Consider the following 57,671-nt stretch of genomic DNA (forward strand, 5'->3'; position numbering starts at 1 on the left):
CGCGCTCGTCGCGTTGGCCGCCAACGCCCTCGGCCTGCCCGCCACGTCAACCCTGGGGTTCCAGTTCATCAAGGACGGCGTCTTCCTGGTGATCGCCTCCGGTGAGCCGGTCGGTGTCCTCAAGCTCTACGACGGCTGGGAACGGGGAAGCCACTCCGCGGTCGGCCGGTTCGCGCGGGAGATGCAGGGCTTCGCCTCGGTGCTGGAGCTCTTCGAACAGCGGGGCCGGGCGATCCCGGTCGTGCCGCCGGTCGAGGCCGGGGTCGTCGGCGCCCCGGGTGCGCCGGGCACCTCGGGCCTGACCATCACGCGGTTCGTCCCGGGCGCGCGGTCGCTCTACGACGTGCTCGTCTCGCCGGACTCGGCCGAGGACCTGATCCGCGGCAGCAGGCGGGCGGGCGAACACGCCGGGACCCTCGGCGCGCTCTCGGTGGAGGAGGACCAGCGCCCCGAGCCGTTCCAGATCCCCGAGGACCGGCTCGCCTCCGCCCGGCTGCGGTCGGTGGCGCGGAACGGGGAGCTCGCCGCCGCCATCGGACTCGACGCCGATCTCGCGGACATCGAGCACGCGGTCCTGGCGGCTGAACAGGAGCTGGGCAGCACCGACAGCGGTCTGGTCTCGCGGACGCACAACGACTTCCACTTCGGGAACCTGCTGCTCACCTCGGACGGCGAGGTCGTCGTCATCGACCTGGAGAAGATGGCGAACTCGCTGCTGGCGGGCGGCGCCGCGACCAGGACCGCGCAGGACCTGCCCGCGATGAACGAGCCGGGCGAGCAGCCCGTGCTGGCGCACCGGGGCGATCCCCTCGTGGACTTCGACCTCTTCGTGACGGAGGCCCACGCCCACCTCAAGGACGACCTGCCGAAGCTGCTCCGCGTGGTCAACGCCTTCGCGGAGGGCTTCGAGCAGCAGCTGCCCGGTGTCCTGACCGAGCGCAGGCTGAACTACCTGCTGCTCCAGCTGTACGTCATCGACCTGGGTGTGGAAGCGGGCCGGAGGGCGACGGATCAAGCCGAAGCCGCGCTGACCAACATCCGCGTGCTGCTCGGGATCGGCTCGGACGACACCGCGGACCTGTTCGCGGCGCTCGACGACGGCGCGCCCACCGTCGAACCGCTGCCAGCGGAACGAGAGCTGCGGGAACAGCTGTCGGGCGCGGTCGTGTCCGGCACGGCGACCGCCACCGGCCCCGACCGGTTCGAGGTCAGCGAGGGCGGCGAGCCGATCGGCGAGTACATGCCGCTGCGGCCGCACGGCGACTTCGACGGCGGGCTGGACGGCAGGCCGCGCCGCGTGGTCGGCGCCTCGCACGTCGCCGAGGAGCTCGACCTCGCCGACCTCGTCACGACGGCCACCGTCTGGGGCGACGGCCCGCACGGTCCCGGCGGTGCCGTGCACCGGACGGTCCCGGACGCCGAACCGGGCCACCTGAACACCCGGGAGTACCCGGAGCTGGACCAGGAGTGGGCCGCGGTGCTCGACTACGCGATCGGGCACACCGGCCGCGGGTACGGGACGTACGCGACCGGCCCGGACGGCCAGCTGGTGCTGACCGTGAACCACACGTCCTTCCCGCCGAGGAACCCGCGCGGGGTCACCGCGAGCTGGAACGCCATCCGGTCCGACTTCGTGGCCGAGCACGTCGGTGTCCGGCTCGACGAGGACACGATGATCAAGCTGGACAACGTGCGCACCGACGTCCTCGCGGAGCGGTTGCGCGCCGACGGCTTCGACGAGCACGAGGTCGCCGGGGTCATCGCGCGGATCGAGGAGATGCGCGACCAGGGCATGATCACCGGCCGCGCCTGGGACGGGGAGATCCAGTTCGCCGACGGCGGCCCGGTCGACCTCGCCCGCTTCGCCGGGACGGCCGTTCCGGACGAGTTCGCCGGGATGGGCCTGGAGGACCTGGCGGGCCTCGGCGCCCTCGCCGAGGTCGCCGAGGGGCTCAACGACGGCGAGGCCGGGCTCGCCCGGCGGCTGGCCACGCCCGAGGGCGGCCAGGTGCGGCGGGCCCACGGCGAGTTCCAGGTCGGCCCGGCCGAGGACCCGGCCGGCACGTTCGTCCCGGACCAGGAGAACCCGCGGTTCCCCGGCGAGCCCGAGGCGGTGCCGAACCGCCTCGTCGCGCACTGGCGGACGCTGGACGTGGTGAAGTGGCAGCACCTCGGCACGCCGACCACTCCGTGGAACAGCCCGCTGGGCCGTGGTGCGGTGCAGCAGCACGTTCCCGGCGCCACCGAGGCCGGGCCCGTCAGCACCTACGACTCGCTCGACCGGCAGCGCGCCGCCGCGGTGCACTACCTGCTGGCCAAGACCGGCGGCTCCGCCACGCACGGGACCAGGGCGGACGGCGGCCTGGTGCTCTTCGGTGACCCGGACTCGCTGCCGACGCGGGCGCAGGCGGACCTGGCGACCACCGTCATCACCTCCGACTTCGTGCTGGACCAGGTCAACCTGCCCTTCGACCCGCGGGTGCTGGCCGAACTGCACGAGGTCGAGCCGGAAGCGCTCGCCGCGGCGCTGCGCTCGGCTGGCCTCGACGAGTTCGAGGTCCAGGCCGCGCTCGGCCGCCTGTGGGAGATGCAGCAGCAGGGGAAGATCACCGGCGAGGCGTGGGACCGCGTCATCCGGGGCGAGACCCTGCCCGGCGAGTACACCTGGGTCCCCGACGACTTCGGCACGCGCGCGTCGACTCCGCGGCCCGGGCTGCCCATCACGGCGGAGACGGTCCAGCGGGCGGCCCAGCTGGCGGGCCTCACCGGAGACCTGGCCCTGATCCAGAACCTCGTCCTGGAGCACGGCGAGCAAGCGCTCCGGATGATGCGGCGGGAAGGCGCGCTGGGCGCCACCCCCGTCTTCGCCCAGGGCGACCCGCGCAACGGCCGGGAGATCTGGCTGACCCCCGACGCCTTCGCGGACATGGAGACCCTGGTCGGGGTCCTGGCCCACGAGCTCGCCCACGCCAAGCAGCTGCGCGCCGGGGTCCGGCCCGGCAACACCTCCGTCGACCTGCTCGAAGACCACGCCGAGAACGCCGCCGCCGTCGCGGTCGCCCGGCTGCACCCCGACCGGCCGCAGCCCGCGGTCACGCGCACGCCCGTCATCGGCCAGGAACCACCGGTCGAAGCCAGGCGGCCCGTCACCCTGCCCGACGCCGACTTCGTGGACGTCCTGTTCCACGGCGAACACGATCACGGCGCGCACGGCATCACCGAAGACGGGTCCAGCGCGGCGGAGCGCGAACTGCGGACGGAGCTGGCCGGGGTCACCACGGCCCCGTTCCAGCTCCCGGGCTCATCCGCCCACGTCGTACCGCTGAACCCGGACGACAAGGCCATGGTCAAGCCCGATCCCGACAACGACTGGCCGGAGAGCCACGCCGTTCGCGAGGTCGCCGCCTACCGGCTCGCCGAGGAGCTCGGCTGGGCCGACCTCATCCCGGTCACCACCGACTGGACGGACGGGGACGACCGCCGCGGCGTGGCCCAGCGGTGGCTCGCGGACTCGCGCCCCGCCTACCCGGACCTCGCTCAGTACGACGAGATCGACCTCCAGCGCGCCGCGGTCCTGGACTACGTGATGGGCAACCGCGACCGCCATCCCGGCAACTACATGACGGTGAACGGGAAGCTGGCGCTGATCGACAACGCGCTGAGCTTCCGGAGCCCGCGCGCGCGGTCCGACGCGATCATCTCCGAGTTCGTCACGCGCGTGAAGAACAGCGGCAGGCAGCTGGACCCGCGGGTGCTCAGCGCGGTCGACGCGATCGACACCGTCCAGCTCGCCCAGCGGCTGCGGGCACTGGGCATCGCCGAGACGGAGATCTCCGCCGCCCTGGCGCGGCTCCAGGAGATCAAGGACAACGGCACGATCACTGGCAGGACGTGGCAGGGCGCGATCGTGAGCGGCCGGAATCTCCGCACGGCGCACCACGCCGCGGATTCGGGCGACGACGTCTACGGCGGTCTCCCCCAGACCATGGCGACCGTCCGGGAGGCCGCCGAACGGGGCGGGCTCACCGAACAGCTCAACGCCTTGGACGACGTCATCATCCGCAACGACGTGGACGCGCACGATCCGGCCAAGCGGTCGCGCGGGAGTTCCGGGGACCAGGACAGCCGGGTCATCATGTTGGCCCCCAACGCCTTCGCCGACATGGACTCCCTCATCCGGGCGCTCTCCAAGCAGCTCCGGATCACGTCCTCGTTCGACGTCTCACAGCTGACGGGCATCCCCGGGGTGACCGTCGCGGCCACGCCGGGCGGTCTCACGGTCGTCTCCCAGGAGTTCCTGACGACCGCGGCCCTGACGGTGGTGCACGATCCGCACGGGGACTTCGACAGCGTCGAGTTCGTCGAGGACGTCGCCACCGGCCAGATGATGCTGAAGATCACCATCGCCAACCGGGCCGACTCGGCCGACACGGCGTGGAGGGTGGCCGAGCAGCTCGGCTGGGGCCTGGTGGAGGCCTACGACTGGCGGCCAGACCGGGGGAGCCAGTACCCGCTGAACAACCCCGTCGTCGGTCTGATCACCAAGCTCAACGTGCTGGCCGTCCGCATGGCGACCACGCAGGACGCGGACCTCCGCGAACGGATGCTGGCCGAGGCGCGCGACACCGTCGAGGCACTGGTGCAGCGGGCGGGCGATGACCTGCTGGAGCGGCCCGCCGTCACCCGGCTGCTCGGCTCCGACGCGATGAACTTCGCGGTGGGCGTGCTCGGGGTCGAACCTGGGACGCGGGCCACGGACCGGGAAACCAGCGAGCCGGACAGGGCCCCCACCGCCGCCGCGACGACCGAGACGCGACCCGAGACGCGGCAGGAACCAGAGGCGCGCCAGGAACCCCAGGCGCCTCAAGCACCGCAGGCACCGCAGGCACCGGCGTTCCCGCCCAACACCGGGCGGGGAGTCCCGGCGCAGTCGATCGACTTCATGGCCTTCGAGGCGCACCAGTTCTTCAGCACCGGCGGCAAGAGCCTCTTCGCCGAGCGGGACACGCCGAACTGGCGCTGGCTGACCGACGGCCTCCGCCACTACGCCGCGAACGGTGACCGGATGGCCGCCTGGATCCTGAGCGAGCTGGCCTACTCGACGGTCGCCGTCGTCACCTACGGCGAGCAGGGCGTGCTGGCCGCGACGGCCTTCAACGAGACGGCTGAGGGCCTGGCGATCCGGGCGTCCGGCGCCCTCGCCCACGCCGTGCCCCGGGCCGAGACCGCCGCGCAGTTCATGCTCGCCCAGGCCGCCGAGCAACGCGGGTTCGCCATCCTCGGCCAGCGGGGCCCGAACGGCGGGTACCACACGGCGATCGGGCGGCAGCTGGACCTGCACGCGCTGCGCCGCGACCCGCGCTACCGGCAGATGGAACAGCTGTACGGGCCGGGAGAAGCGCTCGACCGGCGTCGCGCGGAGTTCCCGAACGACCCCGTCCACGACTCGGTGTGGACCGTCGAGGACGTCCAGCAGGTCGCCAGGCAGGTTCGGCAGCGGATGGGCGAGCTCGCGCGTCCCCCGGCCCCCGGGCTCAGCGCCGCCGAGGTGTCGGCCGCTGCCGAGGCCGCCGCCCGGCGGGTCGCGGAGACGATGGACCTGGCCCTGGCGACGCCGATGCACCCGCTGCCCCAGGTCGGCGAGGACCCGAGGAACGGCCCGGCGATCGCGGAGTTCGCCGCACGGGCACCCCGCCTGCTCGACGGGCTGAGCACCCAGGACGTGACCAACGCGCTGCTGCTGGACACCCACCAGCAGCGACCCGCGGTCACCGCGCTGGTCGCGGGGGCACTGGGCCGCACCGATCCGCAGAACCTGGCCTTCCAGCCGATCAAGCAGGGCGTCCACTTCGTCGTCGACACCACGACGGGGGAACGGATCGCGGTCGTCAAGCTCTACACGGAGTGGGGCGGCGACGTGGGGACCGGCCGGTTCATCCGGGAGATGAAGGCCTTCGCCGCCCTCGGCCGGGCCGGTGACCCGATGGCCGTGGTGACCCCGGTCGAAGCCGGACTCGTCGGCGCGCCGGAGGACGACACGAAGGCCGGGCTGATCATCTCCCCGGTCGTCCCGGGTGTGCGCCCGCTGTGGCAGCTGGGCGCCGCGGTGCGCGAGACCGAGAAAACGGGCGACCCGGGCGCGCGCGAGGACGCCATGGACGCCTGGGTCGACGCGAGCCGCCTGGCCGGGGAACAGGCCGCGCGGCTGCACCGTGCGACCCTCGACGAGCAGCAGACTCCCGAGCCCTTCGAGCCCGCCGACGACCACCTGGCCTCCAGCATGCTGCGCGCGCTGCGCGGCAACGCCCGCTTCGCGGAGTCCATCGGGCTGGGCCGGTACTTCGCCGGGCTGGAGCGGGCGGTGCTGGCCGCCGAGGGGGACCTGGGCGGCCTGGACAGCGGCAAGGTGGCGCTGACCCACAACGACTACCACGCCGACAACATCCTCATCGGCCCCGACGGCCGACCGCACATCATCGACCTGGAGCTGCTCGCGGAGTCGATGGACACCGAGGGCCGTCCCACCCGGACGCCGCAGACCGTCGGCGACCACCACGTGAACCCGGTCATGGCCCAGCAGGGCGATCCCCTCGTCGACTTCGACCTCTTCGTCACGGACCTGTACAAGAAGCTGCCGGAGGACCCGGACACGGTGCTGGAGGCGATCGAGGGCTACGTCGAGGGCTACAACTCGGTCCTGCCCGGCATCGTGACCGAGGACCGCGCGAGGTACGTCCTGACGTTGCTGCTGCTCGGCAGGCTCGCCAGGGTCAGCGACCTGCCCGAGAGCGTCGCGTCCATGCCCCACCAGCTCGCGGCGGCCGAGAAGGCGCTCGAGAGCCTCCGGGACCTGCTGGGCGTCACCGACGATGTCGCCGCGGCCGCGGAGCCGGTGCCGGTCGCCACCGACGACGCGCTCTCCCCCGCCGAGCGCGTCGCCAGGACGATGGAGCTCGCCCTGGGCGCGGACCTGCAGCGGTTGTCGGTCAACCAGGAGCCGGTGGCCAACCACGACGCGATCCGGGAGTTCGCGGGCAACGCGCCGCGCGTCCTGCCCGGCATGGACATCGCCGACGTGTCGGGGAGCCTCGAGCAGACCACGCACCAGCACCGCCGGGCCGTCGCCGAGTTCATCGCCGCCTCCCTCGGCCGCGACGACCCCGGGAACCTGGTCTTCGAGCCGCTGCAGGACGGTGTCTACCTCGTCGCGGTCGCGACGCCCGGGACGGGCACCGAGGCGATCGGCATCGTGAAGCTGTACAGCGCCTGGGGCTCCGGCATCACCGCCAACGGCAAGTACCTGCGCGAGATGCAGGCGTTCGCCGCGGTCGCCGAGGCGTCCCGGCGGTCCGGCGTGCCCGTTCCGGTGGTGATGCCCGTCGACAGCGGGTTCGTCGGGGCTCCCGGCGACCACATGGCGACCGGCGTGACGGTCTTCCCCTTCGTCCCGGGCGCCCGGGAGGTCCTCGACCTCGTCAACGACGTGCTGGACGCCGGTGACCAGCAGGAACGGCAGGAGGTCTGGTCGGCGCTGCTGGGGGTGGCCCGGCAGGCGGGCGGGCACGTCGCCTCGCTGCACCGCATGTCCGAGGACACCGGGGCGGCACCGGAGCCGTTCCGGATCCCCGCGGACCAGATGCCCTCGACCGTGCTGGAGCGACTGCGCGGCCACTCCGACTTCCTCCGCCGGTTCGGCCTCGACGCCGCGGCCTTCGAGGCCCTCGACGGCCTGGTCGTCGCCACCGAGCTGGACCCGGTGCGGGCCGACAGCGGCAGGGTGGTGCTGACCCACAACGACCTGCACCTCAGGAACCTGCTCGTCGACTCCGACGGCAACGTGCACATCATCGACGTCGAGCTGATGTCGGACTCCCTGCGCCCGGGCGGCGTCCCGGCCAGGACCCCGATCGCGCTGCCCGACGGCACTGTCCCCGAGGAAGAACTCGTCGTCCTGGCCGACTACGGTGACCCGCTCGCCGACGTCGACAAGTTCATCTCGCGCCTGTACTTCGAACTGCGCGACGACTGGAACAGCCTCACCCAGGCCGTCGACGCCTTCGTCCAGGGCTACGAGGCCGTCTGGCCCGGGGTGGTGACCGAGGACCGGGTCACCCACATCCTCCTGCTGCTCTCGCTCACCGACCTGGAGAACATGGCGGTCAGCGAGCAGCGCGACGAGTTCTGGGTCGAGCGGGACCAGGAAGCGGCCCAGGTGGTGGCCAACATCCGGGCCCTGCTCGGCCACGACGACAGCGGGATCACCGAACAGGTGGCGGTCGAGGAGTTCTCCGGTGCCGCGGCGGACCCGCGGCACGCCACCCCCTCGGCGCGCGTCGAGGCGACGATGGCGCTCGCCATGGACACCCCGATGCACCCGATGGTCGACCTCGTCGAGACCGACCGGAACCGCGAGGCGATCGCGCGGTTCACCGCGGCGGCACCGCACCTGCTGCCCGGGCTCAGCGTCCCCGAGGTGGTGACGGCGCTGAAGGACGAGACCTCGCCGCACCGCGCCGCGGCGATCGGCCTCGTCGCGGAGGCGCTGGGCCGGACCGATCCGGAGAACCTGGAGCTCTGGCGCCTGCGCGAGGGGATCGCCGGAGTGCGGGACCTCCGCACCGGGGAACCGGTCGCGGTGATCAAACTGTCCGTGAGCTGGGGCAACGCGAGAACCCCGCAGGTCGGCCGGTTCATCAGGGAGATGCAGGCGTACGCCCTGGTGGAGCAGCTGCCCGACGACCCCTTCCCGCTCGTGCGGCCGATCGAGGCCGGTGTGGTCGGCATCCCCGGCGAGAACACGATGTCCGGGCTCATCGTCGCGCCGTTCCCCGCGGGCGCGGAACCGCTGCTGAAGCTGGCGGACCAGCTGGGCAACACCAACGACCCCGCCCTGCGCCAGGAGATCGCCGACCGGATCGTCGCAGCCGTGACGCGGGCGGGCGAGGGCGCCGCCCGGCTGCACCAGGCCAGCCGCGACGAGGGGCAGGCGGTCACCGAGCCCTTCGAGCAGGCCGAGGAACACCGGGCGTCCGGCCTGCTGCGGCGGCTGGGCACGGAAAGCCGCTTCGCCGACGGCATCGGGCTCAGCGAGGACCTCACGGCTCTCGAACAGGCGCTGCTCGCCCTGGAGCTGACCGTGGGCGGCCTGGACAGCGGCGTCGTCGCGTTGACCCACGGCGACTACCACATGAGCAACCTCCTCGCCGACGCCGACGGCGGGCTGCACGTCATCGACCCGGAGCTGATGCCGCAGTACCTGCGCGAGGGCGGACTGCCCGGCCGGGGCGAGGTCTACACCGAGAACCGGCTCGAACGCCCGGTCCTGGCCTTCCAGGGCGACCCGCTCGCCGACGTCGACCGGTTCGTGGCGAGCGTGTTCACCGCCTTCTACGGCGACTGGGCGACGGTGTTGCGCCTGACCACCGCGTTCGCCGAGGCCTACGACTCGGTCTTCCCCGGCGTGGTGTCCGAACAGCGCGTGCGCTACGTCCTGGCGACGCTCGCGCTGGGGCGGTTGGTCCAGTACAGCGAGATGCAGGTGAACAGGCCCGCCGCCGAGGCGAAGCTCTACTCGGTGTCGAACCACCTGCTGGACTTCCTCCGCCAGGTGCTGGGCCCGCAGGACACCGGGGCCCGGGTGCGGCGGACCATGGACCTGGCGCTGCGCACCTCGCTGGTGCGGCTGGACGGGGTGAACGAGTCACCGGACAACCAGGCGGCGATCCTGGAGTTCGCGGAGAACGCGCCGCGGCTGCTCGGCGAACTCGACGCCGCCGCGGTGGAACGGGCGCTGGAACCGGGCTCCGACGACCCGGCGCGGCGCGACGTCGCCGAGCTGGCCGGACGGGCCCTCGGCCGCGCCGACGTCGAGAACCTGGACTTCACGAAGATCAAGTCCGGCATCTACCGCGTCGACGACCGCGGCACCGGCGAACCGCTGGCGATCCTGAAGCTCTACACCGGTGGCTGGGGCCGCGGTCAGCACATCGCCACGGGCCGGTTCATCCGCGAGATGCAGGCCTTCGCCGCCGTGGCCGCGATCGCCGCACGGGGCGAGGAGTCCGCCTCGGTGGTCACCCCGCTCGAAGCGGGCATGGTCGGCGAGCCCGGTGGCGACACGACGTCGGGCCTGGTCATCACCCCGTTCGTGGCGGGCGGGAAGTCGCTGGGGCAGCTGCGCTCGACCGCGCTGGACAGCAACGACCCGGACCTGCGCCGGGAAGCCGCCGACGAGCTCGTCGCGGGCAGCCACCTCGCCGGGGAACAGGCCGCGCTGCTGCACCGCGGCTCCGTGGACAGCAGTTCCCTGGACAATGCGGCTCCGCGCTCCACTCCCGCCACACCGGACACGGCCACCAGGGCGCTGCGCGCGATGGAGAACGACCTCCAGTTCGCCGAGGGCATCGGGCTCGGCAGGCATCTCGACGCGCTGGAAGCGGCGATCCGCGCCGAGGAAGAGGCGGTGGGGGCCGAGGGCACGGACAGCGGCCTGGTCACGTTGACGCACAACGACTTCCACTTCGGCAATGTGCTCGTCGACGCCAACGGTGCCGCGCACGTCATCGACCTGGAGATGATGGCCGACTCGATGCTGCCGGGCGGACGGCCCGGCCGGAACCCGCGGAGCGCGGGCACGGCCGAGTACGGCGATCCGCTCGTGGACCTGTACGGGTTCGTCTCGAACGCGGCCGCGGACCTGCGGCGGGACCCGGCCACCCTGGCGCGGGTGCTCGACGCGTTCGCCGAGGGCTACGAGGCGGTGCTGCCGGGCGTGGTGACCGCGCGGCGCTTGCGCTACTACACGATGCTCGCGCTGGTCGGTGAGCTGGCGCGGGCACGCAAGGAAATCGCCGAGGGACGGAACGTGCCGCAGCACCTCGCCGAGGCGCAGGAGACGCTGGAGCACCTCCTCGACTTCCTCGGTGTGGACGGCGAGGACGGTGCGGCGCCCGACGGTGCGGAGCGGGTCCACGAGACCCTGGACATCGCCCTGTCCATCCCGCTGGAGCCGCTGACCGTCGAGGGTGAGCCGAACGCGAACGACGAGGCGATCCAGGAGTTCGTCGCCGAGGCGCCACGCCTGTTGCCCGGCATGAACGGCCAGGACGTGCTCGCCGCACTTGAGGAGCCCACGCACCCGGGTCGTGCTGCGGTCGCCGACCTGGCCGCCAGGGCGCTCGGCCGGACCGGTGAGAACCTGGGCTTCCGGCGCGTCGGTCACACCGGCGCCTTCATGGTCGTCGACGCCACGACCGGCGACGCGGTCGGCATCGTGAAGCTGTACACCGACTGGGAGGGCAACCCCACCACGGTGAGCGGTTACCTGCGGGAGATGAAGTCCCTCGCCGCGGTCGCCGTGCACGCGCGGCGGGCCGACCGGCCACACCCGTACGACCTGCCGCTGGACTCCGGGATCGTCGGTGCCCCAGGAGATCCGATGACGACGGGGCTGACCATCTCGGCCGTGCCGCCCGGGGCACGGGACCTCCGGACGCTGTTCGAGGAACTGGCCGATCTGGAGGACGTGAGCGAGCGGCAGGCCGCCACGACCGCCCTCGCGGACACGGCGCGGCGAGTCGGCGAGCGCGTCGCCCAGGGGCACGTGGTGTCCGTCGATCCCCGGCAGAACCCGGACCCGGTCCGGCCCGCCGCCGTGACGCTGGCCTCGGCCCGGCTCGCCGCGCTCAGCGGCAACACCGAGTTCGCCGACCAGATCGCGCTCTCCGAGCACGTCACCGCCCTGACGGAGGCGGTGCTCGCAACCGAGGCGGAGCTCGACCGCCTGGACAGCGGGCTGATCGCGTTGACCCACAACGACTTCCACCTGGACAACATCGTCGTCGGCCGGGACGGCTCGGTGCGCGTGGTCAACCTGGAGGTCATGTCCGACTCCGTGGGCAGGCGCGCCATGCCGGTCAGGAGGACCGCCCCGTCGGCAGACGGTGCCGAGGTGGTCACCGCGGCCGTCGTGCTCACCGAGTTCGGTGACCCGCTGCTGGACATCGACACCTTCGTGGCCAACGCGTACCAGGAGCTGGCCGACGACTGGCCGACGCTGCTGGAGGTCGTCGGCCGGTTCACCGCGGGCTACGAGTCGGTGCTCCCCGGTGTGGTGACCGAGCGGCGCGTCGCCTACGTGCTGCTCCAGCTGGGCCTCGCCGAACTGGCGATGATCGCCGAGCGGGAGCGGCAGGGCGTGGCCTGGCGCTCCGAGCTGCGGGCGGCCTCCGCCCGGGTGCACGACCTGCGCGCCCTGCTCGGCCTCGACGACCGGGAGAGCGCGACCCGGGTCCGGCAGGCCGTGGAGCTGGCGCGCACGACCCCGTTGCGGCCGATGGCCGACCGGGGGGAGCACCGGGACAACCTCGGCCTGATCCAGCAGTTCGCCGAGCACGCGCCGCGCGTCCTGCCCGGCCTGGACGTCATCTCCGTGACGGCGGCGCTGGCGGAGCCGGAGCACGAACACGCCTCGACCCTCACGCGCTTCGTCGCCGACGCGCTCGGGCGCACCGACGCGGAGAACCTGAGTTTCACCCAGCTCGGCGACAAGAACGTCTTCTTCGTGTGGGACGCGCCCGAAGGCGACGCGGACGCCGAGCCGGTCGCCGTGGTGAAGATCAGCGATGTCTGGGACCACCGCCCCGAAGCCGCCCTGGGCAGGTACCTCCGAGAAGTGCGGGCGTTCGGACTCGTCAACGACCTCGCCGAGAAGACCGGCCGTCCGTTCCCGCTCCCGGTGCCCGTCGAGACCGGGATCATCGGCGCGCCCGGTGACCCCGTGCAGCGGGGACTGAGCATCACCCGCTACGTCCCGGGCGCGATGCCCCTGGAGGACATCGCCGTCGTGCTGGAACAGAACGACGAGGACGCCCGCCAGCCGCTCGTCGACGCCTACCTGCACGGCTACCAGCAGGCGGGGGTGACCGCCGGGTTCCTGCACCTGCTCACCCACGACGACACCCGGTCACCGGAGCCGTTCCAGCTCCCGGCGGACAGGCTGGCCTCGGCGCGGCTGCTCGCGCTCGCGGAGAACACCGACTTCGCGGACTGGATCGGCCTGACCGACGTCGACGCCATCGAGCACGCCCTGCTCGGCGTCGAGGCGGACCTGGGCGATCTGGACAGCGGCCGGGTCGTGCAGACCCACAACGACCTGCACGTCGGGAACCTGGTGCTGAGCCGGGACGGCCAGGTCTGGCTGATCGACCCGGAGCTGATGGTGGAGTCCACCGGTCCGGACGGCGCGCCCGTCCGGACGCGGATGCCGTCCCAGCTGGAGGAGCACGCGGGCGTCGCGTTCGCCATCCTGACCGACTACGGCGATCCGCTCGCCGACTTCGACCACTTCGTGGCGAGCGTCTACACGGTCATGGGTGGGGACTGGGACGCCATGCTCACCGCCATCGACAGGTTCACCGAGGGCTACGACAGCGTCTTCCCCGGTGTGATCACGGCGGGCCGCACCTCGTACCTGCTGATGCAGCTGACCATCAAGGACATGCTGGACGCGGCGGCCGAGGCGGGGCGCCGCCACCTGGACGACGACGAGTACGTGGCCGCCGCCCGGAAGCTGGACGGCCTGCGCGGGCTGCTGGGGCTGCCCGATCCGCTCGCCGTGGAGGGCTCGCCGTGAGCCGTCGGTACCGGGCGGTGTCCGGCATTGTGTACAACATCAGCGAGTTGCTGGGCCACGTAGGACGGCCTCGGCTTGGAGGATGGCGATGAGTGACCAGATGTCCGTCGTGTGGACGGTCGCGCTGCCGGAGGCCCCGGGCGGGGAGATCGCGATCGCGCCCGGCGGGTGCGTCGTGTCCGGGGGTGGGCGCCTGACGGCGTTCGACGGCGAGGGACGTGAGCTCTGGTCCGTCAAACCCGGCGACCGGCCCAGGCGCGCTCCCCTGGCGACCCCCAACGGCCTGCTCGTCGGGGCCGAGGGTGACGAGATGGTGGTGCGCAAGGCCGACACCGGCAAGAAGGTGAAGGGGTGGCCCGCGCGCGGGGTGATCTCCGTCAGCTTCGCGCCGGACGGGGACCTCCTCTACGTCGACTCCGCGCCCGCGCTGACGAAGGCGAGCGTGGACGGCGAGCGGCGCTGGAGCACCCCGCTCACGGCCCGCAGCTTCTACCCGCCGGTCACGACGGGCGACCTGGTGGTCGTTCCGGCGAAGGACGGGGTCCGCGCGCTCGACGGCGACGGCAAGACCCGCTGGCTGGCCCCGGGTCCGGGGCGGGGCGTCCGGGAACCGGTGACGGTCCTGCGCGACGGGCGGCTGCTCGCCCAGTTCACCGAGGAGATCGGGACCGGCCTCTACGCCATCGACCCGCGTGACGGGGCGACCGAGCGCGTGGTCTCGCAGTGGACCCCGCACCAGCCGATCACGGCGCTGGACGCGGACCCCGGCCGGTTCGTGGCCCAGGGCCCCACCGAGTCGCCGCTGCCGTTCACCCGCAGCCACACCGTGATGTCCGTGGACCTGCCCGGTGAGGTGCGGTGGAAGCAGGAGGTCCCGGCCAAGCCGGACATGGTGCTCGCCGCGCCCGACGGTCACCTGTTCGTCATCGGCCGCCCGGAGCCGGAGCTGTCCCACCGCCGCGCCCAGCGGGAGCCGGACTTCGTGCTGTGCCTGGACCCCGAGGGGCGGCAGCGCTGGCTGTGGACCCTGCCGGAGACGATGGCCTACACCCCGGCCGTGGACGCCGACGGCACCCTCTACGTGGGAACGCGGGGCACCCTCCTCGCCGTACGCGCCTAGCACCGCGAGGAGAGCACCTGATGACCGACAGGACGCCGACCCTGGTCACGTTGTACGCCTACGCCTCCGGCGAGCCGAAGCGCGCCACCGAGTTCCGCTGGAGCGAGGACACCGGCGTCACGGTGACCGTGGTCGACCCGGAGTGGGGCGTGGTCGGCAAGCAGTTCTACGACGAGGGCGTGCTCTGGCGGGAGCAGGGGCGCCGGGTCCGGCCCAGCGAGGGGCCCGCCTTCATGCACGCCCTGCTCAGCCGCACGAACATGAGCTACTACGGCCTGGTCGACGAGAGCGACGGCCCCGCCGTCTAGCCGTTGCCGCTGATGGCGTGCAGCATGTCCTCCAGGGTGAGGGTGCGCAGGTCGTCGCGGGTCGGGCGGCGGCCGAGGCCGCGCAGGCGGGTGGACTGGGACTTGCGCATCCGCTCCAGCAGCTTGCGCGCCTCGCGGGCGTTGCCGAAGTTGGCGTCCCGGTCGATCTGGCCGAACCACTCCAGCAGACCGATCTCCACATCGTCGCCGAGCTGGTAGTCGGCGCTCTTGGCGACGAACTGGCTGATCTTGACCAGCTGCTCGGGGCTGTAGTTCTCGAAGGTCAGCGTCTTGGCGAAGCGGGAGGCCAGACCCGGGTTGGTGTCGAGGAAGTCCTCCATCTCCTTGGTGTAGCCGGCGACGATCACGGCGACCTCGTCGCGGTGGTCCTCCATCAGCTTCACCAGGGTGTCGATGGCCTCCTGGCCGAAGTCGGCGCCGCTGCCGCTGGAGCGGGCCAGGGTGTAGGCCTCGTCGATGAACATCACGCCGCCGCGGGCCTCGTCGAAGGCCGATGCGGCCTTCTCCGCGGTGTGGCCGATGTACTGGCCGACCAGGTCCCGGCGCGAGACCTCCTTGAAGTTGCCGTTGGGCAGGATGCCCAGCGCCTTGAGCAGGCCGCCGTAGATGCGCGCGACCGTGGTCTTGCCGGTACCGGGGGCGCCCGCGAAGACCAGGTGGTTGCTGACCGCGTCCACCGACAGGCCCTCGCTGCGCCGCCACTCGTTGACCTGGATCTCGTCGATCAGCGCCCGGACCTCGTCCTTGACGCTGTCCAGGCCGACCATCCCGTCGAGGTCGCCGAGCAGCTTCTCGACCTGCGCCAGGTCCTGCTGGTTGCTGCGGGCGACGGTGGCGCCGACCGGGGCCTTGCCCGCCTGCGACGCCCCCTCGCGGACCTCGGTGCGCGCGCCCTCGGCGAGCTGGATGCCGGGCGCGGCGGCGTTCTCCACCCGGCAGTTCTCGATCACGCCGCCGCAGCCGCGGCCGACGGAGATGCCGACGCCCTGGGTGTCGTGCACCCAGCACTCGACGATCTGCGGCGAGGTCTGGTCGGCGACCGCGATGCCCGCGTCGCCGGTCTGGGAGATGTCGCAGCGCTCCACGCTGGAGGTGCCCGCCTGGTACATGTAGATCCCGCGGAAGCCGCACCCGGCGATGGTCAGGTTGCGCAGCGCCACCTGGGCGCCCAGCCGCAGGATCACCGCGTCGTCGGCGATGTCGCGGATCTCGCAGGTGTCCACGACGCCGTCGGCGTCCTCGACGACGATGCCGTACTGGCCACCGAGGATCTTGGACGTGCGCAGCTCCATCGAGGCGCCGTCGCCGACCATGATCACGGCGGCGAAACCCGAGGACGCTTCCACGTCGGTCAGCTTCAGCTTGCCGCCGCTGACCCGGACCGCCGGGTGGTCGACGCATTTCACGGCGAGGCCGTGCAGTTCCAGCGAGCCCCCGGTGACGGAGATCGTCGGCTGGTCGCCGGAGGGCGGCAGCAGCGTCACCGTGCCCGGTTCCCGCGCCTTGAGCACGATGTTCCTGCGCTCCAGGGCGAGCTCCTCGGCGTACTCGCCGGGCGCGATGGAGATCACGGCGTCACCGTCGGCGGTGTCGATGGCGTCGCGGATGGTCGGGAGCGCGCCCCGCTGCCCGGGTGCGACGAGAAGTGTGCGAGTCATGGGTCCTTGGCAGTGTCGATCCAGGTGGGGGCCGGTCGGGGTGGGGCACTAGCCTTCCGGACAAATTACCGCAGAGGGGTGGTCACGCGTGGAATCCGGATGGAGCCCGGCCAACGAGGTCGAACGGGAGATGGCCGAGGCGCTGGAGGCCGGGGACGGTCCGCGCTTCGCCACCACGGTGATGGCCGCCCCGCTGTTCCTGCCGGTGCTGCCGGAGCGCGGCAGCGAGCGCTGGCGGGAGCTGAGCGCGCAGCTGCCGCTGGACCAGCCGCACGTGCTGGTCTTCACCTCCCCCGACGCGATGGGCAGGCTGCTGGGCACCTACACCAGGGGCCACATCCAGACCGACTACGCGTCGCTGCTCAAGCGCTGGCCGAGCCCGCAGTTCCAGCTCGCGCTCAACCCGGGCCTGCCGATCGGGTCGGTGATGGCGATCGGCTCGATGGAGGCGCTGCGCACCGGCAAGGAGTCCCTGGTCTCCGCCGAGGCCGTGGTGGAGCTCGTCGAGGAGCGGATCAACAAGCGGATGCGCGAGCTCTGCCTGGTCGGCCTCGGTCTGGCCGCGGGCACCGCGCCGCGTCCGGGGCCGCCGGCGAACGAGCTGGAGGCGCACCTCGCCCAGGCGGTGGCCGCCGCCGACGGTGAGGCGTTCACCGCCGCGCTGTGGGAGTCGGAGGTGGTCGTGCCGACCACCGAGCCGGTCCCCGACCCGCTCGCCATCCACGGCGAGGACGGCACCATCCGCATCCCGTGGGCGGCGTTCGACGAGGCCATCCCGGTGTTCACCTCCGAGGAGCAGCTCCGGCGCTCCTCGGGCTCCTGGGAGCACTTCGCGGTCGTGCCGTTCCTGGCCATGCTGGCGGCGTGGCCGGACGCGGAGCACGTGCTGTGCGTGAACCCGGGCGCGGACACGGAGCTGATGCTGGACGGGGAGACGCTGCTGTCCATCCTCATCGAGCTGGACCAGCTGCCGCCGGACCCGGACGGCGACTACGACGCGCTCCCCCCGGCACACCCCCACGACCCGCCCGCAGACGACGGCTTCACTGCGCCGCCGCCGATCGACCTGCACTGAGCCTCCCGCCGGGTTGGGCCTCCCGCCCGGTTGGGCGGTCTTCAAGTACCACGAACCCCGCTCGCCAGCGTCTCCAACGACGGCGAACCCCGGCCGAGGTGGAGCTAGCGGGTGCTAGATCGGATCTGGCGCCTCCTGGGTGAGAAACCCACGAGGAGGCGAACATGACGATCCTGGTTGCCGGAGCCACCGGAACCGTTGGCGCGGAGGTGGTGCGGCAGCTCGCCGCGGCGGGGCACCCAGTGCGCGCGTTGTCCAGGAATCCCGATCGGTACTCGGTTCCACTTGGAACTGAGTTCGCTCGCGGTGACCTCAGCAGGCCGGAGACACTGGTGCCCGCCCTGGACGGGGTGACGGCGCTGCACCTGATCACCTTCGGCGGGGACGAGCCGCTGACCACCGGACCGGAGATCGTGGCGCTGGCGGCGCGGGCCGGGGTGCGGCGGATCAGCGTGCTCAGCGGCTGGGAGGAGAGCTCGGTCGAGCGGGCGCTGCGGGCCGCCGACATCGGCTGGACCTGGTTGCAGCCGGTGGAGTTCATGGGGAACGCGTTGGCGTGGAAGGAAAGCGTCCGCGCGGGGACCATCGAGGTGTTCGGCGACTGGCCGTCGGCGATGGTGCACGAGGCGGACATCGCGGCGGTCGCGGTGGCCGCGTTGACCGAGGACGGGCACGCGGGCCAGGCCTACATGCTGACCGGGCCGGAGGCGCTCAGGCCCGGCGACCGCGCGCGCATCCTCGGCGCGGCGATCGGCAAGGACCTCACCGTGCGCCAGCTGAGCGAGCAGGAGGAACGGGACAGGTTGCGCGCCTACGGCTACAGCGAGGAGGACGTGGAGTTCGGCATCGCGCTCGGCAAGAACCCGCCCGAGGTGGGCATGGTCCCCCAGGACACCGTGGAGCGGGTGACCGGGCGCCCCGCCCGCACCTTCGCGCAGTGGGCCGCGGAGCACGCCGACGAGTTCACAACCGCCACGTGATTCCGGTACTGGGTTCGTAACGGCACGTCGTCCCAGTTGTGACGGTCTCGCGCAGGTACTCCGCCAGCGCGGGATGCCGGTCGTCGAGCCGCCGCAGCGCGTCACGAACGCGGTTGCCCACCGCCTTCCTGGCGCGCTCGGCGGTGTCACCGAGCCTGCGGGTCCGGCCGCCGAGCCCCGCCGCGGCGCGCAGTTCTTCCAGCAGCGCCTGCCTTTCCTCGTCCAGCCGGGCCGCTTTCCCGTCGTCCGGTTGCTCCTCGATCGCGGTTTCCAGTTCGTCAAGTCTTCGTCGGTACCGCGCCTTGGCCTCCGAATCCAGCACGCCATCGGAGCCGAACGCCGCCGGGGCCTCGGGGTTCAGCAACCACGACGCCGCGATGTCCTTGCCCGGATTGGACAGCAGGGCGTGCAGGTCGCGAAGTCCCAAGCTGGCGGGCACCTGCACGCTCCGCCCGGCGAAGGTCAGCGTCCACACCTCGTCCACGAGCCGGAAGACGTTGCCGGACCGCAACCGGGCGCCCAGCGCCTCCGCCTGGGCGTGCGCCGCCGCGAGACGGTCTTGGTCTCCGAGCATGCCCAGCCACAGGTCAACCGGCCCGGCGACCACGACCGTGGCGGCCACCGCCCACTGCCCGGAGTAGGGCAGGAGGGCCGCTCTGACCCGCTCGCGCTGCAAGGGATCACCGGAAGCGACAGCGGCTTCCACCTGGAGCCACAACCCCAACGCCGCGATCCACCGGGGGAACTCCTCATCGGGCAGCACGACTGCTTCGCCGCGTTGCGCCGCAACGATTCCCCGGAGCAACGGGAAGAACTGCGTTCCGCGGTCCCGCATCCGGTCAAGCAACGCGTCGACCTCGTCGGCCCGACCGGCGCGCAGCTCGATCGCCCATCGTTGCAACAGCCACACGTCCTCCCGGTCGAGGTGCGGTTGCTCGCCGATTTCCCTTGCCCGGTCGGCACATTCGCGTGCTTCGTCGTAGTCACCGCTCAGCGTCGCGAGCATGGCCCGGTTCAGCAGCGCGTCGTGCCGGAACAGCGCCAGCCCGGTGCTCTCCGCCTCCTCCACGTACCGGTGGTGCTCCGCGCGGTAACGGGGATCGCCGTTCTCCAGCAGCGCTCCGACGCGCCACGACATGGCGTGCAGCTCCAGCTCGCGATCACCGGCGCGCCGGGCGAGCGGGATCAGCTCCTCGGTGATCGCGATCCGCTCGGCGGCGGTGCCGATCCCCCAGGTCGAGGCGATGCACGCGTGCAGGCTGAACCGCAGTTCCTCGTCGTCGCCGTGCTGGCGCGCCAGATCGGCGGCTTGGCGGCTGACCGCGCGCGCGATCTCGTCGTCCGTCCCTTGTGGATCGCCGAGGCCGAGCTCCGCGTGCGCGCGGCGGAGTTCGTCGGGGCCGTGGTTGAAGTGCAGGTCCAGCGCGATCCGGGCGAGCAGTCGGGGATCGTCCAGCTCGCGCGCGATCGACCTGGCGACCTCGAAGCTCCGCGCGGCCCCCGGGTCACCGGCCCAGTGCTGGGAGACGCCCAGGCCCAATGCGATCAGGGCTCGTTTTCTGGGTTCTGCCAAGGGAGTCCGGTCGAGCGCACGTTGGTAGTGCCGGACCGCTTCGTCCCTGGCCAAGCGGCTGACCGCGTCCTCAGCGGCTATGACGAAGTGCTCGATCGCCTGGTCACCGGCGATGTGCGCGTGGTGGGCGCGCTCGGCGGGCAGCAGGTAGTCGGCCAACGCGGGATTCTCTTTGAGAGCAAGAATGACCGCCGCGCTGGTCTTCTCCGGTTCGGTGCGCAGTTCCTCGCGGATCAGGTCGTGCGCGAAGGCGAACCAACCATCCCCCACCGCTTCGACCAGGTTCCCGGCCTGGCCGAGCACCTGGTCGACCGAATGCCCGGACAACGCCGCGAGGAGGTTCCGGTGGAAACGCGGCCCCAGTGCCGCGGCGGTCCTCAGCAGAGCCACCACGTCGTTCGAGTGCCGGGACAACCTCGCTCGCACGCTGGGGGCGAGCGGGCTACCGCCCTGCCAGAGATGAACCGCCTGCTCGACGAAGAACGGATTTCCCCCGGTGCAGCGGTGGATCTCGTCGGTCAGCCCGGATTCCGGCTTCCCGCCGGTGATCTGTTCGATCATCGCGCCGACTCCGTCGCGGTCGAGCCCGCTCAGCGCGACGGTGGTGGCCTGCTGCGTGAGGTTTCGGCGAGACGTGCCGAGGACGAGCAACCGCTCATGCCGCGCGTGCTGCACGACGAAGTCCAGCAATCGCAACGAAGCTGTGTCCGCCCAGTGCAGGTCTTCCAGCAGTACGACGAGCGGGCGTTCACGAGCGGCGGCCACCAGCAGTCGGGTCACCGCGTCGTAGAACTCGAAACCCGCGCTGTCGAAGCGCTGTCCCGGCCGCAGTTCCCGGACGACCTGGAGCCACGGCCAGTACCCCGGGGCCTCTTCGCCCTCCCAGCACGCGCCGATGACCACCGCGGCACCGGCGGCGCGCGCCGAACCGACCACAGTGGACACCAGCGCGGTCTTGCCGATCCCGGCCTCGCCGACGACGAAGCACGCGCCGCCGCGTCCGGAGTCCGCCTTGCGCAGTTCGTTCAGCAGCACCGCCCGCGGCCGGTCCCGCCCGATGAGTTCCCGCACTCCCCCAGTATCACCTCGACCACGCGTTGATCGCGGCCGCGATCGCCTCGGGCTGGTCCTCCGGTGCCAGGTGACCGGCGGGACCGCAGTGCACGGTCTCCAGCGCGGCGATGTTGTCCACGCACCACTTCGTCAGCACCTCGCGCACCATCAGGGTCGGCGAGGTGTCGAAGGTCAACAGCAGCTTCGGCACGTCCGTGCTGGTCATGAGCCACTTGTCGTACTCCTCGACGCGGGCGACCACATCGGCGGGACGACCTTCCAGCGGCATGGCGCGCGGCCACTCCAGCAGCGGGCGACGGCTCTCCGGGGTGAGGAACGGCGCGCGGTAGACATCCGCGTCCTCCTCGGACAGGCCGGTGAGCACGGTGTTGGCGAGCGCCTGCTCCAGGAAGCCGCGGGCCAGGTCCGCGTCGAACTCCGCATCTTTGAGCGCTTGGAAACGATCCCAGGCGGCCGCGGGGAACTCCGCGCGGCTCATGGGCTTGAGGATCGTCTCCATGAAGGCGATGCCGCGCACGCGGGTGGGATTGCGCGCGGCCCAGTCGAAGGCGAGCGCGCCGCCCCAGTCGATGCCGACGAGCACCACCTCGTCCAGGTCAAGGGCGTCGAACCACGCGTCCAGGTAGCGCGCGTGGTCGTCGAAGCGGTACGGGATGTCCGGCTTGCCGGAGCGGCCCATGCCGATCAGGTCCGGTGCCAGGCGTCTGCCCCCGACCAGGGGTAACACCTTTCGCCACAGGTGCGAGGACGCCGGGTTGCCGTGCAGGAGGACGTGCGGCGTGCCGCTGCCTTCGTCCTCGAAGTACATGGTCGAGCCGAGCACGTCGACGACGGGCATGACGACCTCCAGTTCGTTGGCGGCACTAACGTTAGTTACACCAACGATTGGCGTCAACCGCTAGGATCACCGCCATGGAGCAGACCCCCGCGCGGCTCTTGGCACTGCCGAGCTGGCTGCTGACGCAGACCGCCGCGCACACCCACCGCCTCGTGCTCGACGGGCTGGCGGAGGCGGGCGCGCGCGGGCACCACTACCGGGTGCTGGCGACGCTGGAGGAGTTCGGCCCGGCCAGCCAGGCGACCGTGGGCAGGCACGCCGGCATCCACCTCAGCGATGTGGTGGCGGCGCTCAACGAACTGGCCGAGCAGGGGCTGGTGGAGCGCTCGCCGGACCCGGAGGACCGGCGGCGCAACGTCGTCACCATCACCGCGACCGGAAGGCGGCAGCTGAAGAAGCTGGACAAGCGGCTCGCCAAGGCCCAGGAAGAGCTGCTCGCCCCGCTCTCCCCGGACGAACGCGAGCAGCTCACCCTGATGCTGGCGCGGTTGCTAGAGCACCACAAGCGGTGACATCTCGTCCCACGAGGGCACTCGCGGGGCGAAGCGCAGCCGCATCCCGGCCTCCTCCGGCGAGCGGTCGGCCTTGCGGGCGTTGCAGCTGCGCGAGGTCCCGCCGCAGGCCGCGACGGTGTTCAGCCACGAGGTACGGGCACCGCCGCGGCTGACCGGCGTGACGTGGTCGACGGTGGTGGCCGTGCGACCGCAGTAGGCGCAGATGTGGTTGTCGCGCTTGAGAACTCCGCGACGGGACCACCGCGGCGGTTGCGAGTAGCGCCACTTCATCACGACGTAGCGCAGCAGCCGCACCGAGCGCGGGCGCGGGAACAGGCCGTAGCCGTTCCCGGTGTCCGACTCGTGGACCTCGGCGACCCGGCGCAGGAGCATGCGGATCGCATGCGGGACCGAGACGGTGTGCAGCGGCTCGTAGCTGGCGTTGAGGACGAGTACACGCATGGCGGAACACACTCCTTCCGAGATGATGTGGTTGCCGGACAACGCGTTCATCTTCGGGAGGCGTGACGTCGGCGGCAACCGCATTTCGCAGGCACGCGGAAGCGGGCACACTGGTGCCATGTTCGTGAAGATCTGCGGTCTGAAGACCGCGGCCGACGTCGAGTGCGCGGTCGCCGAGGGCGCCGACGCCGTGGGCTTCGTGCTGGCCAAGAGCCCCCGGCAGATCAGCGTCGACGAGGTCGCGCGGCTCGTCCCGCTGGCTTCCGTGCTGACGGTGGGAGTCTTCCTCGGCCAGACCGTCGCCGAGATCCGTTCGGTCGTGGCCGCGACCGGGATCGGCGCCGTGCAGCTGCACGGATCTGCTTACACGGCAAAGGATTTCGCGGACCTGGCCGACCTCGGCGTCCCCCTGGTCCGGGCCACGGCGACCGATTCACCGATCACGGTCGGTTCCTACGGCGAGGACATGCTGATCCTCGATTCGCCCCGCGCCGGATCAGGCGAGCAGTGGGCGTGGTCCGCGCTGCGCGGTCAGACCGGCCGCTGGATGCTCGCGGGCGGCCTGGCCCCCCACAACGTCGCCGAGGCGATCGCGGCGGTGCACCCGTGGGGCGTGGACGTCTCCAGCGGCGTCGAAGTCACCCGTGGCACCAAGGACCACGCCCTCATCCGCGACTTCATGAAAGCCGCCCGCGCCCACTAACCCCCACTTCTCCCGTTTCGTACTCTTAGCGGGATTTGGGAGCGCTCTTTTTCCCGTTAAGAGTACGAAACGGGATTGGTCTGGACCAGCCGACGTTATGTGGGGCGGGATGTGGGCTGGCGCATGGGGTTATTTTAGCGCGTTCAGGAGAGCTGAGCGCGGGCTACGGCGCCGATGTCGGTTCCGGCGAAGGCGATCAAGGTGCCGTCCGGGGCCCAGACGCCGGAGCGCGCGGCGGTGTCGGAGAACCCGCCACCGGTGGGACCGGCGAAGCTGGAGACGGCGACGTAGACCTCGTGCGTGGTGGCGGTGCGCTGAGCGCGCTCGGCGATGATGTCGGGCCTGTCCTCGACGACGCCCGCGACATAGGCGTCGATGCCCAGCGCGGCGGTGTCGGAGGCGTGCTGCGGCACTCCGGTGTCCCGGCAGATGGCGAGGCCGAGCCGCCAACCGTCCACAGTGAACACAACGGGCTCACCGGGCACGAAGAGCCGGGTCTCCTCCCCGTGCAGGTTGACCTTCTTGTACGCGACGGTGACCCCGGACGCGTCGACCGCGAGCATCGCGATGTGCTTGCCCGGCACGGGTGCCCCGACCAGGGCCACCGAACCGGTCTCGGCGCAGGCTTCGACGAGAGGCTCCAGGCGCGGGTCGTCGACCGGCACGACCTCGGCGTCGAGTTCGTAGCCGGTCAGGGAAAGCTCGGGGAAGACGACCACGCGCGCGTCCGCCGCGCGCACGGTCTCCGCGTGGGTCTTGGCGTTCGCCGCCACTTCGTGTGACGCACACAGGGGTTGGGCTACCGCGATCACAAGGGGTTCACGCATGGGGGCCAGCGTAATTCAGCTGCGTCGGTAGTGCCGTCCTGTTATGGTCCGGCCCTCATCCGACGACCCGGGAGGACTCCATGCGCCGAGTGACGACAGGCCCCGTCTTCTGTCGATCGCTCGCACGTAAGGACCTCATTCCGCATGCGGATGCTCAACCTCGGCATCGTCGCGCACGTCGACGCAGGTAAAACCAGCCTCACCGAACGACTCCTCTTCGAATCCGGCGCCATCCGCCACCTCGGCTCCGTCGACGACGGCAGCACCACGACGGACGGCATGGAGCTGGAACGGCGCAGGGGCATCACGATCCGCTCGGCCGTCGCCGCGTTCACCACGGCGGACTGCCGGGTGCACCTCATCGACACGCCGGGGCACACCGACTTCGTCGCCGAGGTCGAGCGCGCGTTGGGCGTGCTCGACGGCGCGATCCTCGTGATCTCGGCCGTGGAAGGCGTGCAGGCGCACACGCGTGTGCTCATGCGCACGCTGCGCGCCATGCGCGTGCCAACGCTGTTGTTCGTCAACAAGATCGATCGCGTTGGCGCCCGGCACACCGAGTTGCTGGCAGACATTCGCCGTCTCCTCAGTGAAACCGCCATCCCGCTGAACCGCCCCGTCAACCTGGGCAGTCGGACGGCGGACGTCGTCGACATCGCCCTGGACGCGGAGTTGCTCGCCGAACACAGCGACACCGTTCTTCAGTCCTATGTAGACGGACATGTGGATGGCCACCTCCTGCAAGAGGAACTGCGGGCACAGTCCCACGCCGGGATCCTGAACCCGCTCTTCTTCGGGTCGGCCATCACGGGTGCGGGCATTTCCGCTCTGCGCAAGGGAATCGCGGAGCTGCTGCCCTCGGCCGACCCCGTTCCGTACGGCCCGTTGGACGGAGTCGTGTTCGCCGTGGAGCACGGTCGGCAGCGGTTCGCCGTGGCCCGCTTGTTCTCCGGTTCGCTGGCGGCGCGCGATGAGGTGGTGTTCGGCTCCGGAGCCGGTGTCGCGACGACGGTTCTCGATGCCTCGGGCGACCGGGCCCGGGTGCTCGCGGGTGGAATTGCGCGCATCGGTGGGCTTCCGCTTCGAATCGGTGATCGACTCGGTGCGGCCACGACCTCGCGCGGCCCGGCGCGGTTCAGTCCGCCAACGCTGGAAACCATTGTGACAGCAGACAATCCAACCGCGCTGTTCACCGCGCTCAGCCGCCTCGCCGACGAGGACCCGCTGATCAACGTGCGGCGCGGGCAGAACCACGGCAGCCTCGTCGTCTCCCTCTACGGCGACGTGCAACGCGAGGTGATCGCCGCCCGCCTGGCGGAGGAATTCGGTGTTGAGGCGTCGTTTTCGGCGCCACGCGTGGTCTGCGTCGAGCGCGTGGCGGGCATCGGCCACGCCGTCCAGAGCATCGGTGACACCAGCCCCGTCATGCACTGGGCGACGATCGGCCTGCGCGTGGAGCCGGGCTCGTCGGGCGTGGTGTTCCGCTTGGAAGTCGAGCGCGGATCGCTGCCCGCCGCGTTCATGACCGCGATCGAGGAGACAGTTCATGAGGAACTACGCGAAGGCATCCACGGGTGGCAGGTGGTGGATTGCGTTGTCACGCTCACGCACAGCGGTTTCTCCAGTCCGATCAGCGTGGCCGCCGACTTCCGCGGGCTCACGCCGCTCGTCCTCGCGGACGCGTTGGCCGAGGCGGGAACCACGGTGTGCGAGCCATTGGACGACATTGAGCTGGAGGTACCGGAGGAGGCATTGAGCACAGTGCTCAACGCGCTCATCCGGCACGACGGCCTGCCCGAAACTCCTTTGGTGCGCAACGGTTCCGCCCTGGTCGACGCCGTCATCCCCTCGGCCCGGCTGCGCGAGTTCCACCGCGCGCTGCCGGGGCTCTCCGGCGGCTCCGGGGTGCTGACCTCACGCTTCGGCGGCTACCGCCCTGTCAACGGCGAGCCGCCGACCCGCTAGCCGAACGTGGCGCGGAGTGCGGGTTCGAGGGGGCCTTCGCCTCGCCAGCACACCGCGCCGTCCGGGCGGAGCAGGATCGCGTCGAAGTCCTGGGAAGCCTTGCCGTGCACCAGGTCCACGCGGTCGACCCACTCCTCGGGCAGCCGCACGGAGCCGGTCAGGTCGACGAGCACACCGCGCCCGGAGCGCAGCAGCTCCGCCGGCCGCGTCGGGCCATCGGCGGTCACCAGGTCGAAGTCCTGGACGCGGGTCTCGTCGTCCAGGCCGGACATCATGCCCGCGATAGTGCGGTTGGTGTCCGGCAAGCTCAGCAGGTCGGTGAAGATCTCGCGCAGCGCGCGCACGTCCTCGGAAGGCTTGGGGGTGGCCAGAACCCGTTGCGCCGACGTGTGGTGCAGCACGCGGGCGGCCTTCGGGTGCCGCTCGGCGTGGTAGCTGTCGAGCAACCCCTCCGGCGCCCACCCCGCGACGGTCGCGGCCAGCTTCCACCCGAGGTTGATCGCATCCTGCACGCCGAGGTTCAGCCCCTGGCCGCCCAGTGGCGAGTGGACGTGCGCGGCATCGCCCGCGAACAGCACGCGGCCGTGGCGGTACTGCTCCAGCTGCCGGGTGGAGTCGCCGAAACGGGACCGCGTAAGGACTTCGGCCAGCGTGGTGGTCTCGCCGTAGAGCGCGACCAGTGCCTGCCGGACCGCGTCGTCGGTCTCCGGGGTCTCCGGCTCGTCGAGTTTGCCGAAGGTGAACCGGTACTTGTCGCCGCCGATCGGGACGAGCATCCCCCAGTGGTTCTCCACCTCCCTGGTCAGCGCGCTCATGTGCCCGGCCGCCTTCGGCACGAGGTCGGAGACCGAGGAGAGCCGGACGTCGACGAGCACGGCCTTGAACGTGCCGGAGCGCCCGGGGAACGGCAGGTCGAGCAGTTTGCGCACGGTGCTGTGCGCACCGTCGCAGGCGACGAGGTACTTGGCGCGGAACTCAGTACCAGCTGACACCGTGACCCCGTTGGCGTCCTGAGCGACCGCGGTGACCTCGTGGCCGCGCAGCACACGCGCGCCGCGCGCGGTGGCGGCTTCCTCCAGGACCTCCTCGATCCTCCACTGCGGAATGCCGATCGGATAAGGGTTCCTCGTGTTCCAGGGAGTGCAGTCCAGTTCCACCGGAAGGCCCGCGAAATGGCCGCCGATGACGGGGCGCGCGTGCACGCGCTCCATGATCGGGTCGAGCAGGCCCCGCGCGTCCAGCAGCTCGGCGGTGCGCGGCTGGATGGCGCCGCCCTTGGTCTGTTCGACGCGCTCGGTCAGCCGTTCCACGACGACGACCTCGGCGCCGCCCAGTGCCAGCTCGTGCGCCAGCATCAGCCCCGCCGGACCCGCTCCCACCACGATGACGTCCACAAAACTCCCCTCAGTGCAAAAGTAGACTTAGTGCAATATAGCACCGCGTTCAACTCAGCTCCGAGTACCGCGGCTGACAAGTGCCCCTGTAAGTGGTTGAGCTGAGGGTTCCAGTGACGGTGCCGCCCGAGCCCGGGGGTTTGTCGTCGTTGAAGACCGCTGAGGCGGGGGTTGGGGGTACTTGAAGACCGGCGAACCCGAGGGCTTGCCGAACACGGCCTAGCCTTGTTCCGTGGACGAGCCGACCGGACTGCGGGAACGGAAGAAGCAGCGCACGCGCGAGGCGATCTCGAACGCGGCCATCGCGCTGTTCTTCGAGCACGGCTTCGACCAGGTGTCGATCTCCCGGATCGCCCAGGTCGCCGAGGTCTCCCGGCGCACCCTGTTCGCCTACTTCCCCGCCAAGGAAGACCTGGTCCTGCACCGGATCGCCGACCACGAGACGGAGAGCGCGCGGATCGTGCGGGATCACCCGGGCGCCCCGCTGGCCGCGCTGCGGGCGCACTTCATGGACGGTCTGGACCGCCGCGACCCGATCACCGGGCTGTGCGACGTGCCCGCGGCGGTCGCGCTGTACCGGCTGATCATGGGCACACCGTCGCTCGCGGCGGGCATGCTCCGCTACCGAGGGAGCTCGGAGGTCGCGCTCGCCGAGGCGCTGCGCGAGCGGGCGCCGGAGCTGACGGCCCGGCTCGCGGCCGCGCAGATCATGGCCGTGCAGTGGCGGCTCGCCGAGGACAACCAGCAGCTGATCGCGGACGGCACGAGCGCGGACGACGCCTACCCCGCGGCCGTGGACGCCGCGAGGCAGGGCTTCGAACTGCTGAGCAAGGGGCTCGAATCGATACTTGGTACCGATTAATACTCAGTACCGACTGATACGGAATACCCCGATGTCGTCGGCGGCGGTGCCCTGCGCGGGCGAGGTCTGGTTCAGCGAAGCCTCGACGCCGACCCACCCGTGGAAGTTCCCGTCGCTGTCGATGATCTGCATCAGCGGCTTCACGTGGGAGTTCCCGGTGTAGCAGTGCTCGCCACGCGCGTCGGCGAGCGCGGTCCGCCAGTGCCAGATGGTGTCCCTGCGGTCGTTCGCCGTGGCGTTGGCCGTCGACAGGTAGTACTGAGTGGTGGGCGTTTTGCCGCCGAGACAACGAGAACTCGCGCAGGTCTTCCAGTCCCGCTGCCAGAACGGGCTGCCGGAGCCCTGGTCGAGGTAGGGCTTCCCGGCGTTGGTCTTCCACAGGTGGAACTGGTGCTCGAAGGCGTCGTGGTCGGCGGCGGCGATCTTCGCCATGGACGCGCGCTGGTCCCACCTCGCGTCACTGCCGTAGCCGTAGCCGTGGGTGGCCTTGAAGGAGCTGGCGCGGAACGAGAGCTTGGTCAGCTTGCCCGCGATCGGCTGGCTGACCGTCCACTCCTCCCAGCCGACAGAGTCCCAAGTGATACGCAGTACCGAGCCGGTCACGGTGTACCTGCCGCTGAGCTTCTGCGGTGGCGAACCGGCCTGGAACCCGTTGGCGGTCTGCACCTGGCACGCTCGCGCCACGCAGTTCTTGCCGGTCACGCCGGTGTAGCTGCGCTTGACGCGGTCCTTCTGGCTCCAGTGGAAATGCGACTCGCTGACCGTGCCGGAGGCGGTGAGCGAGTAGTTGGCCAGCCGTACCCAGTTCGCCGAGGAACCCGTGCTCAGCCCGCCGATCGCGACGACGAACCGCGACATCACGGGAGCGGCCCGCGCGGGGAGCGCCGAGGTCGCGGTGACCAGGAACGCAAGAACGACGACAGCGAGTGTGCGCATGCCTCGCAAGCTATCCAGCCGCGGCAAAGATTCGCTTAAGCACGTGCTGGAGCGCGAAGCGCACGGCACCTTCGACGACGGCCCGGTCTCCCAAGGCCGAAGCCAGCAGGCGGGGCGGACGGTCGCAGAGCGCGGCGACCTCGCGTTCGAGCGGGCCGAGCAGCACGTCACCCGCCTCCGCGACCGCGCCGCCGACGACCACCAGCTCGGGATCGAGCAGCGTCGCCAGCACCGCGACAGCGCGGGCGATGCGCGCACAGACCTGCTGAACCACTTGTCCCGCAGCGGAATCCCCGGAGCGCGCGGCGGCGAACACCGCCTGCGCGGACTCCAGGCCGCTGAGCTTCCGGGTCAGCGCGCCGATCCCCTCGGCGGTCCCCACGTGCTCGACCAGGCTGAGGAAACCCATCTCACCGGCGGCTCCGCCCGCGCCCCGGACGAGCCTGCCGTTGATGAACACACCGGCACCAAGTCGTTCTCCCGCAAGCAAAAGCACGACATCATCCACGTCACCGGCGACACCGCGTGAGCGCTCACCGAGCACGGCCAGGTTGGCGTCGTTCTCCACCAGCACGGGCCACGCGAAACGTTCTTCGAGGGCGGTGCGCAGATCGACCGCTTTCCGGCCCGGCAACCACCAATCCGCGACCTTGACCGTGCCGTCGTGCCGGACCGAGCCGGGCACCGCGAGGCCGACCGCGAGCACGGCTTCCTCGGCGATCTCGGCTCTACGCAAGGAATCCGTGACCACATCGCGCGCGGTGTCGAGCCGATCGGCGCTGTCGTCGAGCTGACGCGTCTCCTGTTCGACCGCCGTGCCCGAGAGGTCGCTGACCACGACGGTGACCTTGTTCGCGCCGAGGTCCATGCCGACGACGTAGCCGCCTCGCTCGTTGAAGGTGTAGCGGCGCGCGCGGCGGCCTCGTCGCGGGACTTGCCCCTGCGGCATGTCCTCCGCGCGCACCCAGCCGAGCCGGATCAGCTCGTCGCAGACCGTGTGCACGGTGGGCCGGGACAGCCCGGTCTCCTCCATCAACTCGGTGACCGTCATCGGTTCGGCGGCCCTTGGTTCCGCGCCGCGCAGGGCCTCCAGGACCACCGTGGCGTTCATCCTGCGCAGCAGCGGAGAGGTCGCGGTTTCCGGTCGCTCCGTCACAGCCCTCCCCTTGACCTGGCCATCGTGGGCCCCGATACTACGCAACGCCTTTTAATAAAAGGCACTTAGGAATAGGGAGGCGCCGTGGACCAGCGAAGATCCACCCGCGCCAGGGCCCTGGCTGCCGCACTCACCGCGGCCGTCCTCGCGGGTTGCTCGTGGCACGGCGACCAGCGGACCACCCTGGTGTTCTTCCAGTTCAAGACCGAAGCCATGCAGTACTTCAAGGACCTGGCCGCGCGGTTCGAGGCCGAGAACCCCGACATCCGCGTGGTCGTCGACAACGTGCCCGACGCGGAGACCGCGCTGCGCACGCGCCTGGTCAAGGGCGACGTGCCGGACGTGCTCACGTTGAACGGCAACGGCCCCTTCGGCGAGTTCGCCTCGGCGGGTGTCTTCGCGGACTTCTCCCGCGATCCCCTGCTCCGGGACGTCAAGCCCGCCTACGTCGAGGTCCTGCGCGCGCTCGGCGCGGGCTCCCCGGGCGCGGTGAACGGAATTCCCTTCAGCGCCAACGCGAGCGGCGTCCTCTACAACCAGGACCTGTTCGCCCAGCACGGGGTCCGGGTGCCACGGACCTGGAGTGAGCTCATGTCGGTGGTGAAGGCGTTCGAGGCCAAGGGGATTCCCCCCTTCTACGCCACGCGCGCGGACGCCTGGACGACGCTGTCGCCATTGGCCCCCTTGACCGCGCAGACCACCGCGCAGAGTTTCTTCACTGAGCGTTTCGCCGGTCGGACGACGTTCGAGCAGGGCTGGCGCGAGGCAGTGGACAAGCTCGGCACCCTGTTCGACCACACCCAGCCGAACCCCGGCGGCACCGGCTACGAGGACGGCACGACGGCGTTCGCCCAGGGCAAGTCCGCGATGCTGCTCCTCGGCAGCTACGCGGCGCCGCAGATCCGGTCGTCCAAGCCCAAGTTCACCATCGGCAACTTCGCGCTGCCCGCCACGGACGACGCCGCACGGACCGAGTTCGTGTCCGGTGTGGACCTTCTGGTCACCGCTCACGCGGACGGCGATCACCCCGCCGAGACGCGGCGCTTCATCGAGTTCCTGATGCGTCCGCAGGTGGTGCAGGACTACGCGGAGGCACAGGTCGCGATTCCGGCGCTGAAGGGCTTGAAGAATCAGGATTCGGTGCTGGCGCTCGCGGATGAGGGTCGCACCTCGGGCTTCATGGACCACCAGTTCATCCCGGCGATCCCGTTGGGGCCCCTGACACAGCAGTATCTGATCGATCGCGATCGCACGCGGTACCTGCGAGGGTTGGACTCCACCTGGGACCGGGTGGCGAAGCGGCGGACCTGGGGCCTCGGGGCGGTGCGGCGATGAGCTTCTTCTGGATGGTCTTACCGGCCCTGGTGCTCTTCCTGGTCTTCCACACCATTCCGGTGCTGCAAGGCATCTTCTACAGCTTCACCGACTCGGCGGGCTACGGCGCGTGGGACTTCGTGGGGTTGTCCAACTACACGGCGCTGTTCAGCGACGAGCGGGTACTCAGCGCCTACCTGTTCACCTTCCAGTTCGCTTTGGTGGCAACGATCCTGGTCAACGGGATCGCGTTGGCCCTCGCGGTCGGGCTGAACGGGCGGATCAGGTTCCGCAACGCGTTGCGCGGCATCTACTTCGTGCCGAACATCCTGGCGATCCTGGTCATCGGCTACGTGTTCAACTACCTGTTCAGCAACTCGCTGCCGGAGATCGCGTCGGCACTGGGGATCGAGGCGCTGTCCACGTCGATCCTGGCCGACCCGGAACTGGCGTGGGTCGGCGTGCTCGCGCTCGCGGTGTGGCAGGCGGTCGCCTTCAACGTGATCATCTACCTGGCCGGGTTGCAGACGGTACCCGCGGAGCTGTACGAGGCGGCCGCGCTGGACGGCGCGGGACCCTGGCGGCGCTTCCGCGGCGTGACGCTGCCGATGATCGCGGGCTTCGTCGTGGTGAACACCGTGCTGTCGCTGAAGAACTTCCTCCAGGTGTTCGACCACGTCGTCGCGATGACCAACGGCGGGCCCGGCACGGCGACGGAGTCGATCTCCGTGCTGATCTACAAGGGTGGCTTCCAGGGCGGCGAGTACGGCTACCAGATCGCCAACGCCGTCGTCTTCATGGCGGTGATCGCGTTGTTCGCGGTCGTGCAGTTCCGGGTCATGCGGAATCGAGGTGTTTCCCATGCGTAGCAAGACGAACTGGTGGCTGACGGCGCTGTTGGCCGTGCTCTCGCTGACCGTGCTGATCCCGCTGTACTTCGTCGTGGTGACGGCGTTGAAGACGCCGGACCAGTTGGGCGGCAGCGGTTTCGCGTTGCCCACCGAAGTCCGGTGGGAGAACTTCGCGGACGCGTGGCGGATGACGAACTTCCCGCGCGCGGCGCTCAACAGCGCGCTGGTCACGGTCGGCGCGGTGGTGCTGACTTTGCTGACGAACTCCATGGTGGCCTATGCGATCGCCAGGAATCGGCACCGCAGGTTCTTCCGCATCCTGTTCATCTACTTCGTCTCCGCGTTGTTCGTGCCGTTCCCGATCCTGATGCTGCCCGTGGCGAAGCAGACGGCGTTCCTCGGCCTCGACAACCAGGCCGGGCTCATCCTGCTGTACGTCGTGTACGGCTTGTCCTTCAACATCTTCATCTTCACCGCGTACATCCGCTCGATCCCGCGCGAGCTGGAGGAAGCTGCGGTGATTGACGGCGCGAGCACCTGGACGGTGTTCTGGCGCATCATCTTCCCGCTGCTGATGCCGATGAACGCCACGGTGGGCATCCTGACGTGCTTGTGGGCGTGGAACGACTTCCTGCTGCCACTGGTGATCGTCTCCGCTCCCGAGGCCGCGACGCTTCCCTTGGTGCAGCACGCTTTCCAAGGAACCTTCCAGACGAACTACACGGTGGCGTTCGCGTCGTACCTGATGGCGATGGCGCCGCTGCTGATCGTGTACGTGTTCGCCCAGCGCTGGGTGATCTCCGGAGTGACTCAGGGAGCCGTCAAGTGACGTGGTGGCAGAATTCCGTTGTCTACCAGGTGTACCCGCGTTCGTTCGCCGATTCCAACGGTGATGGCGTCGGGGACATCGGCGGCATTCGCGCGCACCTGGACCACATCGCCTCGCTGGGCGCGGACGTGATCTGGTTGTCGCCGGTCTATCCGTCACCGCAGGACGACAACGGCTACGACATCAGCGACTACCAGGACATCGACCCGGTGTTCGGCACGCTCGCCGAGTTCGACCTCCTCCTGGCGGAGGTGCACGAGCGCGGGATGAAGCTGGTAATGGACCTGGTCGTCAACCACACCTCCGACGAGCACCCGTGGTTCGTGGAGTCGCGCTCCAGCAAGGACTCCCCGAAACGCGAATGGTACCTGTGGCGGCCCGAGCCGACGAACTGGCAGAGCGTGTTCTCCGGCTCCGCGTGGGAGCTGGACGAGGCCACCGGCGAGTACTACCTGCACCTGTTCTCCCGCAAGCAACCGGACCTCAACTGGGAGAATCCCGCACTGCGGCAAGAGATCTACCGGATGATGCGGTGGTGGCTCGATCGCGGCGTCGACGGGTTCCGGATGGACGTGATCAATCTGATCTCTAAGGGAGAGCTGGTCGACGGCCCACCGATCCCGGGGACTCCTTACGGCGACGGCTCGGCGAGCTTCGTCAACGGCCCGCGCGTGCACGAGTACCTGCAGGAAATGCACTCCGAGGTGTTCGCCGGGCGTCCGGCGCTGCTCACCGTCGGCGAGATGCCGGGTGTGCCCCTGGAGGAGGCGCGCCTGTTCACCGATCCGGCGCGGCGCGAGGTGGACATGGTCTTCCAGTTCGAGCACGTCTGCCTCGACCAGGGGCCGGGCGGCAAGTTCGACACGCACCCGTTGCGGCTGACGGACCTGAAGAAGTCGTTGGGGCGCTGGCAAACCGGGCTCGCCGACGTCGGGTGGAACAGCCTGTACTGGAACAACCACGACCAGCCCCGGGTGGTGTCCCGCTTCGGCGACGACAGCCCGGAGTTCCGACGTGATTCAGCGACGTGCCTGGCGACGCTGCTGCACCTGCATCGCGGCACGCCTTATGTGTACCAGGGCGAGGAGTTGGGGATGGCCAACTCGCCGTTCGCTTCCGTCTCCGACTTCCGGGACATCGAGTCGTTGAACTACTACTCGTTCGCGTTGGGTTCGGGTGCCTCTCCGGAGACTGTCCTCAAAGGACTGTGCGCTGCCGGGCGGGACAACGCTCGGACACCGATGCAGTGGTCGTCTGAGCCGCACGCCGGGTTCAGCTCGGTGCCACCGTGGATCGGGGTGAACCCGGATTATCTTGAGTGGAACGCATCGGCGCAGTACGGGGACACATGGTCGGTGTTCTCGCACTACCAGCGGTTGATCCGGTTGCGGCGGGAGCTGCCGGTGGTGTCGTTGGGGGACTTCACGATGCTGCTGCCGGAGGATGAGCGGGTTTACGCGTTCGAGCGTTCGCTGGGGGATGCACGATTGGTGGTCATGTGCAATGTGAGCGGGGAGGCGGTGGGGGTTTCGTCGGCTGGGGCGCTGGTGTTGGGGAATATGCCGGATCCGGAGGACGGGGTGTTGCGAGCCTGGGAGGCTCGGGTGCATTGGGCGGTGTAGGTCTGGTGGGGGTTCTTTGCTGTGGCGGCTGACGGAGGTTGCGGGGTTGCGTTTTCTTGGCAAGGACGGGGCGTGCGTTGAGGATGGCTTTCGTTGCCGTGGCGGGTGGCGGAGGTGGGGCGGTGCGTTGTTCGGCAAGGACCGGGCGTGCGTTGGGTTGAGCGTTTGTTGCCGTGGCGGGTGGCGGTGAGGTGGTGGGGCGCGGTCGATGGGATGGACTGTCGTTCGCCTGGCGTCTTCCGGTGGAGTTGTTGGGGTGCAAGGGAAAAGATCGATCGGATACTCTGCGTGTCCCTCCTATCGAGTGACCGGAGACGGTGCCACATAAGGGAAAACGTGGTTCTCGACCAGATATAATCAGGGTATGCGCGACGAACTCGACGACGTCGAAGACGCCTTCCGCGAACTCACCCGGAAACAAGCCACCCTCACCCACCGCATCGGGCTGTTCCTCGACTCCCAACCACCCTCGTTCTACCCCTACGCCGCCGAAGAAGTCGCCGCGCTCCTGTCGATCTCCCGCCGCGCCGCCGCGACCCTGGTCAACAACGCCGAACTCCTCCTCGACCGACCCGCTCTCCTCGACGCCATGACCACCGGGGCACTCGATCAGAGCAAAGCACTGCTCATCGCCGGACTCCTCCTCCCCCTCTCACCCGAGAAGGCCGCGATCGCCGAGAAAGACCTGCTCGCCTTCGCGCCCAAGCACACCTACGGCGAAACCAGGGGACGCGGGCAGCGGCTGGTCATCAAACTCGACCCGGAGGCAGCCCTCGCCCAACACGAGGAGAAACGTAAGACCCGGCGGGTGGAGAAACTTCCCCAGGACGACGCCATGTGCGACCTCCGCCTCTGCCTCACCGCCGTAGAAGGCGTGACCGTCTGGGACAGGATCGACCGCATCGCCCGCGCCCTGCCGAAAGACGGCCGGACGATGGACCAGAAACGAGCCGACGTCGCGGTGGATCTGCTGTTGGGCAAAGCGACCCCCGCACCCCAAGGAGCGGTCAAGGTTCAGGTCACCATGCCCATCACCGCGCTGATGGGACTGAACCAAGACCCCGGGATGCTCGCCGGATACGGGGCCATCCCCGCACCCCTGGGCCGCGAACTCGCCGCCGACGGCACCTGGAAACGCATCCTCACCGACCCCACCACCGGCATCGCCCAACACATCAGCACCACCTACCGGCCATCGGCCGCGCTCCGCGAGCTGATCCACGCCCGCCACCCCCACTGCACCGCCATCGGCTGCCGCCAACCCGCGCACCGCTGCGACATCGACCACTGCTGTCCCTTCGACGGCACCAACACCACCGCCGAGAACCTCCGACCCAAATGCCGACACCACCACCGCATGAAAACCCACACCCCCTGGCACTGCGACAACCTCGACAACGGCCAACACGTGTGGACCACACCCACCGGACGCGTCTACCCGGCAGAACCCGAACCCATCGCCGACCCGGCACCGTTCTGACCGTCAGTGAGCAGGTGTGCGCCGACAGCAGTCAGCGGCTGCGCCACATGCAGCATTACCGGTGATCTTCAGCGATCTTGACTTGGACGGCGGGTCGCGGTGTGCCAGCGTCGAGGGGTGGCCGAGCTGAGGGTGTGGTTGATCCGGCACGGGGAGAGCGACTCCAACGTCGGAGGACCCAGCTCGACCCCGGGCGAGACACCGCTGACCGCGATCGGCCACCGGCAGGCCGCACAGCTCGCGCGGGCGATACCGGTGCCACCGGGGCTGATCGTGAGTTCGCCGTACTGGCGCGCCCGGCAGACCGCGCAGCCCGCCATGGACCGCTTCCCGGGCACGCCGAGCGAAGTGTGGCCGGTGCAGGAGTTCACCCACCTCGGCAGCCTCGACGGCCGCTCCACCACCGTCCAGGAACGCAGACCGTACGTGCAGGCGTACTGGAACCGCGCCGACCCCGACCTCCGGGAAGGCGGGGCCGAATCATTCGCCGACCTCGTCGCGCGCGTGCGCGATTGCTTGGCACGACTGGGAAAACACCGTCCCGGACCGATCATGGTGTTCACCCACGAGAACTTCATCAAGTGCGTGATGTGGGTACTGCTGAACCAGCCGGGCGCGATCGACCGGCGGGCGATGCTCAGCTTCCGCGAATTCCACGACAGCAACACCGTCGCCAACTGCACGGGGGTCGAACTGCGCTCCACCGAGAGCGGGCGCTTCGTCCTGCTGCCGCACCGGATCGCGTGGAGCCCGCCGCCGCGCTGAACTCCGGGCAGAATGGCGGGCATGAACGAGCCGAAGCCGATCGAGGGCGAGATCGTCGACGTCACCCCACCGCCGCCGGTGACCCCGCAGTTCGACTACGACGAGGGCGGCGTGCCAACGTTTGACTACGTGCGCGACCGCATCGAGGGGCGGGCGGCGACCGCGGTGGGGGCGACCGAACTGGACGCGATGACCGGCGACACCGCCGACGTGGAACAGCAGTTCGCCGAGCGGGAGCGCGCCGGGCGGGACCGGCTTGAGGAGATTCGCAGGTCGATGCGTGGCGAGTGAGCCGATCGAGTAGTTCTGTCGACGCCCCGCGGGGACGATACTCATCCGTTGAACAACGGAGGTGGTATCCCCATGGCGAGCCCCCTACTCCGCGACAGGATCCTGCTCACCGACTCGGGCCTGGAGACCGACCTCATCTTCAACGAGGGCGTCGACCTGCCCGACTTCGCGGCCTTCCCGCTGCTGGCCCACGCGGAAGGACGGCAGCGGCTGCGCGCCTACTTCCTCCGGCACATCGCCGTGGCCAGGCGGGCGGGCACCGGCTTCGTGCTCGAAGCGCCCACGTGGCGGGCCAACCCCGACTGGGCGGCGCGCCTCGGTTACGACGAAGCGGCGCTGGCCACCGCGAACCGCAACGCCGTCGAACTGCTGGCGGACCTGTGCGAAGCCTTCGAGGGCACCGAGATGCTGATCAGCGGCTGCGTCGGACCGCGGGGGGACGGCTACCGGCCGGACGCGGTCATGACGGCGGAGCAAGCCCAGTCCTACCACCAACCCCAGGTCGACACGTTCGCCGAAGCAGGGGTGGACATGATCACCGCGATGACCATGACGACCGTCGCGGAAGGACTCGGGATCGCGCGCGCCGCCGCGCGGGCCGGGCTGCCGCCGGTGGTGTCGTTCACCGTGGAGACCGACGGGAACCTGCCGGACGGCACGGCGCTGGCGGAGGCGATCGCGGCGGTCGACGCGGACACGCCACCCGCCTACTTCATGATCAACTGTGCGCACCCCGACCACTTCGCCGGACAGTTGAACGGGGAGTGGACGGCCCGGGTGCGCGGCGTGCGCGCCAACGCCTCCCGGCGCAGCCACGCGGAACTGGACGAGGCCACCGAGCTCGACGCGGGCGACCCGGCGGAGCTGGCCGACGACTACGCTCGGCTCCGGGAGCTACTGCCGAACCTGAGCGTGCTCGGCGGCTGCTGCGGCACGGACGTGCGGCACGTGTCCGCGATCGCCGAAACCCTCTAGGGCACCAGCAGAACGCGGCCGCCCGTCCCGCCCTCCTCCAGCACGCGATGCGCCCGCGCCGCCTCCGCCAGGGGAACCACCTGGTACGGCGGCGGCGTCAGCGTCCCGTCGCCCAGCCAGCCGGAGATCATCGCGATGTCCTCGCGCAGGTCGTCGCCGGTCAGGTTCTCCGTGCTGTAGCCGGTCAGCACCAGCTCCTGGATCAGGTCCCACGCGGACAGGCCGAGCTCCGACCCGGTGAGCGCGCCGACCAGGCACAGCCTGCCACCCCGGCGCAGCACCGCGACGGAGTCGGAGAAAGTGCGCTCCCCCAACGTTTCCAGCACGCCGTCCACACTGCGCGGGCCGAGCTCGTCGAGCAGGGAGCGCTCGGCAAGCGTGCGCGAGCTCGTGCCGATCACCTTGGCGCCCATGGCTTCGGCCATCCGCACCGCGACCGAGCCGACCCCGCCGGACGCGCCGTGCACCACGACGGTGTGGCCAGGGCGGATCTCCAAGCGCCGCAAGCCTTCGTAGGCCGTCACCCCGGCCAGCCCGACCGCCGCGACCGCGTACGGGTCCAGCTCCTCCGGCACCGCCGCGACCGCCTCAGCGCGCACGGTGACGTGCGTGGCGTAGCCGCCGGGCCGTTCGCCGTGGATGCCGCCGAGCCGCTGCATCATGGTGATCACGCGCTGCCCCACCGGAGGCCACTGCACGCCGGGCCCGGTCTCCACGACCTCGCCGAGGACTTCGAGGCCCGGCGTGTACGGGAACGGGTCGGCACGCTCGATCGGCCAGTGCCCGCGGCGGATCTCCACGTCGGCGCGGTTCACCGGGGCGGCGATCGTGGCGATCCGGACCTCGCCCTCCGGCACCGGACCCAGTTGAACTTCGCGCAGTTCCAACACTTCCGGGCCACCGTAGCCGTTCAACTGCACCGCGGCCGATCCTGGCGTCGTCATTCGCGGGAGCCTAGCCGGACGAAGGTGATCGGCGTGTCGGGATGAAACGGCGGCCGTCCCTCCAGGACACTCGGCCACCCACACGAGGGAGGCTCCCCACCATGTCCCGACAGCTGCACTTCTGCGGCAGCCTGCCGCCCGAGCTGACGACCACCGACGCCGAGGTCTCGCGCTGGTTCCTGGACAACGCCGACGGACGGCCGATCACGGCGCTGCCCGCGCGGCAGGACCCGAACTGGGTGATCGAGTACCTGCTGGGCCTGGCCGCGCACCGCGACGTGTTCGAGGTGACCGTGCCCGGCGAGTACGTGGACTACGACGACATGCGCGGCTACCGCGTGCGCAAGGGCGCCGTGCTGAGACCGGAACACGTCTCGCACGGCGACGTGGACGAGACACTGTCCAAAGTGGACGCGTTCACATCGCTGGGGCTGGAGGGCACGCGGCTGATGCTGCCGGTGCCGAGCCCGATCGACCTGGCGCTGTTCACCTTCGTCGGCCCCAGCTTCCAGAACGCTATCCCGGCGCTGCCCGAGGTGCGGTCGGCGCTGAGGTACATGCCGGTCTACACCGACGCCATCGTCGACTACGTCACCAGGGTCACCGAGGCGCGCGGCGAGGACGTGCTGTGGCACATCGAGTTCCCGTCCGCGCTGATCGGCATGTGGAAGGCGCGGATCTTCCCCGGCGGTCCCGCGCTGTCCTCGTCGTTGCACACCAAGTACACCGCGAAGATGCTGGCGCGCTTCCCCAAGCAGGCCAAGGTGATCCTGCACCTGTGCTACGGCAACTACAACAACACCGAGATCTTCGTGCCGAAGGACCTGTCGTGGACGGTCACCTACCTCAACAAGCTCGGCCGTGAGCTGACCCGCAGGCAGGTCGCCCTGCCGCCGGTGCACATCCCGATCGCTTTCGGCGCGCACGCGCCCTCGCTGGACGAGGCGTTCTACGCACCGCTGAAGGGCTTGTCGCCGTCCTGGAACAAGCTCATCGCGGGCGTGGTGGCAGAGTCCGACGAGCTGGCGTCGGTGGGGGCGCTGCACCTGTTCGAGAGCGCGGCGCGGCGCAAGTCCGTCGGCGTGGCGTGCGCGTGCGGTCTGGGACGGCACACCGTCGCCGCGGCCGGGCGCGCGGCCAAGGCGATGATCACCGTGGCGGAGTCGCACCCCCGCCAGGACTGAAATCGGGGTGCGGTGCCCGGGGCGCGCTGTGAGAATCGCGCCACCGCACGTACTCGACCCCCACCGGGAGGCGCAGTGTCCCAGTCCAGAACCGCGATCTCACCGCGACGGGGCGAGAACTTCCCGTCGTGGTACCAGGAGGTCGTGCGCGCCGCCGACCTGGCGTCCATGTCGCACGTGCGCGGCTGCATGGTGATCAAGCCGTGGGGCTACGGCGTCTGGGAGCTGATGCAGCGCGAGCTGGACCGGATGATCAAGGAGCGCGGGCACGACAACGTGTACTTCCCGCTGTTCATCCCGTTGTCCTACATCCAGAAGGAGGCCGAGCACGTCGAGGGCTTCGCCAAGGAGATGGCGGTGGTGACCCACCACCGGCTGGAGAAGCGCGACGGGAAACTGGTGCCCGCGGCCCCGTTCGAGGAACCGCTGGTGGTGCGGCCCACCTCGGAGACGATCATCGGCGAGAGCATGGCCGAGTGGATCCAGTCCTATCGCGACCTGCCGCTGAAGCTCAACCAGTGGGCGAACGTGGTGCGCTGGGAGATGCGGCCCCGCGTTCTGTTGCGCACCACGGAGTTCCTGTGGCAGGAGGGGCACACCGCGCACGCCGACGAGGCCGAGGCGGTGGCGGAGACCCTGGAGATGCACCGGGTCTACGAGAGCTTCGCCCGCGACTGGCTGGCGATGCCGGTGGTGGCCGGGGAGAAGTCGCCGACCGAGCGGTTCCCCGGGGCGAGGCAGACCTTCACCATCGAGGCGATGATGCAGGACGGCAAGGCGGTGCAGGCCGGGACCTCGCACTACCTCGGGCAGAACTTCGCGCGCTCGGCCGGGATCGAGTTCACCGGCGTCGACGGTGAGCGCCAGTACGCCTACACCACCTCCTGGGGCGCTTCGACGCGGTTGGTCGGGGCGCTGGTGATGACCCACGGCGACGACGACGGGCTGTGCGTGCCTCCCGCCGTCGCACCGCACCAGATCGTCGTCGTGCCGATGCTGCGCGGGGAGGACGTCGACGCCGAGGTCCTGGACTACGCCCGCGAGATCGCCGCGGATCTTCGCGGGAAGTCCACCAGGTTCGGGCCGCTGCGGGTGCACGTCGACGAGCGCGCGACCCGGCCCTCGGACAAGAAGTGGCAGTGGGTCAAACGCGGTGCGCCGCTGCTCGTCGAGGTCGGGGCCCGTGACGCCACCGCGAGCGTGGTCAGCTACCGCAACCGGTTCTCGCCCGGCCACCAGCTCCAGAAGCCGTTCGCGGAGTTCGTCGCCACCGCCGCGACCGAGCTGGAATCGTTGCAGGACAAGCTTCTTGAGCAGGCACGGCAGCGGCTCGACGACAACATCCGCCGGGACATCCTCACGCGCGCCGACGCCGAGGTGTTCTTCAAGCAGGACAAGGCCGGGTTCGCCCTCGCGGGCTGGTGCGGCGCGAGGGACTGCGAGATCGGGCTGAAGGCGCTCGGCGTGACCATCCGCTGCCTGCCGACGCACCTCACCACCGACGCGCCGTGCCTCCCTTGTGGACAGACGTCGCGCCATTCGGCGATCTGGGGCCTGTCCTACTGAGCTTTCTCACTGGGCGACACCGAGTTCGGCGCGGGCGCACGAGCGCACCTGGTCGAGCGCGGTCAACGCGTCCAGGTACGGCTCGTGCGCCCGGGTGTCGCGGCCGGCCTGCTGCTCGTGCTTGAGCACCGTGCGCGCGGCGAACATGAAGTCGAAGGACTTCGCCTTGAACTCGCGGACCCGCTGGTGGACGTCGCCGCTCCAGCACAGGCTGGCGGCGACGTACTCCGCGGGCACCTGGCCGCCGCCCCACACCCAGTCCTCGACCGACACCAGCGCACGCTTGCGCAGCTGTTCGTCCGCGGTCTGGCAGGCGCTCCAGACCTCCTCGACGGTCCGCTCCAGCGCGTGCGTCCAGCGGGCCAGGTCGTCGTAGACCTCGCGGAGATCGCGGCGGCCGTCCTGCTCGCGGACCGCGTCGAGGAACGCCTGGTGCTGCCGCCCGGACAGCTCCAGGTGGACGTTGATCTGGCGTTCCAGCACGGCGACGTCCTGCCGTGTCTTCCACCGCGACAGCAGGGTTCCCAGTGCGATGCCGGAGCCGAGGAGGAGGGCGACGACAACCGCCGTCTGCACGTCAAACGCCACATGATCATGTTGTCACGGGGGCACTTTCCGGTCGCCGCCGGGTGATCCCCTGATCGCGAGAAGCCGTTCAGATCGGGTGCGATGCGCGCTACGGTGATCGCCGTGCTCGTTCTGCCAGGGGGATGGCGCGATGTGCTCGCGTCACTGTCGATCGGGGTGATCGCGACGCTGCTCGCGACCGCCCCCGCCACCGTGCTGGTCGGGCGCGAGGTGCGCAGCCCGGCCGATGTGCACTGGCAGCCCGTCACCGTCACGGCGATCGTCGCCGTCGTCGGGTGGCTGGCCTGCCTCGGGCTGCGCGCGGCGGCTTCGCGCAGGTACCTCGCGAAGGTGGTCGCCACCCGCCAGGTCACCTGGTCCCCGGTGTTCGCCTACACGCTCGTCGGCTGGCTGCTGCTGGTCGGCGCGGGCGGCTTCGCCTTCGGCACCTACCACGTGGCCAGCACGGCCGACGCGCCCGTCGAGCCCGGCTCCTACCGCGACAACCTCGTCAAGTACCCGCTGCCGCTGCTGTTCCTCGGCGTCGTGCTGGTGACGGTCGGCTGCGCCGGGTACGCCGCGCTGAAGTACCGGCGCCGCAACGAGTTCCCGGTGCTCAAGGAGTACGGCATCGCGCGGGAGGTCACCCCGCCCGGCAAGCTGCCCAAGGCCGAGGCGTTCAAGGTGCGGACCAGGTTCTGGATCGAGGGCGTGATCATCGACGGTCTCGCGTTCGCCAGCGGCATCGTCCCCCGGCTGCTCGACGGCGAGCGGCCCTCCGATGACGAACTGGGCATGGGCCTCATCTCCGTCATCGGCGGTCCCGGCATCATCAGCTTCGCGCTGCTGGTCGCGATGTTCCTGCTCGGCTGGCCCGCGCGCTCGTCCGCGCTCGACGCCGTGCGCCAGCCGTCCTCGCTGACCGCGATCGGCCTCACCGTGGTCGGTTTCGCCGTCGGCGAGCAGAACCAGCTGCTGGGCAGCATCCTCGCGACGGCCGGGGTCATCCTCGCCTCGGCGACCTGCCTGAACATCATGGATCGCGGTTCGCAGCCGTGGCTCGGTTTCGTGTACTTCGCGGGCACCTACCTCCTCGGCTACTTCATGGGCCAGAGCGGCGATCCCGCGCTCCCCGAGGGGATCAGCGGCTGGGCCCTCGCCCTCGGCGGCGCCGTCTTCGCCGCCCGCGAGGCCCGCGAGCACTGGCGCAAGTGGGCCACTCTGGAACCGCTGCGCGAGTGAGCCTTCCCCGTCAGCCGAAAGATGCCGCCGTGCGCGCAACCGGTTACCTCCCGCCGCGTCACCTCTCCGTATCAGCCGTACCATCGCCGCCCGGAGGGCATCTCTTGAACAGCACCATCCGTCGCGCGGGCGTCGCCGCACTGGCCGTCTCCGCGATCACCACCCTCGCCCTTCCCGCCTCCGCCGCCCCGGCCGCGCCCGTGTACGACATCGGCATCGAGGTCTCGTCGAAGTCGACCCACGTCGCCAAGGACGCCTTGGTCGAGGCGACCGTGGTCGTGAGCAACAAGGGCACCGTCGAGCACACCGGCGGTGACTGGTTCACCATCCGCATCCCGCACGGCATCGCTTTCTCCGGCGCTTCCGGTGACACCTGGAACTGCGTACCGCGGCTGTCCGAGGCGTGGGCCCACGTGCACTGCCGCTCCGAGGCCGCCCACGCGCCCGGCACCAGCCGCCCGCCGGTCAAGTTCACCGTGCGGCCGACGATCGCCGGTTCCGACACCAACGTCGAGGTCAGCGTCGCCGGTTTCCGCCGCAGCGAGACGGGGCCGGTCCCCAACAGCGCTCTCCTCCGCATCACCGCCTACGGAACCACCGCGTACTGAACCACCGCACGCTGAACCCCCGCCTGCTGAACCCGCACCTCGCGCCCCCCGCCTGCTGACCCCTCAGCTCGCGTGGTCGCGCCGCACGCCGCGGTGGTTCGCCGGTCTTCAAGTACCACCGACCCTCCAAACGATCACCGTTAACCGCCCCCAACCCCACCGCGCGGCGAGCTGCCGCTGGAAGGGGTTTGCTGCGGTTATCGGTGATCAACAAGGGGGGTGGGTGGTACTTGAAGACGCCCCAACCTCGCGAGCTTGGGGGATGAGGGGTCAACCGCAGACCTTCGTCAGCACACGCGCCGCATTGCCCCCGGCCACACCGGCCACCTCGGGCTCGCTCAGCCCGGCGACGCGCAGCGCCTCCGTGAGCACAGCGAAGTCGCGCGCGCCACGATAGCCCGACATCAGTCCGGACACGCCGTTCATATCCGTGCCGAAGCACAGGTGCGCCGGACCGGCCACCTCCGCCAGGTGCCGGACGTGCCGCACGAAGTCGTCCACAGTGGACACTCCGATCCCCTTGTCCCCGTAGGGCCACAACCCGATCAGCCCGCCGGTCCCGGCAATCGCGCGGATCTCGTCATCGCCCAGGTATCGCGCGAAGTCCTGCACCGCGCGCGCCCCGGTGTGCGAGCTGATCACCGGAGCCGTCGTCCGCGCGCACACATCCATGATCGTTTCCCGGTCAGCGTGCGCCAGGTCGATCACCATGCCGCGGCGGTTCAGCTCGGCGACGACCTCGGCGCCCAACGCGGTCAGACCGGGCTCGCGGCGGCCCGCGCGCACAGCGGGGCTGGCCGCAGACTTGTCCCACGACATGCAGATCGTGCCCAGTTCGTTGTCGGCGTAGTGCACCAAGCCGACCACGCGAACGCCGAGCGCGTACAGGTCGTCGAGCCGCGACGGATCGGCGCCGACCACGTCCGCGCCCTCGATCCCCAGCAGCACGGCGGTTTCCCGCGAAGCGCGGATCTCCGCGACGGTGGTGGCCATCCGGCAGCCCGCCGCTGACGCGTCGGCGCGGATCTCGGCGAACTGCCGCCGGACCGCGTGCCACGGACCCCAGGGGCGGCGCCACCGGGTCACCAGTGGATCTCCGACCGCCTTCGCGACCACGGCGCGCACCGGGGTCTCCGCGAGGTCGGCGTAGGTGGTGTTCTCCGGCCACGAGCGCGCCAGGAACCGGCGGTGCAGCGCGCGGAACGGCTGCGGCAGCAGGCGGGTGCCGTGCGTGTGCATGTCGATCACGAGCTCGGTCACGGTTGCTCCTTACTAGACCAGTCTATATAGTTATCGCATGGCACCCCGCGGCGTGACAAGGCGGCGCATCCTGGAGACCGCACGGACCCTGTTCCGGCGGCAGGGCTACCACGCGACCGGCCTCAACCAGATCCTCGACGAGGGCGCCGCCCCCAAGGGCTCGCTGTACTTCCACTTCCCCGGCGGCAAGGAACAGCTGGCGGTGGAGGCGGTCCAGCTCTCCGCGACCGAGCTGCGCGGCGCCGTCGACCTGCTCATCCAGAGCACGCCGGACACCGCCTCCGCCCTGCGCGCCTCGGCCGACCTGCTCGGCGGGCTGCTGGAGCACTCCGAGTTCCGGGACGGCTGCCCGATCGCCACCGTGGCGCTCGAAGCGGCGGCGGGCAGCGACGCGATCCGCGAGGCGTGCGCCGAGGGCTACCGGTCCTGGATCGAGCTGATCGCCGAACGCCTGCGCGCGGACGGCGCGGACGAGGCCGCCGCCGCGGAGCTGGCCACCTTCGCGGTCTCCGCCATCGAGGGCGCGCTGCTGCTGGCCAGGGTCCAGCGCGACATCACTCCCCTGCGCCGCGTCGCGGCCAGGATCGCCACCATGATCGAGGAGACCACGGCATGACCGGACTGCGCGCGCACCACATCAACTGCGGCACGATGCACCCGCCGAGCCACCGCCTCGTCCACGGCGAGGGCGGCCTGTTCAAGCCAGCGGTGATGGTCTGCCACTGCCTGGTCGTGGAGACCGACGAGGGCCTGGTGCTCGTCGACACCGGCCTCGGCCTCGGCGACGTCCAGGACCCGAAAGCCACGCTCAGCACCGTGTTCCGCACCGTGACGCGTCCCGTGCTCGACCCGGAGGAGACCGCGGTCCGGCAGGTCGAGCGGCTCGGCCACAAACCCGAGGACGTGCGGCACATCGTGCTGACCCACCTCGACGTCGACCACGCGGGCGGCCTCCGCGACTTCCCGTGGGCGAAGGTGCACGTGCACCAGGTCGAGCACGACCGGGCGCTCAACCCCACCGGAGCCGAAAAGCGCCGGTACCAAGGGAAGCAGTGGGCGCACGGTCCGGACTGGCAGACCTACGCCGAGGCCGGTGACCGGTGGTTCGGCTTCGAGGCGGTGCGCGAGCTCAACGGGCTGCCGCCGGAGATCCTGCTCGTCCCGCTCGCCGGGCACACGCACGGCCACACCGCCGTCGCGGTGGACACCGGCGAGAAGTGGTTGCTGCACGCGGGCGACGCGTACATGGTCCACGACGAGACCGATCCGGTGCGCCCGCGCTCCACGCCGGGGCTGGCGTTCTTCCAGAACCTGATGCAGGTCGACGGTCCCAAACGCAGGGCCAACCAGCGACGGCTGGGCGAACTCCGCGCCGCGCACGGCGACGAGGTCGAGATCTTCTCCGCGCACGACCACGCCGAGCTGCGGCGCTACCTATAGTTCGGTCGCATGAGCACCGAACCGCGTCGGCGCCGCTGGGCGTGGATCATCGCTGTCGCGGCCGTCTTGACGCTGGCTTCCGGCGCGACGCTGGTCCTCGCTTTCCCCTCGATCGCCGCGACCACCTGTCCTCGGTGCTACGGGCTGGTCCCGGTGGAGGACGGGCTCTACGCCGAACGCGACGTGTCGGACGCCGACCGACAGCGACTCGTCGCGTTGCACCGCGAGGCGAACCAGCGCGTCACCGACTTCTACGAAGGACGCAAGAGCAAACCGATCGTGCTCGCCTGCCTCACTCCCGAGTGCTACAGGCGGATCGGCGGCGGCGGGGAACGGGGCGTCGCGGTGGGCAACCAAGCGGTGATGTTGTCGCCCCGCGGCATCGATCCCGCCATCGCCGCGCACGAGCTGTCCCATGTCGAACTCCACGCGCGACTGGGCTCAGCGGGCGAGGTGCCGCAGTGGTTCGACGAAGGACTCGCCGTCCTGGTCTCCGACGATCCGCGTTTTCTGTTGCCGCGCAACGTTGCGGACCGTTGTCGCGTCGCTGCACAGGGGCCTCTGCCGCAGACGCTGGACGAGTGGTTGCGCGCCGCCAGCGCCGATGAGCAGATGTACGCCAAGGCTGCCTGTCAGGTGCACCGGTGGGCGGAGGCGCACGGCGGGCGACGGGCGGTGCTGGCCCTCGTCGACCGGCTGAACCACGGCGCGCGCTTCGCCGCATTTCCCGTTTCGTACTCTTAGCGGGATTTGGGAGCGCTCTCTTTCCCGCTAAGAGTACGAAACGGGGTTCTCCCCTACTGCAACCCACGATTGAGTGAACATGAGGGGAGATAGCGCATGGGGTGGAGTCTATCTCACGTTGTTTCAGCGCAGGCCGACCTCGGCGTGGGCGCGGCCGTCCACCAGCCAACGTCGTCCCCGGAACACGACCTCAGCCGTTGCAGCCTCGGAGTTCACGCAGACCGCGGTAGCGCCGTCGGGATCGGTGTAGTCGACGCGAACACACCGCGAAGGGTCCTGCGTCACCGTGACATCAAGCCCCAAACCGCGCACTGTCCACACAGGAAGCTCGATGCGCGCGGTGAAGCGAAAAGCGGACAACAGCGGCCTTCGCGGCCAGTCCACTCCGGACAGTCGAAGCTGAACCAAGGGCAACGGACGGAGCCGGGGGCGGCGAGCGACGGCGGCGACGATCTCCAGCACGTCACCACCGCCGAGGTCGGCGTGCAACCACGCCCATCGGTGTGCGTTGCCGTGACCGTAGATCCGGGCGATCGCACCGGGCGCCGCGCGGAGTTCCCACGTGCGACCGCCCACGGTGACGGTGCCGGTGAACCAGGTGAGAACGCGGGGAACCACCTGAGCAGCAGGGAGCAGGCCGGTTTTCCAAGCCCAGCGCGGAAATGTGTACAGCGGCGCGCTGCCGTCGTCCTCAGCGGTCAGGGACCACTGGCTTCCGACAAGGAGATCTGGCTCGCGGCCGACGACGGCGGGCACGGGGCCGAAGCGCTCGAACACGGGCTCGGCGTCGGGCGGGAAGACGGCGATCCACCCGTGTTCGTGCGCCACGCCGTCGCGGGACGCGAGCACCTCGACGTGCACCCAGAAACCGGTGCCGGTGACGGGATCGGTGAAAGTCGTGTACCAGACTTCGAGCCGCCCTGGCCTGCCGTCCCACTTCGGGCCGAACATGATCACCCCTTCCCGGGGAGCGGGACGTCCCGCGCGGGGCGCCCGGTGCTCTCGACAATGATGCGGCTCGCACGCTCGGCGAGCGCGGCGATGGTCAGCGAAGGGTTGACGCACAACGATGTCGGCACGGCGGAGCCGTCGGTGACGAACAGCCCGGGATGCCCGCGCACCTCGTGCCGGTCGTCGAGCGCGGACGTGCGCGGGTCGTCACCGATCCGGCAGCTCGCCAAAGGATGCGCGGTGACCGAACCCGCGAAGTCGCGCCAGGGCTTCACCGTGGACAACCCGCCGCGCTCCAGGATCGCCTTGGCCTCGTCGTCAGCCAGGGCCCAACCCCGAAGCGTGCGCGAAGAAGGCCGGTAGCGCAAGGAAGACCGCACGACGGACAACGCCAGCCGCAGTCCGCTGCCGGACGGCGCGGGCGGCCCGAAGACGCCTTCGTTGTCGTCCTCGGTCATCGCGAGCACCGACAACCACGACGCCCACTTCGCCCGCGCGTCCCGCGCCGAATCGCCGAACCCCGTGTCGGCCAGCACATTGGTGATCGCCGGGAAATAGATCTGCTGCAAGGAAAACCGCTCGTACTCGGGCTGAACCGGATCGAGCCGGTCGAAGCTCATCGTGTTGATCGGCCGCCCGACCGCGAAACCCTCGTACGGCATGCCGAGCTTCTTGTCGTCCACCACGGCGATGCTGACCCGATCCCCGTTGCCGGAGAAGTACTTCCCCACCGCGCCCGGCACGTCGAGCGCGGAGCGTTGCAGGATCGGCGGTGTGGCAACGGCTCCGGCCGCGAGCACGACGGTCTTCGCCTCGATCGCACCGATACCGACGACCTTGCGGTAGTCATCGGGGTCGATCACGGTGTAGCTCACCACATAGCGATCACCCCGCGTCAGCGTCTGCACCTCGTGCAACGGCCGGATCTCCGCGCCCGCGGCCTCAGCGGCGGGCAGGTAGTTCAGCAGCATGGACCGCTTCGCGTCGAAGTCGCAGCCGGCGAGCATCCAGTTGCAGTTCACGCAGCGCTTCAAGTCCACCGCCAACGGAACCGGATTGCACGTGCGCCCAGCACGCGAGCACGCGGCGGCGAAAACACCGCCCGAGTAAGCGATCTGCGACCACTGCGGAACTTCCACCGGAAGCGCCTGTTCGACACGCGCGTACCACGGATCAAGCGATGCCCGGCTGATCGCGCGCGGCCAGACTCGTCGCCCTGTGCCGCAACGACGCTCGAACACGAAGCTCGGCGCGCGCAACGACGCTCCGAAGTAGACAACGCTCGACCCGCCGACGCAGTTGCCCGTCACCGCGGCGACCCCGTCACCCACCACAAGATCGACAGCACGGGTGAACTCTCCCAGTCGCAGGGAGTGCGGGAACCGGGTCAGCCGAGGACCTCGTTCCAGGACAACGACTTTCGCCCCGGACGCCGCGCAGTAGTAAGCCGGGACCGCACCACCGAATCCGCTGCCGACCACGACCACGTCGGCCTTCTCGAAGGTCATGGCGGGCTCCCGGCAGCCGTGGTCTGAGGGTGGCTCGGAGCGAGCCGACGCCCGTAGGAGTACTCCGGAAAGCGCCAGAGGCCGTCCGCGTCCGGCATGGGAAACCGCAGGTGACGAAGCCCGGGATGACCGCTCCGCGCGGCCTGCGCGGTGTTGAGGTGCGCAGCGCAATCGAACGCCGACGCACACAGCAACGCCAGCAGCACGTAGACCTCCCGGTCGAGCCCGCCGCTCCGCAACAGTTCGTCGACAAGAGCGGCTCGCTCAGCGGGATTCAGCGCGGCCAACGGCCGACCTGCCGACAGCACGGCGCGCGTGTCGAGGAGCGCGGCCATGCCGGGCAGAAGCAGCGCGAGACCAAGCGAAGGTAGCCGCAGCACGGTCATCGCCCCCGCCCGCGTCGCCCCGGGGACGATCGTGTCGGCGAAAGCCTCCAGGGCACCCGAGGAACGGCCGAGCGGGGCGACCAGGGCCAGGCCGAGCAGGCTCCTGCGGGAGATCATCGGCAGAACAGGCTGGGCGGCAAGGGAATGCTGATCCCGGCGTCGAGCCGGATCAGGGCGTCGGCCAGCTCCGGCGAGTACCCGCGGACCGCGGACACGGCACCGTCCACAGTGGTCGGTTCACCGCCGATGCGGAAGTTCCGCACGCGCGCGGCGGCCCGGCCGGACCGCTTGTCGAACCAGTAGCTGCCGTCCCAGGCGACCAACGGCGGCTCACCCCGGCTGACCTGCACGCTCCAGTGATCACGTTGCCAGTAGCGGCAGGCGGGCACCGCGACGGCGATGCGCATCGGCTCCGCGAGCAGGAACCGCGCCGCACCACCGTTGTCGAAGGTGATGTCCTGCTTGGCGTACTCCACGCACAGCGGATCACGCATGATCACGTGCCACGGCGGGCGCTCCCCCTCACCGAAGCTCAGGAACTCGCACGCGGAACCGAACGCCGGGTCGTGGTACGGGGCGGGCAGCACGGTGAAGGGCAGGGTCAGCAGGGCGACGAGCACGCGCACGGTGGCCTCCTGGTGGGTCGACCAGCAGCCCACCACGGAGATCGCCGCCACGAACCCGGCGTGAGACAGTCTTGAGACCCGGGAGCGAACCCGGCGGAACGCGGAGCGGAACAACAGAGGGGTGGACGTGACGTCGATCGGTACTGGTCACGTGGTGGGCGGGCGCTACCGGCTGGTCGCCGAGCTGGGCTCGGGCGGCTTCGGGCGGGTCTGGCGCGCGCACGACGAGACCCTCGGCGTCGACGTGGCGATCAAGGAGATGCGCATGCCGTCGGGGTTGTCCCAGGTGGAGCAGGACGAGCGGCTCGCGCGCGCCGTGCGCGAGGCCCGCAACGCCGCCCGCCTGCGCAACCACGAGAACATCGTCGCGATCTACGACGCCGTCACCGACGACGACCGACCCTGGATCGTCATGGAGCTGGTCCAGGGCCGTACGCTCGCCGAGCACGTCGCGGCGCACGGTCCACTGTCGACGGACATGGCGGCGAAGCTCGCCAAGGCGCTGCTGAGCGCGGTCGAGGCGGCGCACCGGGAAGGCCTGGTGCACCGCGACATCAAACCGGCCAACGTCATGCTCACCGATTCCGGCAGGGTGCTGCTCACCGACTTCGGGACGGCGGTCCACCACTCCGACACCGCGTTGACCGCGACCGGGATGTTCATCGGTTCACTGGAGTACCTCGCGCCCGAGCGGTTGCGCACCGACGGGCTGCCCGCCAGCGACCTGTTCTCCGTCGGCGTGGCCCTCTACCAGGCCGTCGAGGGAGTCTCGCCGTTCCGCCGCGACTCCCCGGAGGCCACGCTGGCCGCGCTCCTGCTGGGCGAGGTCCCCGCGCCGAGCCGCGCCGGGGGGCTGACGGAGCTCATCACCCGGTTGCTGGACAAGGACCCGGACACGCGGCCGACCGTCCCCGAGGCGATGGCCATGATCGGCGACACGGACGACACCAAGATCCTCACGAAACAGAGCCCGAAACAGAGCCCGACGCCGAAGCCGGGCCCGGCGACGTGGCGGAAGCGGCTGCCCACCGCCGCCTCCGGGATGCTGATGGCGCTCGTCGCCGCCCTCGCCGTCGTGGGTCTCTGGTACTCCGACCTCGAATACGGCGAGGACGGCTGGCAGTACTTCACGCTGGATCCGGCCGGCTACCACGGCAGCTTCGTCACGACCGCGTTCCAGCTCGTCGTCGTGCTCGTCGCGGGCCTGGTGTGCGCCGAACTCACGCGGTTCCTGCCGATCCCGGTCCGCCTCGCCGGGCTTCTCATCGGCGGCGCGGCCACCGTCTACGCCTTCCACGGGGTGGCCTACGTCGTGTTGTTCACCTACGAGTACGGGGCGAAGCCGACGCAGACCGCGGTCCTGACGGTCAGCGGGATCGTGCTCGCCGCCGCGGTACTGGCCTGGGCCGCGAGGAGATCGTCGCGGCCCAGGTCCTGACGCCTTCAGTCGGTGCCCGCCTCCATGGCGGCGTTGTCCAGCAGCAGCTCGTCCTCGGGGGCCTCGCCGCGGGAGGCGATGACCTCGGCGCCGCCCTCGGGCATCGCGCCGATCAGCCCGGTCGAGGCCGCCTGCGCGGCCCCGATCAGCGTCGGGTGCTGCCTGCCGACCATGCCGAGCCCGGCGTACTGCTCCAGCTTGGCCCGGGAGTCGGCGATGTCGAGGTTGCGCATGGTCAGCTGGCCGATCCGGTCGACCGGGCCGAACGCGGAGTCTTCGGTGCGCTCCATCGACAGCTTGTCCGGGTGGTAGCTGAACGCGGGCCCGGAGGTGTCGAGGATCGAGTAGTCCTCACCGCGCCGCAGCCGCAGCGTCACCTCGCCGGTGACCGCGGTGCCGACCCAGCGCTGCAACGACTCCCTGAGCATCAGCGCCTGCGGGTCCAGCCAGCGGCCCTCGTACATCAGCCGACCGAGCTTGCGGCCCTCGTTGTGGTAGCTGGCCAGGGTGTCCTCGTTGTGGATCGCGTTGACCAGCCGCTCGTAGGCGGCGTGCAGCAGCGCCATGCCCGGAGCCTCGTAGATGCCGCGGCTCTTGGCCTCGATGATCCGGTTCTCGATCTGGTCGGACATGCCCATGCCGTGGCGGCCGCCGATGGCGTTGGCCTCCAGCACCAGGTCCACGGCCGAGCCGAAGGTCTTGCCGTTGATCGTGGCGGGGCGGCCCTGCTCGAAGCCGATCGTCACGTCCTCGGCGGCGATCTCCACGGCCGGGTCCCAGAACCGCACGCCCATGATCGGCTCGACGATCTCGATGCCGGTGTCGAGGTGCTCCAGGGTCTTGGCCTCGTGCGTGGCGCCCCAGATGTTGGCGTCGGTGGAGTACGCCTTCTCGGTGCTGTCCCGGTACGGCAGTCCGTGCGCGACCAGCCACTCCGACATCTCGGTGCGGCCGCCCAGCTCGCTGACGAACGCCGCGTCCAGCCACGGCTTGTAGATCCGCAGCGAGGGGTTGGCCAGCAGGCCGTAGCGGTAGAACCGCTCGATGTCGTTGCCCTTGAAGGTGGAGCCGTCGCCCCAGATCTGCACGTTGTCGTCGAGCATCGCGCGCACCAGCAGGGTGCCGGTGACCGCGCGGCCCAGCGGCGTGGTGTTGAAGTACGTGCGACCGCCGGTGCGGATGTGGAAGGCACCGCAGGCCAGCGCCGCCAGGCCCTCCTCGACCAGGGCCGCGCGGCAGTCGACCAGGCGGGCGATCTCCGCGCCGTAGGCCGTGGCGCGCCCGGGGACCGAGGCGATGTCGGGCTCGTCGTACTGGCCGATGTCTGCGGTGTAGGTGCAGGGCACCGCGCCCTTCTCGCGCATCCACGCGACAGCAACCGACGTGTCGAGGCCGCCGGAGAAGGCGATACCGACACGTTCACCGACAGGAAGGGAGGTAAGCACCTTGGACACGGGTGAAGTATATGCACACCACCGCATGGTCATGCAACGCATTACCCCGTGAGGTCGCGCACGGTGAGCTACCCGCTACCCGCTAACCGCAGCCGACCACGAACAGGCCGACGCGAAGCGCCTGCGCGTCCTGGGGCCGCCGCATCACCACATCGGTGACACCATCCTGCTTCTTCCGCCCCAGGAACAACGCTTCGACAACGAGGGCAGCGACACCGGTCACCAGGGCGGCCAGCAGGCCGATCCCGATGTGCACCAAGGCTTTCCTCACCACTGCCGCTCTCCTCCCCGCGGTCGAGGGGGAAGCGTCACAGACCGCGCTGAAATCGCGGTGAAATGACCTCCGCGCTACCGGAAGGCCGGGTCGCGACCGAGAACGAGGGTGGCGACGGCGGCGATGACCATGAAACCGGCGACCACGAGCATGCCCAGCCGGTAGTCGCCGGTGAGGTCCCGCAGCCAGCCGGTCAGGTACGGGGCGAGGAAGCCGGAGAGGTTCGCCAGCGCCGCGATCACGGCGATGCCGCCCGCCGCGGCCGGACCGGTCAGCAGCGCGCCGGGCAGCTGCCACCACACGGGCAGCGTCACGAACGCGCCGACCGTGGTGATCGTGATGGCGACCATCACCAGCAGCGGTGACGTCAGGTACAACGCGATGCCGAGCGCCAGCGCCGCCGGGACCAGCGGCAGCGCGATGTGCCGGATGCGCTCGCCGAGCCGGTCGGATCGTCGCGCGTACAACCACATCGAGACCGCGGCGAGGCCGGAGGGCACGGCGGTGACGAGGCCGATCTCGGTGATCGAGAGCTGCACGCCGTAGGTCTCGCGGAAGCCCGCGATGATCTGCGGCAGGAAGTAGGTGAGCGCGTACAGGCCGCCGCTGATTCCGAACCCGATCAGCGCGACGACGTACAGCCGCACGTCACGCAGCGCCGCACCCAGCGTGCTGTTGCCGTGGCTGACGACAGCACCGGCCTCGTTGGCCAGCGTCTCCCGGATCGCCGACCTCTCCTTGTCAGGGAGCCAACTCGCCTGTTCCGGGCCGTCCGGCAGGAGCTTCGGCACCAGGAACCCGAGCAGGATCGCGGGCGCGCCCTCGGCGAGGAACATGAAGCGCCACCCGGCCAGTTCCGGGACGTCGAGGTTCATCAGCAGCGTGGACAGCGGGGTCCCCACGGCCACGGTCACCGGGACGGCGACCATGAACAGGGCGGTGATCTGGGCCCGCCGCGCGCTGGGGAACCACTGGGTGAGGTAGAAGATCATGCCCGGCAGGAAACCCGCTTCGCAGGCGCCGAGCAGGAAGCGCAGCAGGTAGAAGTCCGTCTCCCCCTGGACGAACGCGGTCCCGGCCGCGCACAGCCCCCAGCTGACCGTGATGATCGCGATCCACCGCCGGGCGCCCAGCCTGCGGAGCACGAGGTTGCTGGGCAGCTCGAACACCGTGTACCCGACGAACAGCAGGCCCGCGCCGAGCCCGAAAACCGTTGTGCTGAAGCCAAGATCGGCGTTCATCCGCACCGCGGCGATACCGACGTTCACGCGGTCCAGGTAGTTCACGAAGAACAGGACGGCCATGAACGGCAGCAATCGCAAGCTCGCCCGCCGCACTCCGCTGGCCAGATCGTGATCCACTTCTATCCCCCAGGTGGTTCGTCCGTTCGCCCCACACCACGTAAACTGTGCCCATGCTCCCCGACCGCCCCCGCACCCAACCCTCCGGCGGCCGCAACCTAGGTAACCCCGTTTCGTACTCATAACGGGAAAAAGAGCGCTCCCAAATCCCGGCAAGAGTACGAAACGGGTTCTTCAGCGACCTCAGCGCGGGATGAGGGTGGGTGCGAGGTGGGGCGGGCCCGTTGATGGTCCAGGGCGAGCATGGGTGGTGGTGTGCGCGCAGGACGGGCCTTAGTGCACGCAGAACTCGTTGCCCTCGACGTCGGTCATGGCGACGAAGTACTGGCCGCGTTCCCGGCCCACTCTCAGCACCGTGCCGCCCAGCGAAGACAGCCGGGCGACGAGCGCGTCGACCCCGTCCGGGGCGCTGACGTCCAGGTGCAGGCGGTTCTTGACCCGCTTCTCCTCGGGCACGGCGAGGAAGCAGATCCGCCCGTCGCCCACCGGGTCCGTGATCGCGGCGAAGCCGACCCGCTCCGCCTCCGGGAACCTGACCTGGTAGTCGTCCCACGTCGACCACTCCCCCGGCGGGGCCTGCACTTCGTAGTCCAGTGCGACCGCCCAGAACCCGGCCATCCGATCGGGATCACGGCAGTCGACGACCACCTGGAATCGTCGGGGCATCGCCCGAGCGTAGCCACCGGTCCCGCGCCGCTGGGGAGGCGCGGGACCGGCGTGGCTCAGCAGGGGGGACCAGGAGGGAGCAGCTTGGCGTACACGGGTTGCTGACGCCCGCCGAAGGCCCCGGAGAGGTCACGCAGACCAGGGCCGACGCACCACACGACCTTGCGCATCTGGAAGGCCGAGTGGATCTCGATCCGCTGCACACCAGGGCCGCAGTTGTTCCAGTGCAGGTGGTTGTGCGGGCCG

General features: G+C 70.2%; 45 protein-coding genes (2 of these 45 only partly in view). 25 read left to right on the top strand and 20 right to left on the bottom strand.

Going from position 1 to position 57,671, the window contains the following annotated elements:
- The 3 genes from NLX83_RS25320 to NLX83_RS25330 all read left to right on the top strand — a co-directional run.
- Positions 1 to 13,633, top strand: partial view of a phosphotransferase gene (locus tag NLX83_RS25320; RefSeq protein WP_254237653.1) — the final stretch only. 57,431 nt of this gene lie to the left of the window's left edge; only the last 13,633 of its 71,064 coding nucleotides appear in the window; the start codon falls outside the window, past its left edge; the stop codon is at positions 13,631 to 13,633.
- Positions 13,634 to 13,721: 88 nt separating this feature from the next.
- Positions 13,722 to 14,753: an outer membrane protein assembly factor BamB family protein gene (locus tag NLX83_RS25325; protein ID WP_254237654.1), complete on the top strand. Its 1,032-nt coding sequence runs from the start codon at positions 13,722 to 13,724 to the stop codon at positions 14,751 to 14,753.
- A gap of 20 nt (positions 14,754 to 14,773) precedes the next feature.
- Positions 14,774 to 15,061, top strand: coding sequence for a hypothetical protein (locus NLX83_RS25330; protein ID WP_254237655.1), 288 nt, complete (start codon positions 14,774 to 14,776; stop codon positions 15,059 to 15,061).
- Here the strand turns inward: NLX83_RS25330 and NLX83_RS25335 are convergent.
- On the bottom strand, positions 15,058 to 16,740 hold the full coding sequence (locus NLX83_RS25335; protein WP_254237656.1) for a right-handed parallel beta-helix repeat-containing protein: 1,683 nt from the start codon (positions 16,738 to 16,740) through the stop codon (positions 15,058 to 15,060). The genes NLX83_RS25330 and NLX83_RS25335 overlap by 4 nt on opposite strands.
- Before the next feature lie 88 nt (positions 16,741 to 16,828).
- Between NLX83_RS25335 and NLX83_RS41980 the strand changes: the two genes are divergently transcribed.
- Together NLX83_RS41980 and NLX83_RS25345 are read left to right on the top strand one after the other, a co-directional pair.
- Positions 16,829 to 17,815, top strand: a complete 987-nt coding sequence (locus tag NLX83_RS41980) for an SseB family protein (protein WP_254237657.1) — start codon at positions 16,829 to 16,831, stop codon at positions 17,813 to 17,815.
- Between the two features lie 164 nt (positions 17,816 to 17,979).
- A complete protein-coding gene (locus tag NLX83_RS25345; protein WP_254237658.1) occupies positions 17,980 to 18,795 on the top strand; it encodes an NAD(P)H-binding protein in 816 nt (271 codons plus the stop codon).
- On the opposite strand, the gene NLX83_RS25350 is transcribed toward NLX83_RS25345, so the two are convergent.
- Positions 18,779 to 21,439: an ATP-binding protein gene (locus NLX83_RS25350; protein WP_254237659.1), complete on the bottom strand. Its 2,661-nt coding sequence runs from the start codon at positions 21,437 to 21,439 to the stop codon at positions 18,779 to 18,781. The two genes, NLX83_RS25345 and NLX83_RS25350, sit on opposite strands and share 17 nt — an antisense overlap.
- Positions 21,440 to 21,449: 10 nt before the next feature.
- Complete coding sequence (locus NLX83_RS25355; RefSeq protein WP_254237660.1) at positions 21,450 to 22,280, bottom strand: haloalkane dehalogenase; 831 nt, start codon at positions 22,278 to 22,280, stop codon at positions 21,450 to 21,452.
- A gap of 74 nt (positions 22,281 to 22,354) precedes the next feature.
- Between NLX83_RS25355 and NLX83_RS25360 the strand changes: the two genes are divergently transcribed.
- Positions 22,355 to 22,792: a MarR family winged helix-turn-helix transcriptional regulator gene (locus NLX83_RS25360; RefSeq protein ID WP_254237661.1), complete on the top strand. Its 438-nt coding sequence runs from the start codon at positions 22,355 to 22,357 to the stop codon at positions 22,790 to 22,792.
- On the opposite strand, the gene NLX83_RS25365 is transcribed toward NLX83_RS25360, so the two are convergent.
- On the bottom strand, positions 22,772 to 23,236 hold the full coding sequence (locus NLX83_RS25365) for an HNH endonuclease (protein ID WP_254237662.1): 465 nt from the start codon (positions 23,234 to 23,236) through the stop codon (positions 22,772 to 22,774). The two genes, NLX83_RS25360 and NLX83_RS25365, sit on opposite strands and share 21 nt — an antisense overlap.
- A gap of 118 nt (positions 23,237 to 23,354) precedes the next feature.
- On the opposite strand from NLX83_RS25365, the gene NLX83_RS25370 reads away from it, so the two are divergent.
- Positions 23,355 to 23,939, top strand: coding sequence for a phosphoribosylanthranilate isomerase (locus NLX83_RS25370; protein ID WP_254237663.1), 585 nt, complete (start codon positions 23,355 to 23,357; stop codon positions 23,937 to 23,939).
- Positions 23,940 to 24,082: 143 nt separating this feature from the next.
- Here the strand turns inward: NLX83_RS25370 and NLX83_RS25375 are convergent, their stop codons facing one another.
- Complete coding sequence (locus NLX83_RS25375) at positions 24,083 to 24,766, bottom strand: carbon-nitrogen hydrolase family protein (RefSeq protein ID WP_254237664.1); 684 nt, start codon at positions 24,764 to 24,766, stop codon at positions 24,083 to 24,085.
- A 144-nt stretch (positions 24,767 to 24,910) separates the two neighbouring features.
- Here NLX83_RS25375 and NLX83_RS25380 point away from each other — a divergent pair, with 144 nt between their 5' ends.
- Entirely contained in the window at positions 24,911 to 26,731 is a 1,821-nt protein-coding gene (locus NLX83_RS25380; protein ID WP_254237665.1) for an elongation factor G, read from the top strand.
- Here NLX83_RS25380 and NLX83_RS25385 read toward each other — a convergent pair.
- Positions 26,728 to 28,125: an FAD-dependent monooxygenase gene (locus NLX83_RS25385; RefSeq protein WP_254237666.1), complete on the bottom strand. Its 1,398-nt coding sequence runs from the start codon at positions 28,123 to 28,125 to the stop codon at positions 26,728 to 26,730. The genes NLX83_RS25380 and NLX83_RS25385 overlap by 4 nt on opposite strands.
- 232 nt (positions 28,126 to 28,357) lie before the next feature.
- Between NLX83_RS25385 and NLX83_RS25390 the strand changes: the two genes are divergently transcribed.
- Complete coding sequence (locus tag NLX83_RS25390; protein WP_254237667.1) at positions 28,358 to 28,987, top strand: TetR family transcriptional regulator; 630 nt, start codon at positions 28,358 to 28,360, stop codon at positions 28,985 to 28,987.
- A gap of 3 nt (positions 28,988 to 28,990) precedes the next feature.
- Here the strand turns inward: NLX83_RS25390 and NLX83_RS25395 are convergent, their stop codons facing one another.
- Entirely contained in the window at positions 28,991 to 29,923 is a 933-nt protein-coding gene (locus NLX83_RS25395; RefSeq protein WP_254237668.1) for a YcnI family protein, read from the bottom strand.
- A 10-nt stretch (positions 29,924 to 29,933) separates the two neighbouring features.
- Positions 29,934 to 31,079, bottom strand: a complete 1,146-nt coding sequence (locus tag NLX83_RS25400; protein ID WP_254237669.1) for an ROK family transcriptional regulator — start codon at positions 31,077 to 31,079, stop codon at positions 29,934 to 29,936.
- Between the two features lie 84 nt (positions 31,080 to 31,163).
- Here NLX83_RS25400 and NLX83_RS25405 point away from each other — a divergent pair, with 84 nt between their 5' ends.
- The 8 genes from NLX83_RS25405 to NLX83_RS25440 all read left to right on the top strand — a co-directional run bounded on the left by NLX83_RS25405 (position 31,164) and on the right by NLX83_RS25440 (position 39,206).
- A complete protein-coding gene (locus NLX83_RS25405; RefSeq protein WP_254237670.1) occupies positions 31,164 to 32,414 on the top strand; it encodes an ABC transporter substrate-binding protein in 1,251 nt (416 codons plus the stop codon).
- The gene (locus NLX83_RS25410; protein ID WP_254237671.1) at positions 32,411 to 33,262 is read left to right on the top strand and encodes a carbohydrate ABC transporter permease; all 852 of its coding nucleotides are present in this window, start codon (positions 32,411 to 32,413) and stop codon (positions 33,260 to 33,262) included. Before NLX83_RS25405 ends, NLX83_RS25410 begins: the two co-directional genes overlap by 4 nt.
- Entirely contained in the window at positions 33,255 to 34,073 is an 819-nt protein-coding gene (locus NLX83_RS25415; RefSeq protein ID WP_254237672.1) for a carbohydrate ABC transporter permease, read from the top strand. Before NLX83_RS25410 ends, NLX83_RS25415 begins: the two co-directional genes overlap by 8 nt.
- Positions 34,070 to 35,695 carry a glycoside hydrolase family 13 protein gene (locus NLX83_RS25420; protein WP_254237673.1) on the top strand — a complete coding sequence of 542 codons (1,626 nt, stop codon included), beginning with the start codon at positions 34,070 to 34,072 and terminating at the stop codon, positions 35,693 to 35,695. Before NLX83_RS25415 ends, NLX83_RS25420 begins: the two co-directional genes overlap by 4 nt.
- 364 nt (positions 35,696 to 36,059) lie before the next feature.
- Positions 36,060 to 37,175: an HNH endonuclease signature motif containing protein gene (locus NLX83_RS25425; protein WP_254237674.1), complete on the top strand. Its 1,116-nt coding sequence runs from the start codon at positions 36,060 to 36,062 to the stop codon at positions 37,173 to 37,175.
- Between the two features lie 117 nt (positions 37,176 to 37,292).
- Positions 37,293 to 37,940, top strand: a complete 648-nt coding sequence (locus NLX83_RS25430; RefSeq protein WP_254237675.1) for a histidine phosphatase family protein — start codon at positions 37,293 to 37,295, stop codon at positions 37,938 to 37,940.
- A 21-nt stretch (positions 37,941 to 37,961) separates the two neighbouring features.
- Complete coding sequence (locus NLX83_RS25435) at positions 37,962 to 38,231, top strand: hypothetical protein (RefSeq protein ID WP_254237676.1); 270 nt, start codon at positions 37,962 to 37,964, stop codon at positions 38,229 to 38,231.
- Positions 38,232 to 38,303: 72 nt separating this feature from the next.
- Positions 38,304 to 39,206, top strand: coding sequence for a homocysteine S-methyltransferase family protein (locus NLX83_RS25440; RefSeq protein WP_254237677.1), 903 nt, complete (start codon positions 38,304 to 38,306; stop codon positions 39,204 to 39,206).
- Here the strand turns inward: NLX83_RS25440 and NLX83_RS25445 are convergent.
- On the bottom strand, positions 39,203 to 40,150 hold the full coding sequence (locus NLX83_RS25445; RefSeq protein ID WP_254237678.1) for a quinone oxidoreductase family protein: 948 nt from the start codon (positions 40,148 to 40,150) through the stop codon (positions 39,203 to 39,205). The two genes, NLX83_RS25440 and NLX83_RS25445, sit on opposite strands and share 4 nt — an antisense overlap.
- 101 nt (positions 40,151 to 40,251) lie before the next feature.
- Between NLX83_RS25445 and NLX83_RS25450 the strand changes: the two genes are divergently transcribed.
- Together NLX83_RS25450 and proS are read left to right on the top strand one after the other, a co-directional pair.
- Positions 40,252 to 41,334: a hypothetical protein gene (locus NLX83_RS25450; protein WP_254237679.1), complete on the top strand. Its 1,083-nt coding sequence runs from the start codon at positions 40,252 to 40,254 to the stop codon at positions 41,332 to 41,334.
- Positions 41,335 to 41,409: 75 nt separating this feature from the next.
- Positions 41,410 to 42,900 carry a proline--tRNA ligase gene (gene proS, locus NLX83_RS25455; protein ID WP_254237680.1) on the top strand — a complete coding sequence of 497 codons (1,491 nt, stop codon included), beginning with the start codon at positions 41,410 to 41,412 and terminating at the stop codon, positions 42,898 to 42,900.
- A gap of 6 nt (positions 42,901 to 42,906) precedes the next feature.
- On the opposite strand, the gene NLX83_RS25460 is transcribed toward proS, so the two are convergent.
- Positions 42,907 to 43,488, bottom strand: a complete 582-nt coding sequence (locus NLX83_RS25460; protein WP_254237681.1) for a hypothetical protein — start codon at positions 43,486 to 43,488, stop codon at positions 42,907 to 42,909.
- Positions 43,489 to 43,590: 102 nt separating this feature from the next.
- Here NLX83_RS25460 and NLX83_RS25465 point away from each other — a divergent pair, with 102 nt between their 5' ends.
- On the top strand, positions 43,591 to 44,709 hold the full coding sequence (locus NLX83_RS25465; protein WP_254237682.1) for a hypothetical protein: 1,119 nt from the start codon (positions 43,591 to 43,593) through the stop codon (positions 44,707 to 44,709).
- 104 nt (positions 44,710 to 44,813) lie between these two features.
- On the top strand, positions 44,814 to 45,317 hold the full coding sequence (locus NLX83_RS25470) for a hypothetical protein (RefSeq protein WP_254237683.1): 504 nt from the start codon (positions 44,814 to 44,816) through the stop codon (positions 45,315 to 45,317).
- Positions 45,318 to 45,587: 270 nt separating this feature from the next.
- On the opposite strand, the gene NLX83_RS25475 is transcribed toward NLX83_RS25470, so the two are convergent.
- Complete coding sequence (locus NLX83_RS25475) at positions 45,588 to 46,577, bottom strand: dipeptidase (protein WP_254237684.1); 990 nt, start codon at positions 46,575 to 46,577, stop codon at positions 45,588 to 45,590.
- A gap of 37 nt (positions 46,578 to 46,614) precedes the next feature.
- On the opposite strand from NLX83_RS25475, the gene NLX83_RS25480 reads away from it, so the two are divergent.
- From NLX83_RS25480 to NLX83_RS25490, 3 genes are read left to right on the top strand one after another with little or no spacing between them, the layout of a single operon-like run.
- Positions 46,615 to 47,193, top strand: a complete 579-nt coding sequence (locus NLX83_RS25480) for a TetR/AcrR family transcriptional regulator (RefSeq protein ID WP_254237685.1) — start codon at positions 46,615 to 46,617, stop codon at positions 47,191 to 47,193.
- Positions 47,194 to 47,198: 5 nt separating this feature from the next.
- The gene (locus tag NLX83_RS25485) at positions 47,199 to 48,017 is read left to right on the top strand and encodes an MBL fold metallo-hydrolase (protein WP_254237845.1); all 819 of its coding nucleotides are present in this window, start codon (positions 47,199 to 47,201) and stop codon (positions 48,015 to 48,017) included.
- Positions 48,018 to 48,026: 9 nt separating this feature from the next.
- Entirely contained in the window at positions 48,027 to 48,761 is a 735-nt protein-coding gene (locus NLX83_RS25490) for a hypothetical protein (RefSeq protein ID WP_254237686.1), read from the top strand.
- A 123-nt stretch (positions 48,762 to 48,884) separates the two neighbouring features.
- On the opposite strand, the gene NLX83_RS25495 is transcribed toward NLX83_RS25490, so the two are convergent.
- From NLX83_RS25495 to NLX83_RS25510, 4 genes are read right to left on the bottom strand one after another with little or no spacing between them, the layout of a single operon-like run.
- Positions 48,885 to 49,712 carry a hypothetical protein gene (locus tag NLX83_RS25495; RefSeq protein WP_254237687.1) on the bottom strand — a complete coding sequence of 276 codons (828 nt, stop codon included), beginning with the start codon at positions 49,710 to 49,712 and terminating at the stop codon, positions 48,885 to 48,887.
- A 2-nt stretch (positions 49,713 to 49,714) separates the two neighbouring features.
- Entirely contained in the window at positions 49,715 to 51,220 is a 1,506-nt protein-coding gene (locus NLX83_RS25500) for a GMC family oxidoreductase N-terminal domain-containing protein (protein WP_254237688.1), read from the bottom strand.
- Complete coding sequence (locus NLX83_RS25505) at positions 51,217 to 51,723, bottom strand: DUF5987 family protein (protein WP_254237689.1); 507 nt, start codon at positions 51,721 to 51,723, stop codon at positions 51,217 to 51,219. Before NLX83_RS25505 ends, NLX83_RS25500 begins: the two co-directional genes overlap by 4 nt.
- On the bottom strand, positions 51,720 to 52,283 hold the full coding sequence (locus NLX83_RS25510; protein ID WP_254237690.1) for a hypothetical protein: 564 nt from the start codon (positions 52,281 to 52,283) through the stop codon (positions 51,720 to 51,722). Before NLX83_RS25510 ends, NLX83_RS25505 begins: the two co-directional genes overlap by 4 nt.
- Before the next feature lie 76 nt (positions 52,284 to 52,359).
- On the opposite strand from NLX83_RS25510, the gene NLX83_RS25515 reads away from it, so the two are divergent.
- Complete coding sequence (locus NLX83_RS25515) at positions 52,360 to 53,670, top strand: serine/threonine-protein kinase (protein ID WP_254237691.1); 1,311 nt, start codon at positions 52,360 to 52,362, stop codon at positions 53,668 to 53,670.
- Between the two features lie 5 nt (positions 53,671 to 53,675).
- On the opposite strand, the gene argG is transcribed toward NLX83_RS25515, so the two are convergent.
- The 5 genes from argG to NLX83_RS25540 form a co-directional block, all read right to left on the bottom strand.
- Positions 53,676 to 55,124: an argininosuccinate synthase gene (gene argG, locus NLX83_RS25520; protein WP_254237692.1), complete on the bottom strand. Its 1,449-nt coding sequence runs from the start codon at positions 55,122 to 55,124 to the stop codon at positions 53,676 to 53,678.
- Positions 55,125 to 55,206: 82 nt separating this feature from the next.
- Positions 55,207 to 55,395 (bottom strand): hypothetical protein, encoded by a 189-nt coding sequence (locus NLX83_RS25525; RefSeq protein WP_254237693.1) that lies wholly within the window; start codon positions 55,393 to 55,395, stop codon positions 55,207 to 55,209.
- A 77-nt stretch (positions 55,396 to 55,472) separates the two neighbouring features.
- Entirely contained in the window at positions 55,473 to 56,759 is a 1,287-nt protein-coding gene (locus NLX83_RS25530; protein ID WP_308209373.1) for an MFS transporter, read from the bottom strand.
- A 273-nt stretch (positions 56,760 to 57,032) separates the two neighbouring features.
- On the bottom strand, positions 57,033 to 57,425 hold the full coding sequence (locus tag NLX83_RS25535; RefSeq protein ID WP_254237694.1) for a VOC family protein: 393 nt from the start codon (positions 57,423 to 57,425) through the stop codon (positions 57,033 to 57,035).
- 56 nt (positions 57,426 to 57,481) lie between these two features.
- On the bottom strand, positions 57,482 to 57,671 hold the 3' portion of the coding sequence (locus NLX83_RS25540) for a hypothetical protein (RefSeq protein WP_254237695.1). It continues 101 nt past the right edge of the window; the window shows 190 of its 291 coding nt (coding positions 102-291); the start codon falls outside the window, past its right edge; the stop codon is at positions 57,482 to 57,484.

Source organism: Allokutzneria sp. A3M-2-11 16 (assembly GCF_024213555.1).
GTDB lineage: Bacteria > Actinomycetota > Actinomycetes > Mycobacteriales > Pseudonocardiaceae > Allokutzneria.

What these genes read in the sequence shown, in the direction of transcription:
- NLX83_RS25335 (WP_254237656.1), bottom strand. Translation starts at nt 16,740, where the DNA reads ATGACTCGCACACTTCTCGTCGCACCCGGGCAGCGGGGCGCGCTCCCG.
- NLX83_RS25330 (WP_254237655.1), top strand. Translation starts at nt 14,774, where the DNA reads ATGACCGACAGGACGCCGACCCTGGTCACGTTGTACGCCTACGCCTCC.
- NLX83_RS25450 (WP_254237679.1), top strand. Translation starts at nt 40,252, where the DNA reads ATGTCCCGACAGCTGCACTTCTGCGGCAGCCTGCCGCCCGAGCTGACG.
- NLX83_RS25425 (WP_254237674.1), top strand. Translation starts at nt 36,060, where the DNA reads ATGCGCGACGAACTCGACGACGTCGAAGACGCCTTCCGCGAACTCACC.
- NLX83_RS25410 (WP_254237671.1), top strand. Translation starts at nt 32,411, where the DNA reads ATGAGCTTCTTCTGGATGGTCTTACCGGCCCTGGTGCTCTTCCTGGTC.
- NLX83_RS25445 (WP_254237678.1), bottom strand. Translation starts at nt 40,150, where the DNA reads ATGACGACGCCAGGATCGGCCGCGGTGCAGTTGAACGGCTACGGTGGC.
- NLX83_RS25375 (WP_254237664.1), bottom strand. Translation starts at nt 24,766, where the DNA reads ATGCGTGAACCCCTTGTGATCGCGGTAGCCCAACCCCTGTGTGCGTCA.
- NLX83_RS25355 (WP_254237660.1), bottom strand. Translation starts at nt 22,280, where the DNA reads ATGCCCGTCGTCGACGTGCTCGGCTCGACCATGTACTTCGAGGACGAA.
- NLX83_RS25505 (WP_254237689.1), bottom strand. Translation starts at nt 51,723, where the DNA reads ATGATCTCCCGCAGGAGCCTGCTCGGCCTGGCCCTGGTCGCCCCGCTC.
- NLX83_RS25490 (WP_254237686.1), top strand. Translation starts at nt 48,027, where the DNA reads ATGAGCACCGAACCGCGTCGGCGCCGCTGGGCGTGGATCATCGCTGTC.
- NLX83_RS25535 (WP_254237694.1), bottom strand. Translation starts at nt 57,425, where the DNA reads ATGCCCCGACGATTCCAGGTGGTCGTCGACTGCCGTGATCCCGATCGG.
- NLX83_RS25365 (WP_254237662.1), bottom strand. Translation starts at nt 23,236, where the DNA reads ATGCGTGTACTCGTCCTCAACGCCAGCTACGAGCCGCTGCACACCGTC.
- NLX83_RS25500 (WP_254237688.1), bottom strand. Translation starts at nt 51,220, where the DNA reads ATGACCTTCGAGAAGGCCGACGTGGTCGTGGTCGGCAGCGGATTCGGT.
- NLX83_RS25480 (WP_254237685.1), top strand. Translation starts at nt 46,615, where the DNA reads ATGGCACCCCGCGGCGTGACAAGGCGGCGCATCCTGGAGACCGCACGG.
- NLX83_RS25360 (WP_254237661.1), top strand. Translation starts at nt 22,355, where the DNA reads ATGGAGCAGACCCCCGCGCGGCTCTTGGCACTGCCGAGCTGGCTGCTG.
- NLX83_RS25345 (WP_254237658.1), top strand. Translation starts at nt 17,980, where the DNA reads ATGACGATCCTGGTTGCCGGAGCCACCGGAACCGTTGGCGCGGAGGTG.
- NLX83_RS25495 (WP_254237687.1), bottom strand. Translation starts at nt 49,712, where the DNA reads ATGTTCGGCCCGAAGTGGGACGGCAGGCCAGGGCGGCTCGAAGTCTGG.
- NLX83_RS25440 (WP_254237677.1), top strand. Translation starts at nt 38,304, where the DNA reads ATGGCGAGCCCCCTACTCCGCGACAGGATCCTGCTCACCGACTCGGGC.
- NLX83_RS25435 (WP_254237676.1), top strand. Translation starts at nt 37,962, where the DNA reads ATGAACGAGCCGAAGCCGATCGAGGGCGAGATCGTCGACGTCACCCCA.
- NLX83_RS25325 (WP_254237654.1), top strand. Translation starts at nt 13,722, where the DNA reads ATGAGTGACCAGATGTCCGTCGTGTGGACGGTCGCGCTGCCGGAGGCC.
- NLX83_RS25395 (WP_254237668.1), bottom strand. Translation starts at nt 29,923, where the DNA reads ATGCGCACACTCGCTGTCGTCGTTCTTGCGTTCCTGGTCACCGCGACC.
- NLX83_RS25415 (WP_254237672.1), top strand. Translation starts at nt 33,255, where the DNA reads ATGCGTAGCAAGACGAACTGGTGGCTGACGGCGCTGTTGGCCGTGCTC.
- NLX83_RS25370 (WP_254237663.1), top strand. Translation starts at nt 23,355, where the DNA reads ATGTTCGTGAAGATCTGCGGTCTGAAGACCGCGGCCGACGTCGAGTGC.
- NLX83_RS25380 (WP_254237665.1), top strand. Translation starts at nt 24,911, where the DNA reads ATGCGGATGCTCAACCTCGGCATCGTCGCGCACGTCGACGCAGGTAAA.